Source organism: Streptomyces ziwulingensis, assembly GCF_039542605.1.
Lineage (GTDB): Bacteria > Actinomycetota > Actinomycetes > Streptomycetales > Streptomycetaceae > Streptomyces > Streptomyces ziwulingensis.
In genome coordinates this window covers 111,852-166,024 of the sequence record NZ_BAABIG010000013.1, presented here as the reverse complement: position 1 = coordinate 166,024, position 54,173 = coordinate 111,852, and the positions used below count along the sequence as shown (strand labels likewise).

The following is a 54,173-nucleotide window of genomic DNA, read 5'->3' as shown; positions in this document are numbered from 1 at the left end:
GCCAGGTTCGCCCGGCTCGCGTCGAGCACCAGGTAGAGGAAGAGTCCGTTGCCGCCGCGCCCCTTGAGCAGGCGGATCAGGTGGTACTGGCTGTTCAGCGTGATGAGGATGTCCTCGATCTCGTCCTGGAGGCCGAGGAGTTCCATCGTGCGCAGCTTGGCCCGTACGACGTCGGTGTTGCCGGCGGCGGCGACCTCCAGGTTGAAGTCCTTGGTGCCGCCCAGCGTGCCGAGCGCCATGCCGCTGGTGTAGTCGACGAGCGCGGCGGCCGAGGCTCCGTCGATGACGCCGAGGCACTCCTTGAGCGCGGTCTCCAGGTTGGCCATGGGGTGGGTTCCCTTCGTGTCGTGATCGTTCGGTCAGTCAGGCCGGCGGTGGCCGCCGGCCTGGGGATGCGGCTGGTGGGTGGGGCGCTGCGGGGTGCGTACCGGCAGCGTGCCGATCGGGCGGGCGGTCTCCGCCCGGGGGGTCGCGGTGTGTTCGTCGGAGGGTTCGGGCCCGTCGGGGGGCTCGGCGGCGCGGGCCCGGGCGGCGACCAGATCTCCTATCCGGGTCCCGCTGCGCCGGCCCTCCAGGTGCAGCCGGCCCACGTTGACGCGGCCGTCGGCGAGGAGGGTGAGCACGGCGGCGGGGCCGGCCGCGTAGGTGGCGACGTAGCCCTCGGTGCCGCGCAGCAGCAGTTCGCGGAAGTCGCCGCGGCCGGTGGCGTCCGCGGTCCGCCGGGCGACGCCGAGGGCGGCGGCGGTGAGCGCGGCGAGCCCTTCGGGTTCGGTCCCCGGCGCGTCCTCGGCGAGGACGAGTCCGTCGACGGTGGCCGCCAGGGAACCGGTCAACCGGGGCACTCGGTGGCGCAGTCGGTGCAGTTCGGCCAGGACGTCGCTCTCGACGGCCATGAGCAGTCTCCTTTCGGCACGCCGGCGGCGCGCGCGGATCACAGCGCCTCCAAGGCGGCTCGCAGCCGTCGCAGCAGGGCGGTGTCGGGGTCGTCCCACGCGGTCCCGCACGGGTCGGGGGTCCTCGGGTCCGGCACGGGGACGCGGGTCGCGGTGGTGACGAGCCCGTCGGCGGCCAGTCGGCGCAGTTCGACGAGGGTGTGGTAGGTGCGGCAGGCGAGGGCCTCGGCGATGTCCGGGGCGGTGCGGACCCCGTCGACCTGGGCCAGGGTCCGGCCGCGCCGGGCGGGCAGGTCGGCGGGGTCGGCGCCGGGCGCGCGGGCGAGCGGGGCGATGTCGACGGCGGGGTCGGGCCAGATGCGGTGCAGCAGGTCGCGGCGGCGCCGGGACTCGCGGACCACGGTGTCCACGGAGACGGAGCGGACCGTGCCGAGCCAGTGCGCGGCGCCCGGCCGGAAGCGGTGGGCGGGGGTGTCGTGGACGAGGGCGAAGTAGGCGGCGTCGAAGAGGGCGCCGAGGTGGCAGACCTCCAGCGCCCCGGCGGTGACCCGGCCGCTGTCCACCAGCCGGCGCCCCACCCGGTGGTGGACGCCGTCCCGGTCGACCGCCTCCCACCAGCCGTCGGCGGCGAGGGTCCCGCTCCGGGTCAGCAGGGCGCCGAGGCCGGGGGTGCAGGCGGACTCGACGTGCACGACGCTGCCCGCGGCGAGGTAGAAGACGCCCCGCTCGCCGCTCAGGGCGCCGGTGGCCCGTTCGGCGGCCAGGGCCCGTAAGGAGGCCGAGGTGGTGTCGTGCGCGGCCCAGGCCGTCGTCATCCGAGCACCAGCCGGTCGGCCAGCTCGGCGAGCCGGATGCGGGCCAGCGCGAGGTTTCCGTCGTGGCGGTCCAGCCACAGGTGGAGGAAGACGGTGCTGTCGAAGGGGGTGCTGACGAATCGCAGCAGGTGGTAGGAGTCCGCGGTCGTGACGATCAGGTCCGCCACGGGAGGTTCCCGGCCGGTCGTGGCGCCTTCGGCCGGGGCCAGCGAGCCGCTCTCGGCGGCGTGCCGGGCGAGTTCGGCGGTCTCCGCGGCCGCGGCCTCCGGGTCGCCGCCCGGTGCCTCGCCCGCCGCCCCCAGGGCGAGTCCGCTGATCCAGTCGACCAGTGACGCGCCGCGGGCGCCGGGCAGCCGCATGGCCTCCAGCAGGCTTTCGTCGATTCCGGGCACGCCGGATCCCCTCCCTGAACGGCTGCTCCGTGAACGTGACGAGCAGACTACGGAAAGTGCGCGCATCCGGTGGAGGGTTTGGCATTTTCCGGAGGAACGTGCCGTCGCTACGGCATACTTCGGGCGTCTACGGCTTTTTCCCGTCAAGGCGCCCGCCGCAGGTGCGGACAGATCCGCCCGAACCGCGAGTACCGGGCCGGCAGGCGTGTTCACGGCGGAACGGGCAACCCGTTCCCGCATGGCCCGACTTCACCTCCCCCACCGCGACAAGCACCCCTCCGCCCCCGACGACACCGGTGAACCCCGGCAGGCCGACGAGGAGTTCGGCCCGGACGCCGCCACCGAGCGCGCCGCCCCCGACTCGCTGACCGGTCTGCCCGGGCGTTCCTGGCTCGCCCTGCTCAAGCGGGTGGTGAAGGAGTTCCAGGACGACGAGCTGACCGACCGCGCCGCCGCCCTGACCTACTACGGGGTGCTGTCGCTGTTCCCGGCACTGCTGGTGCTGGTGTCCCTGCTCGGCATCGCCGGGCAGTCGGCCACCGAAGAGATCATGGCCAATGTGCAGAAGCTCGCCCCGGGTCCGGCGCGGGACATCATCACCGACGCGGTACGGCAGTTGCAGGACCAGGCCGGTCTCGGCTCGGTGCTGGCGGTGGTCGGCCTGCTCGCCGCCGTCTGGTCCGCCTCCGGCTACGTGGCCGCCTTCATCCGCTCCGCCAACGCGGTCTACGACGTCCCCGAGGGGCGGCCCATGTGGAAGGTGCTGCCGCTGCGCGTCGTCCTCACCGTGGTCCTGCTGCTGCTGGCCGTGGCCAGTGCGCTGATCGTGGTGTTCACCGGGAGTCTGGCCCAGCAGGCCGGCACCGCGCTGGGCATCGGCGACACCGCGGTGACCGTCTGGGGGATCGCCAAGTGGCCCGTGCTGGTGCTGCTGGTGACGTCGATGATCGCGCTCCTGTACTGGGCCACCCCCAACGCCCGGATGCGCGGCATCCGCTGGATCTCGCCGGGCAGCGTGGTCGCCCTGCTGATCTGGCTGATCGCCTCCGCCGGCTTCGCGTTCTACGTGGCCAACTTCAGCTCGTACAACAAGACCTACGGCGCCCTGGCCGGCGTGATCATCTTCCTCGTCTGGCTGTGGGTCACCAACCTGGCGATCCTGCTGGGCCTGGAGTTCGACGCCGAGCTGGCCCGGCAGCGCGTGATCGCCGGCGGCCACCCGGAGAACGAGGAGCCCTACGTGGAACCGCGCGACACCCGAGCCTTCGACGACGCGGACCGGCGCCGGATGGACCAGGGGGAATGACGCCGCGGCCGGGGATCTTCCCCCGGCCGCGGACCCGGTCCTCCCGCGGCGCCGGCCGGCGGCCCGACGGGAGGGGCGGCCCTACGGGAGGATCGAGTCGACGTAGCCGCCGTCGACGCGGACGGCGGCGCCGGTGGTCGCGGACGCCTGGGGCGAGCTGAGGTACACCACCAGGTTGGCGATCTCCTCCGGCTCGATCAGGCGCTGGATCAGCGACTGCGGACGGTGCTCGCGCATGAACACCCGCTGCGCCTCCTCCCAGGGCAGGTCGCGGTCGACCAACTGGTACACGAACTCCTCGACGCCGCCCGTGTGGGTGGGCCCGGCGATGACGGAGTTGACCGTCACGCCGCTGCCCGCGGCCTCCTTGGCGAAGCCCCGGGAGACGGCGAGCAGCGCCGTCTTGGACATGCCGTAGTGGATCATCTCGGCGGGGATGACGACCGCCGAGTCGCTCGCGATGTTCAGCACCCGCCCCCAGCCGCGCTCCTTCATCCGGGGCAGGTAGGCCCGGATGAGCCGGACGCCCGCCAGGACGTTGATCTCGAAGTAGCGGCGCCACTCGTCGTCGCTGATCTCCAGCGCGGCCTCGGCACCGAAGATCCCGAGGTTGTTGACGAGGATGTCGGCGTCGGGCAGCGCCCGCACGGCGTCCGCCGCGCCCTCCTCGGTGCCCAGGTCGGCCGCGACCGGCACGAACTCCCCCTCCGGCACCTCGGCCCGCAGCCGCCCGACGCTCTCCTCCAGGCGCTCCGCGTCGCGTCCGTTGACGCCCACCCGCGCGCCGGCCCGGGCCAGCCCGGTGGCGATCGCCGCGCCGATGCCCTGGGTGGAGCCCGTCACCAGCGCGGTCCGCCCGTCGAGGTCCAGTTTCATCGTGTCACTCCCTGTCGTGCCGTACGGTCGTTCGCCTTGCTCCTGCCCGCTGTGAACCAAGATCCACGTCGGTCCGCGCCCACGCACCCCGGTCGGCCCACCCCCGGGTGGCCCGCGCCGGACCGCGGCGACGATACTGGCCACGCACGTGCCCCCACCCTCAGATGGACTCATGCCGATCTCTGCCACCGAGCGCCCCGCGATCCCGCCCACGGTGTGGCTGGCCCGGGGCCGCCACGTCGGAACCGCCGCCCGGGAGGTGCTGCTGCGCACCCTGCGGCAGCACAAGGACGGCGGTGTCGTCGACGACTTCCGCGAGCTGCCGCACGACGAGCCCTCCGGGAAACGAGTCTTCGAGGCGCGCTGGCGGGTGGCCGGGGAGGTGACGGTCCGGGCCCGGCTGACCCTCGCGGGCGGTACGGCCGGGAGCCAGGAGTGGACGCTGGTCGCGGAGGCCGAGGCGCACTGGGACCTGGCCTGGCCCTCCCCCGCCGGGCGGTTCTGGCCCGAGGACCCGGACGTCACCTGGGACCGCGACGCCGCCACGGGTCTGCGGCTGCGCGGGATCAACGCGCTGCCCGAGGACGACAAGGACGTGCGCCGGCTGCTCCGGGACGCCGGGCGCGGCGGGTGGAACATCCACGTCGTCGTGCACGAGGCGATGACCCCCGACCACCGGGGCCGGGTGCCGCTGGCCACCCGGCTGCCGCCGGGCCTCAGCCATCGTGTGGTCGAACACCGGGCCTCCCCGCAGCAGGCGCGGGTGGTGAACTGGGCCCTGGAGGAGTTCGGCGTCCAGGTGCCCAGGGGCGGCGCGGTCGTGCTGCCCGGCACCCCGCCGGCGCCCGGTCCCGACCCGCGGGAGTTCACCGTCCGCTCGGTCTTCCTCGACGGTTCCGAACCGGCCGAGCTGATCGCCGCGGTGACGCGCTTCGCCGGGCTGGCACGCCCGCTGCCGGACGGCGCCGAGGAGGAGCTGACCGCGCTGCGCGAGGAGTGGCGCCTGCTCACGCTGGAGGAGGAGCTGGCCCGGGAGCGGCGGCTGGTGAAGATGTACGCCGAGGCGCTGGAGGCGATGACGAAGTCCCGGGACCTGTACCGGGAGGCCGCCGAGAGCGCCAACGAGGCGCTGGCCGCCCTGCGCGAGTCGGCGGGGGCGCCCGCGCCGCGGCACGAGCCCGCCGACGCCCGTGCCGCCTCCCCGCTGCGGGCGCTCACCCGCAGTCTGGAGCGCCTGAAGGCGTCCGGCGGGCCGCGGCCCGGCACCCGCCACGGCGACCCCGCCCCGGCCGACCGGCCCGGCGAGGACTGAGCGGCCGGGCCGGCCCCGGGCGGCCGACCCGGTGGTACGTGTCATCCGCGGCAACCTGGATACGCGGACGGCACAGCCGTACCGGCCCGTCCCGGAAGGTCGCCATGGACAGCCACGACACCGGCGCAGCAGCCGCCGCCTCCGCCCACTCGGACCTCACGCTCCGGGTCAACGGCGAACCCCGCACGCTCCACCTCGACCACCGCCGCGTCCTGCTGGACCTGCTGCGCGAGGATCTCGGGCTCACGGGTGCCAAGAAGGGCTGTGACCACGGCCAGTGCGGGGCCTGCACGGTCCTGGTGGACGGGCGGCGGGTCAACAGTTGTCTCCAGCTCGCCGTCGCCCTGGACGGCTCCGAGGTGACGACCGTCGAGGGACTCGCGGACGGGGAGGGCCCGCACCCCGTGCAGCGGGCGTTCCTGGACCGGGACGCCTTCCAGTGCGGGTACTGCACCCCGGGCCAGATCTGCTCGGCGGTCGGTGTGCTCGCCGAGGCAGCCGAGGGTCACCCCTCGCACGTCACCGACCCGGCGGCGCCCTCTGGTGAGCCGGTGGAGCTGGACCGGGAGGAGATCCGGGAGCGGCTGAGCGGCAACCTGTGCCGGTGCGGTGCCTACCCGCGGATCGTCGACGCCGTGGCGGAGGTGAGCTGACGTGGAATCCTTCGCCTACGTCCGGGCCGGCAGCGTCGAGGAGGCCACCGACGCGTTCGCCGCCCGTCCCGGCGCCCGCTATCTCGGCGGCGGCACCAACCTCGTGGACCTGATGAAGCTGGGCGTGGAGACGCCCGCCGCGCTCATCGACGTCACCCGGCTCCCGCTGGACGCGGTGGAGGAGCTGGCGGACGGCGCGCTGCGGGTCGGGGCGACGGTCCGCAACAGCGACCTCGCGGCCCATCCGGTGGTCCGCGACCGGTATCCGGCGTTGTCGCAGGCGCTGCTGGCGGGCGCCTCCGGGCAGTTGCGCAACGCCGCCACCACCGGCGGCAACCTGCTGCAGCGCACCCGCTGCCCGTACTTCCAGGATCTGTCCAAGCCGTGCAACAAACGGGTGCCCGGCACCGGCTGCGGCGCCCTGGAGGGCGTGCACCGCGACCACGCGGTGCTCGGCCACTCCGAGCGCTGCATCGCCACCCACCCCTCCGACATGGCGGTGGCGCTCGCCGCGCTCGACGCCCGGGTGGAGCTGAGCGGCCCCGAGGGCAGCCGGAGCGTGCCCGCCGCCGACTTCCACCGGCTGCCCGGGGCACGCCCGGAGCAGGACACCGAGATCCGCTCCGGTGAGCTGATCACGGGCGTGCTCCTGCCGGCCGCCACCGGCGGGCTGCCCTCCGCGTACCGCAAGGCCCGGGACCGGGCCTCGTACGCCTTCGCGCTCGCCTCGGTCGCCGCCGTGCTGCGGATCTCGGACGGGGTGGTGGACCGAGTGGGCCTCGCCTTCGGGGCGGTGGCGCACCGGCCGTGGCGGGCGCGGCGGGCCGAGGACGCGCTGCTGGGCGCGGCGCCCACGGCGGCGGCGTTCGAGCACGCCGTGGACCTGGAGCTGGCCGCCGCCGAGCCGCTGCGGGACAACGCCTACAAGGTGCCGCTGGCCCGGCGCCTCGCCCTCGACGTACTGGGACGGCTCACGCCGTCCGCCGACCGGTGAGCACCGGCGTCCCCGAGGAGGACCACATGACCCCCGCCGAAACCGTCCTGGGCGCCGAGGCCGAGCGCCGGGAGGGACGGGAGAAGGTCACCGGCACCGCCCGGTACGCCGCCGAGTACGACTCCCCCGGCCGCGCCCACGCCTGGCCCGTGCCGGCCGGTGTCGCCCGCGGCCGGGTGCGGAGCGTCGACGCGGCGGCGGCGCTGGCGCTGCCCGGCGTGCTCGCGGTCCTCACCCACGAGAACGCGCCCCGGCTCGCGGAGCCGGACGATCCGATCCTGGCCGTGCTGCAGAACCCCCGGGTGCCGCACCGGGGCTGGTTCGTGGCGCTGGTGGTGGCCGAGTCCCCGGAGGCGGCCCGGTCGGGCGCCGCCGCCGTCCGCGTGGCGTACGACGTGGAGCCGCACGACGTGACGCTCACCGCCGCCCACCCCGATGCCTATGTCCCCGAGAACGCCAACGGCGGCCACCCGGCGGTCCGCGAGCAGGGCGACCCGGACGCGGCCTTCGCCGGCGCTCAGGTCCAGGTCGACGTCGAGTACCGGGTGCCGCCGCTGCACAACCACCCGATGGAGCCGCACGCGAGCACCGCGCGCTGGGACGGCGACCGTCTCACCGTGCACACCTCCAGCCAGGGCAGCAACGCCGTACGCACCGCCCTCGCCGCCGCGTTCGAGGTGCCCGAGGAGCGGATCACCGTCCACGCCGAGCACGTCGGCGGCGGTTTCGGTTCCAAGGGCACGCCCCGCCCCGACGTGGTGCTGGCCGTCATGGCGGCCCGGCACACCGGCCGGGCGGTCACCGTGGCCTTCCCGCGCCGGATGCTGCCCGCCGTGGTCGGGCACCGCGCGCCGACGCTGCACCGGCTGCGGCTGGGCGCCGGGCGGGACGGCCGGCTCACCTCGCTCCGGCACGAGGTGGTCACCCACTCGTCCCGGATCAAGGAGTTCGTGGAGCAGGCCGCGGTGCCCGCGCGGGTCATGTACGCGGCGCCGCACAGCCGTACCGCGCACCGGGTGGTCCGCCTGGACGTGCCCTCGCCGTCGTGGATGCGCGCGCCGGGCGAGGCGCCCGGCATGTACGCGCTGGAGTCGGCGATGGACGAGCTGGCCGGGGAGGCGGGCATCGACCCGGTGGAGCTGCGGATCCGCAACGAGCCGGAGACCGAACCGGACAGCGGCCTGCCGTTCAGCAGCCGGCACCTGGTGGAATGCCTGCGCGAGGGCGCCCGCCGGTTCGGATGGGCCGAGCGCGATCCGCGGCCCCGGTCCGGCACCGACGGTCCGCTCCTGCTGGGCACCGGGGTGGCGGCGGCCACCTACCCTGTCCTGGTGAGTCCGTCCACCGCCGAGACCCGGGCGCTGCCCGACGGCGGTTTCCTGGTACGGGTCAACGCCACCGACATCGGTACGGGCGCGCGGACCGTCCTCGCGCAGGTCGCGGCCGACGCCCTGGGCGTGGCTCTGGACCGGGTCCGGATCGAGGTGGGCAGCACCGGCCTGCCGTCGGCGCCGCTGGCCGGCGGCTCGTCCGGCACCGCGTCCTGGGGCTGGGCCGTGCACGAGGCGTCGGTCCGGCTCGCGGAGCGCCTGGCCGGCCTTCCCGGACCGGTGCCCGAGGACGGCATCGTCGCGCACGCCGACACCACCGGGCGGGCGGACGCCGAGGTCCCCTACGCCCGGCACGCCTTCGGGGCGCACTTCGCGCGGGTCGCGGTCGACCCGGTCACCGGCGAGGTACGGGTGCGCAACCTGCTGGGCGTCTACGCCGCCGGGCGCGTCCTGAACGCCCGTACCGCGCGTTCGCAGTTCGTCGGCGCGATGACGATGGGCCTGGGCATGGCGCTGACCGAGGGCAGCACGATGGACCCGGCCTTCGGTGACTTCACCGAGTCCGACCTGGCCTCCTACCACGTGCCCGTGCACGCCGACGTGGCGGACATCGAGGCGCACTGGGTCCGGGAGGACGATCCGCATCTCAACCCGATGGGGAGCAAGGGGATCGGCGAGATCGGCATCGTCGGCACGGCGGCGGCGATCGGCAACGCCGTCCACCACGCCACGGGCGTCCGGTTCCGCGAACTCCCGCTCACCCCCGACCGGGTGCTCATGGCACTGCTCGCGCACGAGGCGCCCGCCGGCACGTTCGGCGGGTGAGCCGTGACCGGCGGGTGACCCGGGCCGTCGGTGCGGCCCGGGTGCCACCGGTGCGGCGGTCGGTCCGCCGCGGGTCCGCGGCGGTCAGTCCGCCGTCGGCCGGGCCTCGGCCACCGGGCGGGCGGCCCATCTGCCGGGCGGCTGCGCGGCCACCCGTACGCACAGGGCGGTCAGTGCCGCCAGGGACGCGGCCGCGGCCGCGGTGACGGCGATCCAGGCCGGTGCGAGGGTGAGGTCCATCACCCGGGCGGGGCGGGAGCCGGGGGCGGTACCGGCGTACAGCCTGCCGGCGGCCAGCGCCACCGGTCCCACGACCGCGACGGCCAGCACCGGCACGGCGGGCCGCAGCGTCAGCACCAGGGCCAGCACCAGGCAGAGAGCGGACAGGCCGAGGGCGACGCCGTAGGCGCGGGCCGAGGTGCCCTCGGCGTGCAGCGGGAAGAAGGCGATCCCGCAGCCGGCCAGCACGGCGACGGCCAGCCGGCTCGACAGGGGCGCGGACCGGGCAGCCGTATCCCGCGCGGAGGACCGTGCCGGGTCCCGGTCCGGCGCCCCGTCCTGGTACTGGTCCCGGTCCTGGTCCTGGTCCCGGTCCTGCCGGGTGTCGGCGGTACGGCCGCGGCGGGGTGCGCGCGAGCGCGCGCGGCCCCCGCGGCCCGCTCCGGCGAGCAGCGCGCCCAGAGCGCCGCCGGACCGGCCGGACCGGCGGCCGTGCCCGGTGTCCTGCGGGTCGTCGTCGAAGCCGGGGTCGTCCAGGGCCCGCTCGTACGGCCGGCCCAGGGGGTCGGGCCGTTCCTCGCCGAGCCGGCCGATCAGCCGCACCAGTTCCTCGACGGGCCGGCCGGTGGCCGCGGCCCGGACCGCCTCCTCCCCGCAGTGCGGCAGGAGGGGGGTGCGGTGCAGCAGTGCCATCAATCGGGTGACGTCCTCCACCGGACGGCTCTCGGCCGCGGCCCGGATCGCCTCGTCCGCGCTGTCGGCGTCGCGCGGCGGCCGGGTCAGCAGCCCGACCAGCCGGGTCACGTCCTCCACGGACCGGTTCATCCCCACCGCGCGCAGGGCGTCGACGGTGGCCCGGGCGTACTGGGGCGACCGCTGCAGCGTGGTGATCAGCGTGACGACCTCCTCCAGGGGGCGGTCGGCCACGGCCGCCCGGACCAGGTCGCCGACCGGGTCGCCGTACGCCGCCGTGTCCGGGTGGGGCGCGGACCGCGTGACGGGCTCCTCGCACGGGTGGCGGCCGGGCGCGCGGGCGCCCTCGCGGTCCTCGTCGAACGGCGGCTCCTCGTCGACGTACAGGTCGTCGTGGAGGTCGTCGAACGGCCCGGCGGGCGCGCGGGCGGCGGAGGCCCGGACGGCGGACGGCTGCGAGCCGGGCGCGCCGCCCCTGGTGAACGGGGAGTGGGTGCCGGTTCCGGTGGTGGTCTCCGCGGCCGGCAGGTCCGCGGCGGTGGCTATGGAGTACTCGTTCGGACGGGGTGTTGACGAGCCGGTGGTCATGGGCTGCTCCGGGTGAAGGGGTGCGGCCGCTCCTGCGTCCCCGACATGCGACCTGCGACTGTGTGGTGACCATTACTAAGCGCCCCGGCCACGGCCTGCCACTCGGATGCGCCACGCGGATGAGGCCGGGAAACGGCTGCCATACCCGGGCCCGGAGCGGGAATCCCGTAGAAGACGTGTGCGACCGCGCACGGAAGGAGGGGGCGGGGTGGATACGACCACAGTGGTGCTCGTCGTGGCGGCCGTCCTCGCGGCGGCGGTCCTCGCCCTGGCCGTGGGGGTCCTGGTGAAGCTGGTGCGGACCCGGCGGGAGCTGCGCCGGGCCGGACTTCCCACCGGGCCGCGCTGGGTGTTCTGGGGCGCCGTCCTCTATCTGGTGCTGCCGACCGACCTGGTGCCCGATCCGGTGTATCTGGACGACATCGGCGTCCTGCTGCTCGCTCTGCGTTCCCTGCGCGGCTCCCTCGGCGCGCGCGGGCACGACGTGGCACGGCACCGGGGCGGGGAGCCCGCGGGCCGCGACTACGCAGCGTAAGGAAACCATTCACCGGCTGGACTCGTATAAGTCTCTGGAAGCCGAAGGCGGCCGGCGGACCGGGCGACGGCGCAACTCGGCCGTCGCTTGATCGGCGCAGCACCGACGAGGGAGAGACGATGCAACCGTTCGCGCTCACATACGCACGCCCCGCGGCGAATTCGGAGGCCGCGACTCCGTACTTCTACGACCTCGGCCGGCAGCTGAACGTGCTTCTCGACGGCCGCGCGGCCGCCGGGGACCACGCTCTGTTGCGGGATCTGGGGACCACGACCTCCACGGCGGGCTCGAAGACCCACTTCGACGACTGAACACGGATCACGCCAGATGACCGTGTTGATCCTGACCTGTGAAGAGGACATCACCGCGGACATGGTGGTGCTGCACCTGAACGAGTCGGGCGTTCCGGTGCTGCGGCTGGATCCGGCCGATCTGACCGATTCCGTGGCGCTCTCCGGCGAGTTCGCCCACGGCGTCTTCCGGGGCCATCTCTCGGCGGGGGGCCGGCTGGTGAGCATCGGCGGGCTGCGCTCGGTCTGGGTGCGCCGGCCGGGCGCCGCGGCGGCCCGCGCGGCGGCGCCCTCCGCCTGGCTGACCGAGGAGGCCGGGCAGGCGCTCTACGGCATGCTGCGCGGCTGCGGGGCGCGGTGGATGAACCATCCGGACGCCGCCCGCCGGGCCCGGCACAAGCCCTGGCAGTTACGGCTCGCTCAGGAGTGCGCACTGCCCGTGCCCGCCACGCTGATCACGACGTTCCCGCGGGCGGCCCGGGAGTTCGCCGAGCGCCACCCGGACCTGGTGGTCAAGCCGGTCTCGGGCGCGCATCCGCAGGATCCGCCCCGGGCGGTGCCGACCAGCCGGGTCCCGCCGGAGACCGATTTCGCCGCGGTCGCCTTCGGCCCCACGCTGCTGCAGCGCCGGGTGCCCAAGCGCGCGGACGTGCGGCTGACCGTGGTGGGCGACCGGCTGCTGGCGGCCCGCAAGGCGACCGCCGCCGGGGCCGACCCCGACGAGGTGGACGTCCGTTTCGCCGCGTCGTGCGAGCCGTGGCGCCCCGCCGAGGTGGCGCCGCGGGTCGCCGAGGCGGTCCTGGAGTACATGCGGCAGGCTCGTCTGGCCTACGGGGCGTTCGACTTCGCCGAGGACGGCGACGGCACCTGGTGGTTCCTGGAGTGCAACCAGTCGGGGCAGTTCGGGTTCGTGGAGGTGGACACCGGCCAGCCCATCGCCCGCACCATCGCCGAGTGGCTGGCCCGGCCCGGCCCCGAGGAGCCGGCGCCCGTGCCGGGCGGCGAGATGACGGCCGGCTGAACGGGCCGGGGCCGGCCGCCGCCGTTCCGGGTCAGTTCGGGCGGGGGCCGGGGAGCAGGGCGGTGCGCTGCCAGCCGTTGCCCGGGGACGGGGGCCGGTGGCCGGACGAGAGCAGCGGACGCATGACGACCTCCAGTTCCCTGCTCACGCGCTCGGCCTCGCGGCGCACCACCGCGGGGACGTCGCCGTGCTCGGCGACGAGTCGGTCGTAAATGGGGGAATCCTGGAACACCCGGCAACGTGCCTTTCGAGTCGTCAGCCCCTGCGGGTCAGGCGCGAGTGGAAAGTCTAGGCGCCCGGCCCCGCGGACGTGCACATTCCCCCCAGGAGGTGCCCCGGTCAGGCGCCGGTGGTGGAACCGGGCCGGACGATCATGAGGATCGTGACCGTGGCCCACAACAGGTTGAACAGGCCGGTGACCATGGCGAGGCGGGCCGTGCCGGAGCGTTCGACGGACCCGCCGGCGGTCACCCGCTCCAGGAGTTCCTCCTGGCGGGGCAGGACGAGCAGGAACAGGATGCCGGCCGCGGCGGCGGTCAGCGCGATGGAGACGAGCAGCCAGGTGTCGCCCAGTACGCCCATCGCCTGGGCGGTGGCGAGACCGAGGAGCGGCACGGCGATGCCCAGGCCCGCGTAGACCCGGCAGATGCGGTGCAGCAGCCGGACGGTGTCCGCTTCTGGCGGCCCGCCGCCCGCGTCCGGGGTCTCGGTGCCGGTGCCGGTGCCTCGGGGCAGCGCGGCGCGGCGGACCGCGGGCGGGAACATGCTGGCCGCGACGGTGACGGGGCCGACGGCGACGATGGCGGCCAGGACGTGCAGGGAGAGCAGGATCTTCGTCATCGGTGGTGGCGCTCCGCGGGGCGTGATCGGTCGGACGGGTCGATCGATCACGCTAGGAAACCGCCGGGCGCGGGCACAGTGGCGGAAACGACAGCTTCCACCGGATTATCGCCGTCGCCGGTCCGCCCGCCGGTGCGCCGGTCGCGCCGGCGGCCCGGCGGACCGCTCCGGGGCCGGACGGCCCCGGGCGGTCTCACACGGCCAGCGACAGGTCCTTCTCCTCCTCCGGCTCCGCCACCTCGGCGGCGGCCGGCCCACGGCCCTTGGCGATCAGCAGCTCATCCGCCTTGGCCACCGCCTCGTGGATGCTGGTCGCGCCCATCATCACGCACAGGGTGTAGCTGACGTCGGCCAGCTCGCGCGCGGTCGCCTGCCTCTCCTGCTCGGCCTGCGCGATCCGCAGTGACGCGTAGCGCGTGAGGAACTCCCTGACGACCTTCGGGTCCGGTACGAGCACGAAGCGCCCCTTCTCTCGATTTTCGCTCCGCCTGCCCGGCCCCGGCGAGAACATGCGCAACCTGCGCATCCATGCTCTCTCTTGACCTAAATTTTTCGCTTACTGGCTGATGGCTGCCCGAACGGGCAGCGGGAGGGCCCAAAAGGAACGGTCCACCCCGCTTCCCCTGGACGCCGGGACCCGTTGAGCACCGTGCAAGGCGTCCCCGCACGAACGGTGTTCCCGATGACGCGCTCCAGCCGTCTGCTCTGCGCCCTCTACCTCGCCACCAGCATCCAACTGGCCTGGACCGCGGTCCAGGAGTACCGCTACGGCCCGCTGTGGGCCGCCGTCGTGTTCGCGGCGGCCAGCCTGGTCCCGGTGCTCGCCGTGGTCCGCGAGACCGTGCTCGACGACGAGCGCCGCGCGTCCCCGCACCCGCACCCGCACCCGCACCCGGCGCACGGGGCGTCGCGGGAGGCGAGGGTGGCGGGGACGGCCGAGGCGGTCGTGCGCGTCGAACTGGACGCCGCCTGCTGCGAGCGCTGGTGGACGACGCTCGGGACCGGCCACGACACCTCCTGCGCGGGCGGCGCCCGCCGGAGCAGCAGGGCGTGACGGGTTCCGCCGCGCTCAGGCGACCTGGGAGCCGTGCAGCGCGGTGTACGCCCCGCCCCGGCCCAGCAGTTCCTCGTGGGTGCCGATCTCCTCGATCCGGCCCTGCTCCATCACGACGATCCGGTCGGCGCCCCGCACGGTGGACAGCCGGTGCGCCACGACGAACGTGGTGCGTCCGCGCAGCAGCCGGGCGAGCGCCTGCTGGACCAGCGCCTCGGACCGGGTGTCCAGGGCCGAGGTCGCCTCGTCCAGGATCAGCACCCGGGGGTCGCGGATCAGGGCGCGGGCGATGGCCAGCCGCTGCCGCTGCCCGCCGGAGAGCCGGGCGCCGTGCTCCCCGACCAGGGTGTCCAGGCCGTGCGGCAGCCGGTCGACGAACTCCAGCGCGTTGGCGTCGCGCAGCGCGGCGCGCACCGCCTCCTCGTCGGCGTCGTCCATGCCGTAGGCCACGTTCTCCCCGACCGTGCCGTCGAAGAGGATCGACTCCTGCGGCACCACCGACACGAACCGCCGGTAGGTCCGCAGGTCCAGGGTGTTCATGTCGGTCCCGTCCAGGAGCAGCCGGCCCGAGGTGGGGCGCAGGAAGCCGATCACCAGGTTGAGCACGGTGGACTTGCCCGCGCCGGAGGCACCCACCAGCGCGACGGTCTCGCCGGGTTCGACCGCGAGCGTGAAGTCCCGTACGGCGGCCCGGTCCTCGCTCCCGTAACGGTGGCCGACGTGCTCGAAGGCGACGGCGCCGCGCAGCGCGGTCAGCTCCGTCCTGCCCTCGTTGTCCTCCAGTTCGGGCGCCTGGAGCACCTCGCCGACCGAGCGCACCGACTCCAGGCCCTTGGTGATGACCGGGGCGAGGCTGGTCAGCGTGGTGGTGGAGTTGGTCAGGGTGGTGAGGAAGGCGCTGAGCATGACGACGTCGCCGGCGGTGACGCCCCACACCTCGTAGTACGCGATCAGCGCGGCGCCGGCCAGGACCAGGACGCCGACCACGTTGAGGACGACCCAGGCCAGTGAGCCGAAGCGGCCGTTGACCAGGTCCAGGCGCAGGGCGGAGGCCAGCAGCCGGTCCAGGGTGCCGTCCATGCGGCGCAGCGCCTTGCCCTCCAGGCCGTGGGCGCGGGTGACCGGGATCAGCCGGGTCATCTCCGTCACCCGTGACGACAGGGTCTCCACCTCGTGGCGGAAGTGCTCGTTGTGGGTGCGCAGCCGGGCCCGCAACTTCGCCACCAGCAGGGCGGCGGCGGGCACCACGACGAGGAAGACCGGCAGGAACTCCGGGGTGCGCACCCCGATGATGACCAGGCCGCCGGCGAGCACGGTGAGCGCGCCGAGCCCGTTCTCCGCGGTCTGCTGCACCATCGTCTCCACGGTCTCCACGTCCCGCACCACCTTGGCCTGGAGCACGCCGGCGCTGACGCGGGAGTGGTAGCCGATGGAGAGCTGCTGCATCCGCGTGCAGAGCGCCGAGCGCAGCGCGGTGCCCATGCGGCGGACGCTGCCGTACAGCAGGCGGACGTAGAGCAGGTGCAGCGGGTAGTTGATCACCAGGATGAACATGATGACGCCGGTGCTCGTCCACAGCTCGCCTATCGGGCGGTGCTGGACGACGGTGTCGATGAGGGTGGCGGTGATCAGCGGCAGCAGCCAGACGGGGCTGTGCTTGACCGTGAAGACGCCGACCGCGCCGGCCAGGCGGCCGCGGTCGGCGCGGAAGAGGTAGACGAGCGTGCGTATGGGGTGCTCGCCCCGGTAGCGGTGGTCGAGCGGTTTTTCCAGCGACGACGCCATCGGCGTGGTCCTCCAGGGTTGCCGAGTTGGGGCAAGCGCTTTCTTACCCGTTCGGCGCGGAGTGCGCCACACCGTCCCACGCACGGGAAGACCCGCGCCCTCACCCCCGTGGAGGACGCGGGTCCGTTTCCCCTGGAAGGGGGTCTACTCCCCGAGCGTGCGCGCCAGTTCGCCGCTCGCCCGGGTGATCTCGGTGTCGTCCTCGGCCAGCAGCCGGTCCAGGTCGCCGCGCCCCTCGTGGACGGCCAGGCGGGCCGCGCGCTCCCAGACCACGTGGTTCTCGCGGTGGTTGAGGAGTTTGGGGTAGACCGCCGCGGTGCTCTCCCACTGCCGGGCGTCGGCGATGCTCTTCAGGAGCTGGATGATCTGGGCGCGGCAGGCCACCTGGGGCCGCTGGGCCAGTTCCCACAGGAAGGGGACGGTGGCCGCGGTGGCCTGCTCGACGACGAAGCCGTACTGGCAGATGCGTCCGCGCAGGTCGTGCAGGGCGTCCCGGGCGGCGTCGGCGTCGCCCCGGGCCACGGTGTCGAGGAGTGCGGGGATGGCCGCGGCGGAGCCGCTGGAGTCCTGGATCTCGGTCCAGGGCACCAGGTCGAGCCCCTTGAGGGAGGCGGCGGGGGGCGGCGGTGCGGGGTGCTCGGTGCGCCGGGTGCTCAACTGCGGTGTCGGAGCGGTGCGCATGGCGTGGGGCCTTTCCGCGGCAGTCGGGTCAGGTGCGGGGACGGGCGGGCGGCTCGGTCCGGACGGTCTCGCCCATGGCGGTCACGGGGAGCCGGCCGCGGGTGCCCGTGGGCGCGCGGACGACGCGTGGTCCGTGGTCACGCCCCGGCGGCCGGGGCGTTCGGTACGCGGATGACGACACGGCTTCTCCCTGATACGCAGTCAGGTCGGTGCGCCTACCCGGGGGTTGACGCCTTGGCTATTATCCACGCTGACAGCACTCGCGTGCAATTGCACGAGAAATTGCGCGAAAAAAGGTGCTGTTCGCTCCCCCGGACAACAAGGAGACTGCGGTGCCACCCATGCGGAACGGAGTACGGGCGAGTTCACTGGACGCCCGCTGGATGAAGAGCCGGCACAGCAACGCCGAGGGCAACTGTGTCGAGGTCGCCCGGGTGGACGGGGGGATCGCCCTGCGCAACTCCCGCGATCCGGACGGACCCGCGCTCGTCTACACCCACGCGGAGGTGGCGGCCTTCCTGGCGGGGGCGAAGGACGGGGAGTTCGACCACCTGCTGTGACAGCGGGGGTTCGAGAGCTGGAGAGGCGAGGTCAACTGCCTTGTTTTCGGGGGCAGATGCGCTGCGGACCGGCGGGATGAGATAATGTTTTCCTCTAGTCTGCCGGTCTGCTGGGAGCCAGGATGTCCGCATCGTCGCATCGCCTCTCCCGTCTCGAACCCTATCTGGACCGGCCCGAGCCGGCCCCGACACTGCTCAAGATGCTCGTCGGCCTCCAGTTGGCGGGCTTCCGCGAGGACGCCGGCCTGTCCCAGGACCAGGCCGCGCGTCTGCTGGGGTTCAGCCCGGCGAAACTCTCCCGCATCGAGGCCGGCAAGGCCCGCAGGCCGCCCGCGGAGACCGACGTCCGGGCCCTGCTGACGCTGTACCGGACCGACGCCTACGAGGCGTCGGTGCTGATCAAGCTGTTGCGGCGGGCCGGTGAGCCGGGCTGGTGGCAGCGGTACGACAAGCGCCTGATGCCTCAGTGGTTCGACCGGCTGGTCGGCCTGCAGGAGGCCGCCACGACGATCCGGACCTTCGAGATCCAGTACGTCCCGGGCCTGTTGCAGACCCCCGCCTACGCGCGCGCCGTGGTGGAGCGCGGCCTGCCGAACGCACCGGCGGGCGAGGTCGAGCGCCGCGTCGAACTGCGCACCCGGCGCACGGAGTTGCTCCACCGCGCCGAGGCGCCGCAGTTGTGGGCGGTGCTCGACGAATCCGTGCTGCTGCGCGTGCTGGGCAGCACCGACATCATGCGGGAGCAACTGGAGCACCTGGCCGAGATGTCCCAGCGGCCCAACGTCTCCCTGCAGATCGTGCCGCTCACCGTCACCCACGCCTCGGCGCCCGCCATACCGGTCACCTACCTGCGCTTCGGCGGCGTCGACCTGCCGGACGTGGTGTACCTGGAGCACATCCGCAGCGCCAACTTCCTGGAGGACCAGGACGAGACCGAGGAGTACCGGGTCGCCCTGGACCGGCTCGCCGACGAGGCGCTCACCCCGCGCGAGTCGCTGGGGATGCTGCGCAGGACGGTCGAGGAGCGCTACTCCGCGCGGTGACGCAGGCGTTGACCGGGGCGTTGACCGGGCCGGGCCACCTCAGGGCGCCCGGCCCGCCGGGTCAGCGGATGCGCCCGACACCGCCGTACTCGATCCACTCCTTGGTGGCCTGCCGGGGCGCCACCTCGTTGTCCGGGCGCCAGGTGGAGACCTCCACCAGACCGGGTTCGAGCACGTCCATCCCCTCGAACCAGCGGTCGACGTCCTTCGGCTCGCGGACCCGGCCCCAGTGGCCCTGGGTCGCCTGGTCCATGAAGGCCGTGACCGACTCGCGGACCTCGGCGTCCTCGCTGACGAGCTGGCACATCAGCGCGTAACTGCCGGGTACGAGGCGCTCGGTGACCCGGCGGGCCACCGCCGAGGGGCCGTCGGTGTCGCTGTCCGGGATGCAGTGGAAGACCGAGTTGAACAGCACGGCGACCGGCTGCGAGAAGTCGATCAGGCGCTGGGTGTCGGGGTGCTCGAAGATCTCGTCGGTCGAGCGCATGTCCGCGTGGATGACGGCGGTCCGGTCGTTCTGGTCCAGCAGCGCGCGGCCGTGGACCAGCACCATCGGGTCGTTGTCGACGTAGACCACGCGGGTTTCCGGGTCGACGCGCTGGGCGACCTGATGCACGTTGTCCTGGGTCGGCAGGCCGGACCCGTGGTCCAGGAACTGGCGTACGCCGTACTCCTGGGTGAGGGTGCGCACCACCCGCTGGAGGAACCGGCGGTTGTTCAGCGCCAGTTGCCGGGTACTGGGGACGACCTTGTCGAGTTCACCGACCGCGGCGCGGTCGGCCGCGTAGTTGTCCTTGCCGCCGAGGTAGTAGTCGTACATCCGGGCCGCCGTCGGCACGTTGGCGTTGATCTCCTTGGACAACTGCTTGTCGGCCTGCATCGTTCCCCCAGCTCTCACGGCGCCCGCCTGGCGTGACTGAGATTACATCCTAGGGAGCCGGAGGTCCCCGGAACCAGACGGAGGGCCCCTGTGGTCAGGTCATGGTCGATCGGGTGTGCGGTACCCGGCCCGGTCCGCGCGCTGCGTGACGCGCGGACCGGGCCGGGACCTCATCGAGTCAGCCGCGCGAGGCCAGGTACTCCTCCACACCCGGGGCCTCGTGGGACTCCTCGACGCCCACGATGCCGCCCAGCGCCTTCGCGTCGGGCTTGAGCACGTAGGTGGAGCGGCTGGCGGGCTGCGAGACGTCGGTGAAGTTCTGCGGCGTCCCCAGGCCGGTGTCGGCGTTCTTCTGCGAGCGGTGCGCCTTGACCACGCCCGCCCGGGTGAGGTCGCCGTCCTCACACGCCTTCTCCAGGTCCGCGCCGAGCAACTGCGCGGCGTTGTAACCGGAGAGCGCGCCGGAGTCGACCGGGGTGGCCGGGTACTTCTTGGTGTAGTCGGTGGCCATCTTCTTCACGCCCGGCAGGTCGGAGCTGACCGCCGGCGCGGCACTGACCACGTGCAGCATGGCCTGCAGGGCCTCGGCGGCCGGGGTCTTCATGAGCTGCGGGGCGTAGCCGGGGGCGCTGGAGACGATCGGCACCTGCAGCCCGCGGGAGGCGGCGACGCCGGTGAGGGAGGCGGTCTGGGCGGGGCCCGCGCTGATCAGGATCGCCTTGACGCCGGCCTTGCGCAGCGCCGAGACCTGCGCGGACAGGTCGGTGTCGGTGGCCTTGATCTTCTGGCCGACCACCGTCACCCCCGCCTTCTCACCGGCCCACTCGGAGCCCTCCAGCGCGTTGGCGCCGTAGTCGCCCTCGAAGTAGACGTGGCCGATCGAGTCGCCCTTGGCGACCTTCTTGGAGCGGGTGAGGAAGTCGACGGCCGCGATCATGTCGAGGTCGTAGGTGGTGCCGAGGACCTGGACGGCGTCCTTGCCGAGCAGCGAGGCCGCCCACGCCTGCGGGAAGGTCAGCATGGCGTCCCGCTCGATGTCGTCGAGCAGGGCGGAGACCACGGGTGAGCCGATGACCTGGGGCAGGGCCACCACGTCGGTGGAGATGTCGGCGTAGGCGGTGACCGCCTTCTGCACGTCGTAGCCGTGGTCCTTGACGACGATCTCGATCTTGCGGTCGCAGATGCCGCCCTTGGCGTTGGTCTCGTCGGCCCACATCTGCTGGGCCTGCACGATGGACTTGCCGAGGGTGGCGTAGGGGCCGGTGAGGTCGGTCAGGGCACCCAGTCTGATGGTCTCGGCGCTGACTCCGGGGCCGGTCTTGACGCCGTCGGTGCTGCCCTCGGCGTCGTCGCCGCCCTTGGAACTGCAGGCCGTGCCCGCGAGCAGCACGGCGGCGATCGCCGCGGCCAGGGCGATCTTGGTGGTACGGGGCCTGCGGTGCGTGACGTTCACGGGGTGTGCTCCTTGGCTCGTGCGGCAGTGGCGGGCGGCCGGGGCTCGGCCCCGGTGTCGGAGGGTGCGGGGCGGGGTGGTCGGCGGCCGAGGCGGGCGCGGGTGCGCCGGGCCAGGCCCCGCAGGCCGTCGGGTGCGAACAGCAGGATCACGACGATCGCCGCACCGTAGAGATAGCGGGCGGCCTCGGTCGGTCCGAGCGAGCCGTCGCCGCTGCCCGGGGCGGCGACCAGCGGCAACTGGTCGGCGTAGCGGGTCATCAGCAGGGGCAGCGCGGTGACGAAGACGGCTCCGGCGGTGGCTCCGGCGACCGAGCCCAGACCGCCGATGACGATCATGGCGAGGTAGTCGACGGAGAGGGCGAGGGAGAAGTAGTCGGGCACCACGCGGCGGAAGGACAGGGCGAGCAGGACGCCCGCGAGGCCGGCGTACATCGAGGAGACGACGAACGCCGCCGAGCGGTACTTGGCCACGTGCACGCCCATCACGGACGCGGCGGTCTCGCTGTCGCGCAGGGCCACCAGGGCGCGTCCGGGCCGGCCGCGCAGCAGGCCGCGGGCGGTGAACCAGGTGAGGGCGAAGAGGACGAGGCCCAGGTACCACAGGCGTTCCTCGGCGCCGAACGGCACGCCGAGGACGGTGAGTTCGGGGTCGGCCTGGGCGAAGGTGAAGCCGCCCAGTTCGAGCGGCGGGACCGAGCTTCCGTTGAAGCCGCCGGTGACGGAGTCCGCGGTGAGCAGGACGTGGTGGCCGAGGAAGACCAGGGCGAGGGTGGCCACGCCCAGGTAGACGCCCTTGACCCGCCCCGCGACGGGGCTGAACAGGCCGCCGGCCACGCCCGCGAGCAGGACCGCGAGGACCAGGGCGAGCGCGGGCGGCAGCCCGGGGCCGTTCTCGCCCGCCAGCCAGACGTAGCCGTAGGCGCCGACGGCGAGGAAGAAGGCGTGGCCGAGGGAGAGCTGGCCGGCGGTGCCGCTGAGCAGGCCGAGTCCGACGGCGCCGATGGCGGCGGCCATGGAGAACAGGCCGATGCGCAGCCAGAACGCGTCCAGGTAGAAGGGCAGGGCGCACATCAGCAGGAGGGGGATCAGGAATCCGCCGCGCTTGAGGAGGTCAGACACGTGCCGCTCCCTTCGCCGCGAAGAGTCCGGCGGGGCGCACCAGGAGGACGAGGACCATCACGGCGTACGGGGCGACGTCGCCGAACCCCTCGCCGAGGACGTGCAGTTCGGACTGGTAGCCGGCGACGAACGCCTCGGTCAGGCCGATCAGCATGGAGCCGACCAGGGCGCCGACGGGTGAGGCCATGCCGCCGAGGATGGCGGCGGGGAACGCCTTCAGGGCGATCTGGCCGGTGGTGCGTTCCAGCCCGGGGGCGGGGAACGCGGCGAGGAAGACGGCGGCCAGCGCGGCGAGGGCGCCCGCCAGGCACCAGGCGAGCATGCGCACCCGGTTCAGCCGTACGCCCATCAGGGCGGCGGCCTCGGGGTCCTCGGCCGCCGCGCGCAGGGACAGGCCCCAGGGGGTGAACCGGAACAGGGCGAAGGCGCCGGAGATGGCCAGGGCGGAGGCGATGATCGCCGCGATCCGGCTGTCGGCGACGGTGGCCGGCCCGATGCCGGTCACCGCGTCGCCCCAGGGGTCGCCCAGAGTGAGCAGGTCGCCGCCGATGCGCCGGGCCAGGTCGGTCACCAGGACGATGTCGATGCCGATGGTGACGATGGTCGACACGTGGGCGGCGTGCGCGTCGGTGCCGACCCGCTGGAGGATCAGCCGGTCGAGGAGGCCGGCCACGGCCGCGGTCGCGAGGACGGCGAGTGCCAGTGCCCCGGCGAAGCCGAGGTCGTCGTGGAGGATCGCGGTCAGATAGCCGCCGAGGAGCAGCAGCGAGCCGTGGGTGAAGCTGAGCACGCCCGACGCCTTGAAGATGGTGACGAAGCCGAGGGCGATGAGGGCGTAGACCGAGCCGAGGGCCAGGCCGTTGAAGACGTTGTCGATCAGTGAGGTCATGCCGCCGCCCCCGCTTCCGGGTTCTCGGTGCCGAGGTAGGCGCGCAGGACCTCGGGGTCCTGCCGTACCTCGTCGGGGGTGCCGTGGGCGATGCGCTTGCCGAAGTCGAGGACGGTGACCTCGTCGGCGAGCCGCATCACCAGGCCCATGTCGTGTTCGACGAGGACGACGGAGAGGCCGAGGGAGGCACGGATGTCCCGCACGACCTCGGCCATGCGGACCCGTTCGGAGGCGTTCATGCCGGCCACGGGTTCGTCGAGGAGCAGCACGCGGGGCTCCAGACAGAGGGCGCGGGCGAGTTCCACGCGCTTGCGGTCGCCGTAGGAGAGCAGGGACACGGGCGAGTCGAACAGGTCGCCCAGGCCGACGAGTCCGGCGATCTCGCGGGCCCTGGCGAGGTGGGCGCGCTGTTCGCGTACGGCTCCCGGCAGGCGCAGGGCGCTGGCGGCGAACCCGGCGCGGGACAGGACGTGCCGGCCGAGCATCAGGTTGTCCGCGACCGTGCCCTGGGTGGTGACGATGTTCTGGAAGGTGCGGGCGACGCCGAGGGTGGCGATGTTGTGCGGGGCGAGCCGGGTCAGCTCGGTGGTGCCGAGCCGGACGCTGCCGGAGGCCGGCCGGTACAGGCCGGACAGCACGTTGAAGCAGGTGGACTTGCCGGCGCCGTTGGGGCCGATGACGGCGTGCACGGTGCCGGGGGTGACGGTGAAGGAGACCTCGTCGAGGGCGGTGAGCCCGGCGAAGCGTACGGTGACGTCCCGGACCTCCAGGGCGGGCGGTGCGGCGGTGCCGGTGCTCACGCGGCCCCCTGACCTTCGGCGGTCTCGCCGAGATAGAGGCGGCGCACCGCGTCGGTCCGGGCGAGTTCGGCGGCCGGACCGGAGAGCCGGATCTCGCCGACCTCCAGGACGTGGGCGTGGTCCGCGAGGGAGAGGGCCATGCCGGCGTTCTGCTCGACCAGGAGCACGGCGGTGCCCTGGGTGTTGATCTCGCGGATCACCTCGGCGATCCGCTGCACCATCATCGGGGCGAGTCCCAGTGAGGGCTCGTCGAGGAGGAGCAGCCGCGGGAAGGCCATCAGGGCCCGGCCGATGGCGAGCATCTGCTGTTCGCCGCCGGAGAGCAGGCCGGCGGCCTGGCCGGTGCGTTCGGCGAGCCGCGGGAAGAGGGTGAAGACGCGCTCCCGGGCCTGGCGGATCTGGGCGGGGGCGCGCCGGGAGAGGCCGAGGCCGCCGGCCTTCAGGTTCTCGTCGACGCTGAGTCCGGCGAAGACCCGCCTGCCCTCGGGGACCTGGACGACGCCGGCGCGGACGGCCGCGACCGGGTCCCGGCCGTCGAGGACGGTGGAGCCGTAGCGGATGCGGCCCCCGGTGACGGCGCCGCGGTGCAGGCGCAGCGTGCCGGAGACGGCGCGCAGCAGGGTCGTCTTGCCGGCGCCGTTGGCGCCGAGGAGGGCGACGACGCCGCCGTGCGGCACGGTCAGCGACACGGAACGGAGGGCGGACAGGGCGCGGCCGTACGCCACGTCGACTTCCTCGACGTGCAGCGCGGGCGCCTCGTCCGGTGGTGCTTGGGGCATCGCGGCTCCTTGGCGCCGTGCCGGTCGCACCGGCACGGCTACGGGGTCGTTCAGACGTACGGAGGTGCGGACGTACTGACGAACGGTTGGGGGACGGGCGGGCGTTCGGGGAACGCGCGCTCACGACAACACGCGGGCGGGGGGCCGGTACAGCGCTCCGGGCCTGCTCGCTGCGGCGTCCCAGTCCGGACCCGGTCAGTCTGTGCGGACGCCCAGACGCTCCCTCAGGGATCCCCGGGTCACCGGTCGCGCAGCAGGCGGTGGGCGGTGAGGGCGAGGCTGACCTCGACGAGGTCGGCGGGGCGGGTCAGGGAGCGGCCGGTGAGCTGTTCGCAGCGGCGCAGCCGGTTCAGGACGGTGTTGCGGTGGCAGTAGAGCCGTTCGCCCGCGCGCTGCGCGGAGCCGTCGCACCGCAGCCAGGTGGTGAGGGTGTCCAGCAGGACTTCCCGGTCGGCGGGTTCCAGCTTGAGCAGCGGGCCGAGGACGCGGGCGGCGAGGCCGCCGCCGAGTTCGGGGCTGGAGACGACCATGGCGGCGGGGAGGTGCTCGGCGAGCCGGATGGTGCCGCCCGCGGCGGGACAGATGCTCAGCGCGGTGTCGGCGTGGCGGCGGGCGTCGCCGACGGCGGCGAGGCCGTCGACGGGGCTGCCGACGCCGATCCGGATGCCCGGGACGGGCTGGGCGGCGCCCGGCGCGGGCTCCGGCAGTCCGCCCTCGCCGACCAGGACGATGCCGTGGTCGACGTCGACGCCGGCGTGCCAGTGCACCCGCAGTCCGTCGGGGACGGCGGCGGCGCGGGCGGCGGCGCAGCGCGCGGGATGTCCGCCGGCCACCGCGACGACCACGTACCGGCCGTGTTCGGGCAGGTCGAGGGCTTGGGCGGCCTCCGGCAGGTCGGCGATGCGGCTGGTGCCGTCCAGCAGGGCGGCGGCCAGCAGCCGGGCCCGGTTCTCGCGGCGGCGGTTGAGCTGCCACTCGACCTGCCGGTAGGCGTCGGCGACCAGGGTGCAGTGCTCGTCGACGTAGTTCCACACGTCGGCCGCCACGTGCACCAGCAGGCGGACGTCCTCGGGCGCGGCCCGCTGGGTCTCCTCGACCAGCCGCTGCCACACCAGGGAGCCGCCGAGACGGAAGGCGTGCAGCAGGGCGTCGAGGGGCAGTCCCTGCTCGGCGCGGGTGGCGCCGATCCGCCAGGAGCAGCGGCGGGCGCCGTCCCGGGCGCTGCGCGGGTCGATCAGCGAGGTGATGCTGTGCCGCAGTGAGCGGTGCACCTCCTGCCAGGTCCCGGTGGGGTCGCCGGTCATGGCCGCCCGGTAGGCGGGCTCCTGTTCCTGGAGCACCGCCACCAGGCGGTCGGTGAGGTCGGGCAGGTCGTCGAGGAGGATGTGGGCGGCCCGGTGCAGGACGCGCAGCGCGTCGGCGTCGATGAGCGACGTGACCCGCCGGGTCCGCGGGCGCGGAACGGGCGTGGGTGCGGTGCGGATCGCTGCTCGTGACCGTACGGCGTGTTGCATCGCGGTCCTCCCCCGGGCTCGGGCTTCCAGCGGTGGCGAAGGACGGGCCGTACGCCCGTGCCCCGCCTGTTCCCCTGACTCGTCCTGCCCCGAGGATGGCATACCGTCCGGTCGGTCCCTAGGGTCCTCGCATCACGAATACGGCTCGACCGCACGTCGGCCGGGACTGTCGGGTGCGGGCGGTCCGCGGAGGGAGTCCGTCCGGATCACGGGCGCGCGGCCGTCCGCTGGAACTGTTCGACCATGCGGGCCAGTTCCACCCGGGAGCGGACGCCGAGGGCCGCGAAGACCTTGCGCAGGTGGTAGTCGACGGTGCGGGTGCTGACCGCGAGGGTCAGCGCGACCTCGCGGTTGGTGGCGCCCTCGGCGACGTACCGCGCGATGCGCAGTTGCTGCGGGGTCAGCATGGTGAGGGCCCCGGCGCCGGTGCCGCGCGAGGCGGCGCCCACCGCGCGCAGTTCGCCGCGGGCCTGTTCGGCCCAGACCCCGGCGCCGCACCGCTCGAATCCCGCCAGCGCGCTGCCGAGGCGGTCCCGGGCCTCCTTCGGCCGGCGCCGGCGGCGCAGCCACTTGCCGTGGAGCAGCGCGGTGCGGGCGCGTTCGAAGTCGCCGCCGCCGGTCTCGTCGTGCCGGGCCAGTGCCTGCCGGTAGAGGCCGTCGGCCCGTTCCTCCGGTGCCAGCAGGGCCCGGCAGCGGGCCAGTTGGGCGACGGCCTGCGGGTCGGCGCCGAATCCGGCCCAGTCGGCGAACTCGGCCAGGACGGTGCGGGCGTCCTCGTGCCGTCCGGCGGGCACCGCGGCCTCCACGAAGCAGGGCACGGCCAGCCGCCACACCGCGAAGTGCCCTTGGCACGGTCCGGGCAGGACCAGCAGTCCGAGCCGGTCGGCGGCGTCGTGCGGGCGGCCGCGGCCGAGGTCGGCGCGGGCCGTCGCCCATTCGGCCAGGGTGGCGGCCTGGGCCAGGCCGTGGCGGCGGGCGGTGGCCAGCGCGGCCGTCACATGGCGGGCGACGACCTCCGGTGCCTCCTCGATGGAGGCGGCCAGGGCGAGGATCGCGTGGTGCTGGGCGGAGATGTTGCGCTGCCCGGTCCGCAGCGCGGTGCGCAGGCCCTCCTCGGCGTGGGCGCGCGCCTGGGAGTGCCGGCCGGCCCGCAGTTCGGCGTAGGCGAGGTACTCCAGCGCCTGCGGCACCAGCGCGTCCGAACCGAGGTGCCGGGCGGCGACCAGGGCGCGTGCCCCGGCCCGCCGGGCGGCGTCCACCCGGCCGAGGAGCAGGGCGGCGGCGGCCGACCTCAGCAGCGCCTCGGGCCGGTCGTCGGTACGGCCCCGCTCGACCACGTCCCCGAGCGGTCCGGCCGCCCGGTCCAGGCTCCCTTCGAGCAGCGCCCGCATGCCGGACCGGTGGTCGCCCACGGCGTCGTCCCCGCGCGGCGCCCGGTCGAGACCGAGCGTCGCCAGGCAGGCCGTCAGGTCCCCCGCCGCCCAGGCCGCGTCGACGGCGGCGAGGGCGGCGGCGGCGGCCTGGCCGGGGGCGTCCGCGGCCAGCAGGGAGGCCGCGAGCAGCAGTGACTGGTGGGCGTCCTCGACGGGTCCGTCGCGCAGCTCGGTCAGTCCGCCGACCAGTTCGGCCCGCCCGTGCACGGCGCCCCGCGCGGCGCACCGGCGGGCGGCGGCCAGCAGCCGGCGCGCCCGGTCCGGGCTGCCCGCGAGCAGCGCCTGTTCGGCCGCGGCGGTGTACCGCTCGGCCCGGACGGGGCCGTCGGCGCCCAGTTCGGCGGCGCGGGCGTACGCGGTGGCCCGCAGCCGGTGCGAGGCGGGTGCCGTCCCCTCGGACGCGTCCGCCGCGAGCCGGTCGGCGAGCGCGGGGGCCGGGCCGGTCAGTGACCAGGAGCGGTGCAGCAGTCCGGGCAGTCGCCGGCCGCCGGCCTCCATTACGTGGGCGAGCGCCCGGTGCGCGGCCCGGCGCCGGTCGGGGTCGGCGGTGGCGTGCACGGCCCGGCGGACCAGCGGGCTGGGGAAGGACAGCCTGCCCCCGCTCAGCGCGAGCGGCTCGGGCGGCGGCCCGGGGTACGGCGCCGGAGCGCCGGGCCGCAGCCGCCGTACGGCTTCGTGCACGAGGACCGCGTCGACGTCCGGGCCGTCCGCCGCCCGTACCGCCGCCGCCACCGTCAGCAGCAGGTCGCGGGCGTCCGGGGAGAGGCCGGTGAGGGCCCGGCCCGCCACGGCGGCCAGCGTCGCGGCGTCGGCCAGCGGCACGGGGAGCGGCTCGTGGCCGCGGAGTTCGGCCGGGGAGAGCCGGCGGGTCAGGGCGAGCAGCAGGGCCGGGTTGCCCTCCGCCTCGGTGAGCAGGGCGGCGCGGACGGCCGGGTCGACGGAGCCGTCGGTCGCGTCGTCCAGGAGGGCGGCGGCCTCCGGCGGGGCGAGCGGGTCCAGGGGGACGACGGGCAGGGCGGCGAGGCCGGGTCCGGCGGCGCGGAGCCCGGTGACGGAGACGAGCAGGCCGGCGCCGCCCGCGGTGGCCAGGTGCCCGGCCACCGCGCCGAGCGCGGCCCGCCCGGACTCGTCCCACAGGTGCGCGTCGTCCGCGCAGACCAGCAGGGGCCCGTCGCCCGCCGCGGCGCGGAAGGCGGCGAGCAGTGTCCGGGGGGTCGTCCCGCGCTCCGGGAGCCGGACGTGGGTGCCGAGGCCGGGGTGCTCCTCCGGTCTCCCGGGCCCGGTCCGCAGGTGCAGTACCGTTCCGGCGGTGAACGAACGGGCGGCCCACCGCAGGAGGGTGGTACGGCCGAGGCCCGGCTCCCCGGTCACGACGAGCCCGGCGCCCCGCGTACGCAGTTGGTCCAGCAGCCCGGTCACGGCCTGCCGTTGCGCGTTCCGGCCATGCATGCGCTGCGCCGGACGTACGATCGTCTCTCCGGTCATTCCCGGGAGGTTACGCGCGCGTAACCAGAGGCGGAAGGCTCTGGTCCGCACCGGCCAGTGTGGTGCTCATGACACTTGACCTGCGTGTTGTCCCGGTCCGGGCGGGGGCCGGCCTGTGCCGCCGCCCAGCGCGGCGGGCCGTTGCCCGTGCACGGGCACAACGCCGGCGGCGGCCGCCGTGGGGGCGACCGCCGCCGGGTGGTGCGGTGCGGGATGTCAGCCGTTGTGCGGGCAGTTGCCCCGGTACTCCGCGATGGTCAGGCTCGCGCGCGGGATCGGGCACAGGAACTGTTCGTAGCGGGTGTCGTTGTCGATGAACCGCTTGAGCCAGGAAATGCTGTACTTCGCGATCGTGGTGTTCGACGAGTTGGGCGAGAAGTGCGTGGCGCTGTTCAGCTCCAGGTACGCCCGGTCGGTGCTGGAGGGCAGGCTGGTGTAGAAGGGCTCCGCGTGGGTGGCGACCGGGGCGATGGTGTCACCGTCGGCGCCCACGACCAGCGTGGGCGTCCTGACCTCGGGCCAGGTCTTGTCGGTGTTCCAGGGCGTGAGCGGGATCGCGGCCTGGATCGCCGGGCGGTCCTTGGCGGCCTCCAGCGTGCCGCCGCCGCCCATGGAGTGGCCCATGACGCCGAGGCGGCTGCTGTCGATCCGGGTCCGCACGGAGCTGCGCTCGGTCAGGTAGTCCAGGGCGGCGAGCAGTTGGTCTCCCCGGGAGGCGGGCTGGTCCAGGGTGGTGTTGGTGTCGATGGTGAACACCACGAAGCCCTGGGAGGCCAGCCGCGGGCCGAGCCAGGCCATGGAGGACTGGTACGCGGTGAAGCCGGGTGCGACCGCGATGGCGCCGAACGTGCCGTCGCTGGTGCTGGACGGGTAGTAGATCGTGCCGCCGCCGAAGCCGGTGACGGAGAGCGAGGAGACGGTCGTCTCCGACACGGAGTACGAGCCGCGCAGGGCCTCGATACTGGCGTTGGTGGGCGCCGGGCCGCGCTCGTAGGGGTTGTCGGCGGCCTGGGCGCCCGGGCTGGTGAGGGTGGACAGCCCGACGACCGCGGTGACCGCGGCGGCCGCGCCGGCGAGCCGCCGCCGGGTGGTGCGCGGGGTGCGGTGAGCAGCTCGCTGGGCGGTGTGGGGGTGCGAGGTGGGGTGCACGACGAGTCGTCCTCTCTGTCGTGTTCGTGGCGACGGTTGCGGCCGGCGGCCACACACGGCGCGGGGCAGGTGGGGTCCCGTCCCGCGTCCGCCGGCCGGCCTTCACCGAGGAACTTGCCGTGCCACTGTCGACGTCCGCGCCACCCGCCGGAATCGGCAGAATCACCGGTCATTCACGGTTGGGTGCCGGCGGGGCGGGGCGGCCCCCCGAGGAGGACGACTGCCGCCCAGGCCGCCCGCTCGCCGACGCGGGGGTACTCACGACCAGACGAACTGGCGCCCGAGGAAGTCCGCGGCCGGCCGGACGCCGTGAACCTGGTGAAGGACGTGGTCGGCGTGACGGCCGACCCCGGGCCGGGCTTGCGCGCGCTGGCCAGGCACTGTGGACTGCGCGCATGGCCCGAGTCCTCTACCTCATCGCCTGCGCTGCCGGCCCCACCCAGTACGTCGACGACGGCGTCCGTGCCGCGCAGGCCGACGGCTGGGACGTGTGTCTCCTCCTGACCCCGTCGGCGGCGACCTGGTGGGAGCCGCAGATGCAGGAGCTGGTCGACCTCACCGGACATCCGGTGCGCTCCCGGTACAAGCTGCCGTGGGAGAAGGACGCGTTTTTCAATCAGGCGCAGGGAGCACAGCCCGCCGTCGCGCGGTCGATCCTGGCGTTGCGGGAGCAGGGTGTCCTCGTGCTGGACGGGCCGGACGGGTACGAGTCGCATCCGCCGAAGCAGGGCGATCCGAAGGCGTTTCCGTGGGTCAGGGCCCTGACTGGGGTACGGCGCCTGGCCGGCCTCCGGCCATGACGAAACGCCCCCGGCGAGCCGCGCGGAGTCGCCTGTGGCACGCTCGCTCTCGGTCGGGGAGGCTCCCCGGCCGAGAGGTGTCCGGCAGCGTGGAGAGGCGGCGGCAATGCGTATCGGACTGCTCGGTACCGGTCCCTGGGCGGAGCGCACGCACGCCCCGGCCCTGCACCGGCACGACGGGCTCGACTTCGCCGGGGTGTGGGGGCGCCGCCCCGAGGCCGCCGCGGAACTCGCGAGGCGCCACGGCGTCCGGGCCTACGACGACGTGGACGCCCTCTTCGCGGACGTGGACGCCGTGGCCGTCGCGCTGCCGCCGGCGGTGCAGGCGTCGTACGCGATCCGCGCCGCCCGGGCGGGACGCCATCTGCTGCTGGACAAACCGCTCGCGGTCACCGTCGAGCAGGGCCGGGCCGTCACCGAGGCCGTGCGCGCGGCGGGTGTGGCCTCCGTCGTCTTCTTCACCACCCGTTTCCAGCCCGCGACCGAACGGTGGATCGAGGAACAGGCGGCCCACGACGACTGGTTCACCGCGCGTGCGCAGTGGCTCGGCGCGGTCTTCACGGGCGACAGCCCGTACGCCGCCTCCCCCTGGCGCCGGGAGAAGGGCGCCCTGTGGGACGTCGGTCCGCACGCCCTGTCCGTACTGCTGCCGGTCCTCGGCGACGTGCGTCGCGTGACGGCGGCGACCCGTGGCCCCGGGGACACCGTGCACGCCGTCCTGGACCACACCGGCGGGGCGTCGAGCGTCCTGACGCTCAGTCTCACCGCGCCGCCCGCCGCGGCCGGCGTCGAGGTGGAGCTGCGCGGCGGCGCCGGGGTGACGCGGCTCCCGGAGAACGCGGACACCGCCGTGAGCGCGCTGCGCCGGGCCGGGGACGCCCTCCTCACCGCCGCCCGCACGGGCCGCCCGCATCCCTGCGACGCCGCGTTCGGCCTGCGGGTGACGGAGATCCTCGCCGCGGCCGAGACACTGCTTCCCGGCGGCACCGAGGGCGACACCGGATCCCCGGCCGAAACCCCCTGAACAGGGAGTCCGTCGACCCCGCAGACGGGTACGACGGCCGGCCCCGCTCCCTCGACCTGCGACCCGCGCCCTGGCCGAGGCCCGTCGCCGCGCCCGCGCTACCGTTCCCGTCATGTCCGACCCCACCGGTTCCCGTTCCCCCGTCACCGCCGACGACCTGCGGCAGGCCGTCCGGCTCGCCGTGGCCGCCCTGCGGGAGGCGCCCCCGGCGGCCTGGGAGGGCCGGGCCGGCTCCCTGGAGTGGGACTGCTGGGAGACCGTCGAGCACCTCAGCGACGACCTCTTCGCCTACGCCGCCCAGCTCGGACCGGAGGAACCACCCCTGGACGGCCTCGTTCCGTTCGTCTGGGAGAGCCGCCGGCCCGGCGGTCCGGCCAACGCGATCCACGCCGACCGGGCGGCGGGGCCCACCGGGCTGTTGCGGGTGCTGGAGGCCAGCGGCGCGCTGCTGGTCGCCATGGTGCGTACGACACCGCCGCGGGTGCGCGCCCATCACGCCTTCGGCAACTCCGACCCCGAGGGCTTCGCCGCGATGGGTGTGGTGGAGACGCTGGTGCACACCCATGACCTGGCCGAGGGGCTCGGACTCCCCTGGGACCCGCCCGCCGGCCTGTGCGCCCGCGTCCTCGCCCGGCTGTTCCCCGACGCCCCGTCGGACACCGCCCCCTGGCCCACCCTGCTGTGGGCCACCGGCCGCACCGCCCTCCCCGCCCGCCCGCGCCGCACCTCCTGGCGCTGGGACAGCACACCACGCGCCTGAGGCCCGCCGTACGGCAACTCAGCTCCGCGAGTCCGACTCCGCTTCCGAGCCCGGTCCCGAGCCCGATTCCGGCTCCGCGTCCGCGTCGAGGCGCGCGAGCCCCTGTTCCCAGCGGCGGCGGCGCTCGCCCTCGGTCTGGTCCCACCACGGCGTGCCCCGCTCCCCCAGCGCGGTCTTCGCCCGGTTCACCCGGGCCCGCGCGGCCCGCTCGGCGTCGGGATCGCCCGCGGTCGTCGCCGAACGCACCGCACGGCGGGCCGCCATGAGGTGCCGCCGCAGCCGGGCGGCGCTCTCCTCGGGGACGGACGGATCGGTGGCCCGCCACTTCCGTCCCTTGATGACGACGAAGTGCCCGTCGGGCGTCCTCTCCGGCGGCCGGCGCTCTTCCATGCGGACGATTCTTCCACCGCGCAACGCCCGCAACTCGGCGGCGCGGGGCTTCACCCGCTCCACGCCGCTGGCATCCGACTGACGCTCACCCCGTTCCACTACGTGTGTCGCGGCGACGATCGAAACGGGACGTTACGGTGATATCGGGAGGTTCGGGACCGACGCCCGGAGCGGGACCGAACCGCGATCCTCCGGACCCGAGGAGCCTGACGACCATGTCGACATCACAGCCCGACGCTTCCCCGCCCTCCCGGACCGGCGCGGACGACGACCGCGCCACCCCGGACCACCTGCTGCACACCCGCACCGGCACGGACGTGTCCCCCGAGGACCTCGTGCTCGCCGCCGGACGGGACCTGACCGAGACCAATCTGCGGTGGGCCAGGCGCAAACTGGCCCACGAGGGCCCCGCGGCCCTCGACAAACTGCTCCCCTGAAAACCGCTCCCCCGACGCGCGAAGGGCCGGACCCCGCGGCCCGGCCCTTCCGCGCCGCCCCCGCGCGCGCTACTCCTCGCCGTCCGGCAGCCCCGCGTCGTCCTCGATGACGTGCATCGCGGCCTCCTCGGCGCCGGCCGCGCCCGCGTCGATGCCCACGTCCTCGGCGATCGTCTCCTTGGTCGTGTCCTCGCGCACGCCCTCGTCCGGGGCGACCAGCCGGCCGGCCCGGTCCGTGCCCGCCTGCGGGTCGACCGGTTCGCCCTCGCCGCCCGGGGCGTCGCCCACGCCGTCGCCGTCGGGCGCGCTCACGTCGGGCACCTCCTGGGAGAGCCGCTCGTCCAGCGTCTCGCCCTCGTGCTGCTCGGCGGCGGTGGTGCCGACCTTGTCGACCCCCAGGGGCTTCTCCGGCGGGGAGTAGCCCTCGTCGAGGGTGTCGTCGTAGGTGCGCTCGTCGAGAGCGTCCTGCAGGTCGAGCGGCGCGGCGTCCTCCTGCTCCTCATTGGTTCCGGTGGGCTGGTAGGCGTCGTCGGCCATCGGGTCCGTGCCCATCGCTGCCTCCCTCTCGGCTTGCGTCGCTGCGTCGCCTCGGTCCTGTCACTGTCCGCCTTCGCGTTTCCCGTCACGCGATCTTTAATCCGGACGGTCCCCCGTTCGCGGCGCGGGCGCGGACCGTCATCCGGCGCCGTCGCCGCCCGGCGCCGGGGCGACACGGACACGCAGGCCGCCGATCCGGTGCGGGGTCCAGGTACGGGCGTACGAGGGCGGGGCGGCACCCGGCGCGGTGACGGCGGCGACCGGGACACGGCGGGCGGTGTCCTCGATCTCGGCGACGGTCGTGTTCTCGTTGTGTCCCGCGGTGTTGCCGGAGGCGCAGCCGGCGTAGTAGCCGAGGGGGATGGCCTCGAACCCGGTGAGCAGGCAGGGCGGGCGGACCCCGAGGCGGTGCAGTTCCCGCGCGGTGCGCGCCCAGTCGCGGCGGTCCTCGGCGGTGCGCTCGACCGTGCGGACGAGGACGGCGCCCTGCACCGCCAGATGTCCGGCCAACGCGCCCGCGACCGCCGTCGCCACCGCCGGCCGCCACCGGCCGGCGGTGTCCCGCACCAGGTACCACAGCGCGTCGGCGACGGGGATCGCCAGCAGGGCGTAGGCGGGCTGGAGGAAGCGGGGTGCCGCGTAGCCGATCAGGAACAGGTACGGCAGGGCGGCGGTCGCGGCGCAGGCGAGCGGGACGAGGGTGCGGGCGGCGCGCCCGGCCCGTACCGCGACCACCAGGCCCAGCACGGCGAGCACCGGCAGCACGAACCACCACAGGGTCACCGCCGGGTGCGGGAACGGTCCGGTGCACGGGCGGCACAGGGCGCGTCCGCCGAGGCTGCGCAGTTGGTCGTCGGCGGCGAACTGCCGGCCGAGGCCGCCCTGGATGCCGGAGGCGTCGTGCAGCCGCTGCCCGAGACCGCCGTACCGTACGTACGCCTCGGCCACCCACTGCGCTCCCCCGGCGACGAGACCGCAGGCCGCGGCGAGAAGCAGCCGGCCGCGGCGCCGCCACAGGGCGAGGGCGAGCAGCGGGAGGGCGATCCAGACGGCGTCGGCGGGCCGCATCCACGCCATCAGCGCGACACCGCCGGCCACGCCCCACAGCGGCGCCCGGACGGACGGCTCGGCGCCGACCCGCAGGAAGCAGCCAGCCGTGAGGAGCGCGCCGACGGCGACCCAGTAGTTGGGCATGGCCTGCGGGCCGTAGAACAGGGTGAGCCAGAGGGTGGCGAACAGGGCTCCGCCGGTGGCGAGGACGGGCACCGGGAACAGGCCGCGCCAGGCGCGCAGGGCCAGGTGGAGGCCGAGGCCGGAGAGCACCGCGAGGTGGACCCGCAGCAGTTCCGTGGAGTCGGACCAGGAGGCGACGGGGGCCACCAGCAGGGACGGGCCCCGGGAGCGGGGCGCGCTGAAGAAGGCGGCGGGGGTGTGGCCGGTGACCTGGCTGACGTAGACGATCTCGTCCCAGCCGAGGCCGAGGCCGGGGCGGACCAGGAGCAGTTGCAGGGCCGTGAAGGCGGCGGCCACCACCGCGAGGAGGCCGGTGCCGGGCGCCGGGCGGGACGGGCCGGACGCCGTCGCCGGTCCGGGCCGGCGGGTACCGGCGACGGTGGTGCGCGCGCCGTCGGCCATCTCCACCCTCCGTCGGGCAGCCCGGGGAACTCCGGGGAAACCCTGAGGGACACCCCGGGAAAACAGGAACAAACTAACTCGGGTGCCGGCGCCGCGCAGGAGGGATACGGCCGGACGCGCCGCCCGGCCGTATCCCCTCTGGACGAGGTCAGTGGGGGTTGGGACTGCGGTGCGGCGGCTGCTCGGGGGTCGGGCGCATGGGCAGTTCGGGCAGGGAGCGGACGGCGGGCCCGTCCCCGTTCACGGTGAGCACGGTGTCGTGGTGCCCGATCCGCAGGGACTCGCCGGACAGCAGGGTGTACGTCGCCTTGCCGCCGCCGATCTCCACCCCCAGGCACCGGCCGCGGAAGGTGACCCGGAAGGCCAGCCGGCTGAACTTCTCCGGCAGGCGCGGCGAGAAGCGGAGCATGTCGCCGTCGCGCCGGGTGCCGCCGAACCCGGCGACCAGCGCCATCCAGGTGCCGGCCAGGGAGGCGATGTGCAGCCCGTCGCGGGTGTTGTGCTCCAGGTCCGCCAGGTCCATCAGCGCCGCCTCCGCCGCGTAGTCGTACGCCAGCCGCAGATGGCCCGTCTGGGCGGCGACGACGGCCTGGCAGCAGGCGGAGAGCGAGGAGTCCCGCACGGTCAGCGGCTCGTAGTAGGCGAAGTTGCGGGCGATCTGCTCCTCGTCGCAGTGCGCGTCGAACCAGCTCCCGCAGGTGTACATCGCCAGGACCAGGTCGGACTGTTTGAGCACCTGCTTGCGGTAGAGGTCGAAGTACGGGAAGTGCAGCATCAGCGGGTACTGGTCGGCGCCGGTGCGGCTGAAGTCCCAGCGCTGGTGGCGGGTGAACCCGGCGTGCTGCTCGTGGACGCCGAGTTCCTCGTTGTACGGGATGTGCACGGACTCGGCGGCGTCCCGCCAGGCGGCGCTCTCCTCCTCGTCGACCTCGTGCCGCGCCGCCTCCTCCGGGTACCGCTCGCAGACGTCCGCGGCGGCCAGCAGGTTGGAGCGGGCCATGAGGTTGGTGTACGTGTTGTCGTCCACGACGGCGCTGTACTCGTCCGGGCCGGTGACGCCGTCGATGTGGAAGACGCCGTGGTGGTCGTGGTGGCCCAGCGAACGCCACAGGCGGGCCGTCTCCACCAGCAGCTCCAGGCCGGTGTCCCGTTCGAAGCCGGTGTCGCCGGTGACGGCGGCATAGCGGACCGCGGCGTGCGCGATGTCGGCGTTGACGTGGAAGGCGGCGGTGCCGGCCGGCCAGTACGCGGAGCACTCTGAGCCGTCGATGGTCCGCCAGGGGAAGGCGGCGCCGCGCAGGCCGAGCTGGGCGGCCCGGTCCCGGGCGGCGGGCAGGGTGTCCTGGCGCCAGCGCAGCGCCTCGGCGACCGCGCGGGGCTCGGTGTAGGTGAGCACGGGCAGGACGAACATCTCGGTGTCCCAGAAGGCGTGGCCGTCGTAGCCGGAGCCGGTCAGGCCCTTGGCCGGGATGGCCCGCTGCTCGGCGCGGGCACCCGCCTGGAGGACGTGGAAGAGGCCGAAGCGGACCGCCTGCTGGATCTCCTCGTCGCCGTCCACCTCGACGTCGGCGCGGCCCCAGAACTCGTCCAGGTAGGTCCGCTGTTCGGCGACCAGGCCGTCCCAGCCCCCGTGCGCGGCGGCGGCGAGCGCGGCCTCGACCTGGTCGGCCATGGCGGGCCGGGAGCGGGCGCCCGACCAGCCGTGGGCGACCGTCTTGCGCACCCGCAGCCGCTGCCCCGGCTCCAGGACGGCGGTCAGGGTCAGGCGGGCGGTGTCGGGGTTGCTCTCGCTGGTGGCCGTGGTGCCCTCGGGGCCGTCCACGTCGTGGTCGGCGGCGACGGCGACCCGCAGGCCGCTGCGCCGGGTGCGGTGGACCAGGCGCAGCCGGGGGCCGCCGGCGAAGTGCTCCTCCGGTTCCAGCGGGGAGTTCAGGGCCTTGCTCGTGCGGGGGTCGCCGTTGGGTTCGGGCAGGCTCTCGTTGGCGACCAGCTCCGACTGGATGACGACCCGGACGGAGCTGTCGACCGGCTCGACCTCGTACTCCACGGCGGCGATCGACCGCTGGGTCAGCGACACCAGCCGGGTGGAGCGCACCCGGACGGTGGAACCGGCCGGCGAGGTCCACTCGCAGACCCGCTCCAGGACGCCCCGGCGCAGGTCCAGGGTGCGTTCGTGGGAGTGGAGCCGGCCGTAGCGCAGGTCGAACGGCTCGTCGTCGACCATCAGCCGCAGCAGTTTGCCGTTGGTGACGTCGATGACGGTCTGGCCGGACTCGGGGTAGCCGTAGCCGGCCTCGGCGTAGGGCAGCGGGTGGAGTTCGTGGACGCCGTTGAGGTAGGTGCCGGGCAGGCCGTGCGGCTCGCCCTCGTCGAGGTTGCCGCGCCAGCCGACGTGCCCGTTGGAGAGCGCGAAGACGGACTCGCTCTGCGCGAGGAGGTCGAGGTTCAGCTCCGTCTCGCGCACGGACCAGGGCTCGACGGTGTACGTCCGGTTGGTGATCACTGGGCGCCTCCCAGCTCGGCGAGGTCCTTGACCACCCGGTCGGCGCCGTGCGCGTAGAGGGCGTCGGTGTGGCCGACGCGGTCGACGCCGACGACGTAGCCGAAGTGCCCGGAGCGGCCGGCGTCCATGCCGGCCAGCGCGTCCTCGAAGACGGCGGCCGCGGCGGCCTCGACGCCGAGGTCGTGGGCGGCGGCGAGGAAGGTGTCGGGGCGCGGTTTGCCCGGCAGCCCGCGTTCGCGTGCCACCACGCCGTCGATCCTGGCGTCGAACAGGTGCTCGGCATTGATGGAGCGGAGCACGTCGACGGTGTTGGCGCTGGAGGAGACGATGGCGGTGCGCAGCCCGGCGGCGCGCACCGCGTCGAGGTAACGCAGCGTGCCCTCGTAGGGCTGGACGCCGTCGGTGCGGATCTTCTTCAGGAGCAGTTCGTTCTTGCCGTTGCCGACGCCGTTGACGGTCCCCGCCCCGGGCGGGTCGTCCGGGTCCCCCTCGGGGAGTTCGATGTCCCGGGAGGCGAGGAAGGCGCGTACACCGTCGGCGCGGGGCCGGCCGTCGACGTACTCGCCGTAGTCGGCGTCGGTGAAGGGCCGGAAGCCCGCGCCCTCCCGTTCGCGCAGGAACGAGTCGAACGTCTCCTTCCAGGCGGCGGCGTGCACCACCGCCGTCTTCGTGACGACGCCGTCGAGGTCGAAGAGACATGCCTGAACGTTTTCGGGGAGGCCGAGCTGGGTGGTCATACCGATCACAGTGCCCCGTCCGCGCGCCTCCCACCGGGTGGCGGCCGCCACAGGGGTGCCGCCCATCGGGTGACGGGCGCCGCGGTGACAGAATCCGCCGTGTGCCACTGACTTTCGACGACCTCCTGGACCGGGCCGGCCGCCTCGCGCGAGGCGGGCGGCGCGCGGTCCTCGGCATCGCGGGCGCGCCCGGTTCGGGCAAGACGACCCTCGCCGAGCACCTGGTGCGGGCGCTGAACGGGGACGGGGCGCCGTGGGTGGCACGGGTGCCCATGGACGGCTTCCACCTCGCCGACGCCGAACTGGACCGGCTGGGCCGGCGGGGCCGCAAGGGCGCGCCGGACACGTTCGACGCGGCCGGGTACGCGGCGCTGCTGCGGCGGCTGCGGGAGGCGGACGGCGACGCGGAGACGGTGTACGCGCCCGGCTTCGAGCGGGTCCTGGAGCAGCCGCTCGCGGGGGCCGTGCCGGTGCCCCCGGCGGCCCGGCTGGTGGTGACGGAGGGCAACTACCTGCTGCTGACGGAGGGCGCCTGGGCGCGGGTGGGGCCGCTCCTGGACGAGGTGTGGTTCTGCGCGCTCGACGAGCGGGAGCGGGTACGCCGGCTGGTCGCCCGCCACGAGGAGTACGGCAAGTCCCACCAGGACGCGGTGGACTGGGCCCTCGGCAGCGACCAGCGCAACGCCGACCTGGTGGCCGCGGGCCGCGACCGCGCCGACCTGGTGGTCCCGGAGTCGGCGCTGCCGCGCGTGGCCGGGCCGGGCTGAGGACACCGGGCGGGGCCGGGCCGGGGGTCAGCCCGGTGCCAGCGGGAACGCCCGGGCGCTCACGTGCGGCATCACCCGGCTGGCCACGCTGAAGCGGCCGTTGGGGACGTCACGGGAGGTGGCGATGTGCACCGCGAGCGGCCCCGCCCACTCGTAGCCGTGCCGCTCGGCGTGCCGGATCAGGCTGTCGGTGATGGCCTGTCCGACCCTGCCGCCCTGGCGCGTCAGCTCCTCGTGGACGTCGTCGGTGAGGGCCACGTCGTAGGCGTTGGGGACCAGCACCCGGCCCTGCGCGCACACCACGGCGTTGCTGTCGCACTCGGTGCGCAGGGCGTCCAGGAGTTCCACGGGTTCCTTGTCGAGGACCCGCGTCCACAGGGCCTCCCAGCGATGCTCCAGAGCTTTTTCGAGAGCGCTCAGTGCGCCCATGCGGCCTCACCTGCCGAACTGATGGGGAGTCGGATGCCGGACCCCGGCGCGGACACTGTCTGTTCGTGCGTCTCCGGCGGCACCCTCGCGGCGCCGCCTTCGCCTGCTGGCTGTGCAGGTCCTCCTTGTGTTCACCGCTACGGCGTCGTCAAACCCGTGTGGCATGAACACGATGCCCCGGGGGGTGCGGTCAACGGGCTCGCGGAGGGTCCACGAGCGTCACCAGGCGGCTCGGACCGGTGCCGTCCGACGGGGGTCCGGCAGCGGATCGGCCGGCGGGGCTCAGGGTGACGTTCTCCGGGTAGAGCCGGCCGAGCAGGGCCAGTACGACGAGGTCGTCCCGGCCGGTGGCGTCCAGGGTGACGTCACCGGCCCGGGTCCACACCAATCCCGGTGCGCGCAGCGCGGACCACACGTCCGCGGTGCGGGGCGCGGCACCGGCGGGCGCGTCGTCCGTGACGGGGGCCGGCCGGTGGGCGAAGCGGTGGCCGCGCAGGGCCTGGCCGAGGTCGACGTGGGTGGTGCCGCCGTCGTGGGTGACCTCGACGCGGGCGGTGCGGGTCCCGTCGGTGACCGCTCCAGTGCCGATCCGGGCGGTGAGCGGCCCCGGTGCGGTGCCGGCGGGCGGCAGGTCCTCGACCAGGGTGCGGGGGGCGGCGTAGTAGTCCCGCACCTCGGTGACGTACGTGACGGTGTCGTCGGCGGCCGGGTCGGCGCGCCACGTCAGCAGGTACCGGGGCGCGGTCAGGGGCGGCCGGTCGAGGACGGCGGGCAGGGAGGTGCCACCGCTCGCCGCGAAGCCGTAACCGGCCGGACCGGCGGCGCCGGTGACGACGTGGCGGGCGAAGTCCACGACGCCGGAGTGCCGGATGCGGCGGATCAGCAGTTCGGTGAGGAACGCGTCGCGGGCCGGTTCGGTGTGCCGCAGCCCGGCCGGGGTGATCAGCAGCGGCACGTCCCGCCAGTTGGTGAAGGGCAGCAGGGCGTCGCGCAGCAGGACCACCTGGTGCAGCCACTCGTTGTAGAGCTGCATCGTGACGGGCCCGCCGCGCCGGGTGAGGAGCAGATCGGCGGCGGGCGGCGTGAGCAGATGGCCGTAGCAGTGGCTGCGGACGACCAGCGGTCCGGCGGGCAGCGGTATCCGGCGGGTGAGCAGCCCCTCCAGGGCCGAGGTGGCCCAGGAGGCCAGCTCCCGGCCGATCTCCTCGGCCTGCGCGCCCAGTTCGCGCGCCGCCGGTGCGCTGTCCGGGCCGACGCCCAGCGGCAGGGACGTCTCCCGGGTGCCGAGGGCGAGGGTCGCGCGGATCTGGTCGGCCAGCACCTCGACGTCGGCGCCGGTGAGGGCGTTGGCATCGATGACGCCCTGCAACAGCGGTTCGAGGGCGGTGAGGAAGGCACGGGCGGTGAGCGTGGTGCCGGCCGTGGGGAAGTGGTTCCAGCGGCCGCCGCCGAGAGGGGGCGCGCTCGGGGAGTGCGCGGGGTGCGCGGGGTGCATGGGGTGCTCCTCGGGGGTCGGTGGTGAAGCGGGGGCAGACGTCGCGCTCCATGGCCGGGCGGACTCCCGCCCCTTTTCTGGATCGTGCGATACAGATTGCGGGCAGCAAAAAATCAGTCGAGGGCGGCCAGGGCGACCTCCACGAGCGGTTCGAGGACCTGGACGTCCGGGGTGATCTTGGCGGAGACCAGCAGTCCGCCGAGGAACGTGACGAGGAAGGCGGCCAGCGTGTGCGGGTCGTGCCGGGCCGCGATCTCGCCCCGCTCCGCCGCGACCCGCAGGACCTCGGCGAGCGCCTCCCGGCCGGCGTCCTGCATGTCCCGCACGGTGCGCCGGATCGCCGCGTCCCGCGGCAGGCGCTCGCAGGCGGCGTTGACCGCCAGGCAGCCCCGACCGCCGTCCGCCACGGCGATCCGGACCCGCTCGACCAGCATCGCGCGGATCGCCGACCGGGCGTCCGCCCCGCCCTCCAGGCTGCGCAGGGCGGCCGCCGCGAGGGTCGTGCGGTAGTGCTCCAGCGCCGCCCGGTACAGGCCCTCCTTGTCGCCGAACGCGGCGTACAGGGAGCCCTGGCCGATCCCCAGGCACTGGGTCAGGTCGCGTACCGAGGTGGCTTCGTAGCCACGCGTCCAGAACAGCTCCATGGCGCGGCTCACGGCCGCCTCGGTGTCGAACTCCCGGGTTCTTGCCATGACCCCAACGTAGCTTATCTGGATCGCACGCTCAAGAAAGCGGTCGGCTACTTGGAGTTCAGGTGTGCGGCCAGGCGGGACAGCAGGGGCAGCGCCGCCGCGAGCGCCTCCCGCTCGGCGGAACTGAGGGTGTCGTCGATCGCGGCGCCCAGCCAGTCCGCACGGCTGCGCCGCTCCTCGGCCAGGCGGCGGCTTCCGGCCGGCGTGAGGCGCAGCAGCAGTTTGCGTCCGTCGCCGGGATGGGCCTCGGCGCGCACGAGGCCCTGGGCGAGGAGTTCCTTGACGGTCTTCGCGGCCGACTGGTGGCTGACCCCGCGCCGCTGCGCGAGGTCCGCGGTGGTCAGCGGGCCGACGCGGTCCAGGTAGCCCAGGACGGCGGCCGCACCGGGGGGCATCTTGTCGGCGGTGCGCACGGCACGTACGAGCTGCCCCATGACCAGGCGAAGTTCTTCGGCCAGCTCGCTGTCGTCCATGGCGGCAGCGTAGTGGCACGCGCCGAACTCCACAATCAAAGTGTACAGTTTAGTTGCAGGAAATCCCGGCCCGGACCTCACATGGCCCGGACTCACACCGGCCCGCAAAGGACCCGCGATGGACCTCACCAAGCACGCCCACGCCTGCGTCACCGTCGAGAAGGACGGCTCGCGCCTGGTCATCGACCCCGGTGCGTTCACCCCGGACGCGGCGGAGGCCGTCTCCCGGGCGCACGCCGTCCTGATCACCCACGAGCACTTCGACCACTTCGACGACAAGCTCATCGCCGCCGCGCTCGAAGCCCGGCCCGAGCTGCGGGTCTACGGCACAGCCGCCGTGGCGGCCGCCCTCGGCACCCGTGACGGCCGCGTCCACGCCGTCGCCGCGGGCGACACGTTCGCCGTCGGTTCCCTCACCGTCACCGTCCACGGACACCGCCACGCGGTGATCCACGCCGACATCCCGTGCCCCGACAACGTCGGCTACCTCATCGACGACGGCACCGGCGCCGTGTACCACCCGGGCGACGCCTACTTCGCGCCCGACGCTCCCGTGCGCACCCTGCTGCTGCCGACCAGCGGCCCGTGGACCAAGCTCGGTGACGCCGCCGACTACGTCCGCGCCGTCAAGCCCGAGCGCGTGATCCAGATCCACGAACTCCTGCTCAGCGACCTCGGGCAGCAGTCCACCGCCACCCTCCTGGGCGAGGAGGGCCTGACCGGCATCCCGATCGGCCGCGTCGAGCCCGGCAGCACCGTCCGGCTGTGAGCCCGGACCCGGACCCCGGGGAGCCGGCACGACAGCCGGCCCGAGCGCCTGGCGCGGGGTGCCGCCGGTCCGCCCGGGCACGGCGGTCCCTGAGCTATGTTGAGCCCCCTCGCGGGAGGAAGGAGGCGCACCGGTGCCCTCGCCGCAGCAGGCACGCGCACAGGCGTCAGCGATCACCTCGGGCCGGACCGCCCCGGAACCGGCCGTCTCCCCGACGTCGCAGCTCAGGACGTTGTTCGACCGCCCCCGCCTCTCCCCCGGCCAGCGCCGCATCGCCCAGTACCTGATCGAGAACCTCACCGAGGCGGCGTTCCTGTCGATCACCGAACTGGCCGAGCGCGCCGGCGTGAGCCAGCCCTCGGTGACCCGGTTCGCCGCCGCGGTCGGCTTCACCGGTTACCCGGCGCTGCGCGAGCGGCTGAAGGCGATGGCGCTCGCCACCCGGGCCGGCGGCGCCGCCGAGGAGATCAGCGGCAACGAACTCCAGGCGGCGGTGGACGCCGAGATCGAGAACCTGGAGAACCTGCGCCGCGACTTCGCCGATCCCGACCGGGTGATCGGCGTCGGCCGCGAACTGTCGGGGTCGACGCCGCTGACCGTGCTCGGGCTGCGGATCTCCGTCTCGCTCGCGGAGTACTTCGCCTACGCCGCCCGCCGCGTCCACCCCGATGTGCGGCTGGTGACCCGGGGCGGCAGCGTCGCCTACGACACGCTGCTCCAGGCCCGGGAGGCCGGCGGCACCTGGATGCTGGCGTTCTCCATGCCCCGGCACGCCCAGGAGACGCTGCTCGCGGTGCGGGTGGCGCGGGAGGCCGGGCTCAAGGTCGCGCTCATCACCGACCTGGCGCTCGGTCCGGTCGCCGACGAGGCCGACGTCACCTTCGCCACCGGCACCGGCTCCCGGCTGGTCTTCGACTCCTACGCCGCGACGAGCGTGACGTGCGCGGCGCTGCTGCAGGCCATGACCGACGCCGATCCCGAGCGGACCCGGGCCCGCCTGGAGGCGTACGAGCAGCTCGCCGAGCAGCACCAGCTCTTCCTGGGCGGCTGAATTTTTTCATGCGCCTTGCAAAGTAGAAGGCATATATAAATACTGCTCACGGAACGCGACCCAGCCGTGCCGGACCGCATCCACCCCACGCGAACCCCACGCGACGGCGCCGCACCCCCCGGAAGCGATTGAACATGCCCCTGACGTCCACGCGGACCGGCCCGGACTGGCCGTGCCAGGTCAAGACCCCCGGCAGTTACGACTGGGAACGCTCGGCGGTCAGATGGCTGCGCGAGCTGGTGCCGGCCCGCTACGCCGGCTACCCGGCCCTCCTGCGCCACCCGGTGCTGCTCGCCCGCCACGCCGACCTCCAGGTACAGCAGGAGATACGGGTGGCCCGCACCGCCCTGCGGACCGCCCGGGCGGACCTGCCCCGGTTCGGGCTGCCCGAGTCGGTCATCGAACACACGGTCAAGCTGTACGCCGCGGAGGTGCTCCAGTTGCAGCACATCGCCCGCAGCGTGCGCGCGGTCACCGGGGCACTCGTCGAACAGAGCGCCGGACGCTAACCCGCGCGGAGCCGTACTCGCCCGCACCCGCCCGCACCCCGCCCGGGGCGAGGCGCAGTCGTACCCCTCACCGGCTCCCAGGCATGACCCGGCGCCGGGCGTGGCACACGGAACCGGGTGAGCAGCCCCCGAGCAGAGCACGGCGACCCGGTGACCACGGTGCTGACCTGGCAGGTACGTCCAGGTGGACAGGAGCAGTTCGAGAAGTGGACGCGTGGCATCACCCGCTGCGCCCGCCGCTTCCCCGGCAACGAGGGCGTCTCCTGGCTGCGGCCCGAGGAGGGGCACCGCTACCACGCCGTGCTGCGCTGGACCGACCACCGCCGGCTCGCCGCCTGGCTGGAGTCGCCGGAACGCGCCCGGTGGCACGCCCGGATCGAGGACGTCGCCACCGAGATCGGCAGCGAACGGCAGTCCACCACCGGCATGGAGACCTGGTTCGCCCTCCCCGGCACCACCGTGCAGGCCCCGCCGCGCTGGAAGATGGTCCTCACCACCTTCCTCGGCGCCTACCCCCTCACCCTCCTCATCCAGTGGCTCGTGGCGCCCCGGACCGCCGACTGGCCGCTGCCGCTGCGCGCCGCCGTGTTCCCCCTGGTGCTGCTCCCCGTACTCACGTACGTGGTCATGCCGCGGCTGAGCAAGCTGCTGCGGCAGTGGCTGTACCGGGTGCCCGGGACCCGCGTGCGCGGCGGTCCCGATCCCGGCTGAGCCGGTGCCGGCAAGCGGGTCATCGAAGCCGCCCCGGTATGCGATGCTCGTGCCGTGACGAGCGAGTACGCCACGCCGCCGACCGAGGCCGGCGCCGCGCCGGACCTTGCCACCCTGGCCGAGGTCGTCGCCAAACAGCGGGCCGAGATGGACCGGCTGCGCGACCTGGCCGCGACCTCGGCGGTACTGGACCGGGCCAAGGGCGCGGTGATGGCCCTGAACCGGTGCACCGCGCACGAGGCACGCGAGGAACTCCTGCGGCGCGCCAAGGCCCGCGGGCGCACCCTGCTGGAGGAGTGCTGGGTCACCCTCGGCACCCTGGGCCCCCCGGTGCCCGGCCCGGACCCCGGCCCCGACCCCTGCCCCGACCCCGGCTCCTGCCCGGACCCCGGCTCCGACCGCGCCGCCGGCCGCGCCGCCGAACTCGCCGTGACCGGACCGGCCGCCGCCGCCCGGTGCGCCGGGCAGGACCTCGTCCCCGCTCCGGACGGAGTGACCACCGCGCCCGCCCGGCTCGCCCGGGCCCTGGTACGCGTCTCCTCCCCCGCCGAACTCGCCCGCTGTCTGCTGGAACACCTCGCCCCGGAGGCCGGCGCCGACGCCGTCATGCTCTACACCCGGCTGCCCTCCGGCGCCCTGGAGCTGACCGGGCACGCCGGGCTCGACGAGACCCTGGCCGCCCAGTGGCACCGGCTGCCCCCGATCGACGCGATGGCCGCCCCGGACGCCCTGCGGACCGGCGAGCCGCGCTGGCTGGAGGAGTTCGAGCGGGACCGGGAGCGGTACCTGCTGATCGGCGATCCGCCGGAGCGCTGGCGGTCCCGCGCCTGGCTGCCCGCGCCCGCCGAGGGGCCGGCCGACCACTGCCTCGGGGTGCTGCGGCGCCGCGGCGAGCCCTTCGCGCCCGCCACCCGGGACCATCTGCGGACGGTCGCCGACCTGTGCGCCGGGCGGCTGCGGGCGTTCGGCACCCGCCGCGACGTGGCCGCCGGCCCCGCCGCCGACGCCGTACAGCACGTCTTCGACGCGTTGCCGGTCGCCGCGATGCTGCTGACGCCGCTGCGCTCGCCGACCGGAGAGGTGCGGGACTTCCGCGTCGACGCCGCGACCGAGACGGCGGGCCGCGCCACCGGGCGCACCGGCGCGGAACTGGCCGGCAGGCGGTTCCTGGAGTGCTTCCCGGCCCTCGCCGACGAGCCGCTCTGGCCGGCCTGCCTCTCGGTGCTCGCCACCGGCGAACCGTACGAGGGCGAGCCGTTCGCGCACCAGGACGTCGTGGCCGGGGTCGCCGAACTCTCCACCTACTCCGTGCGGGTGGCGCCGCTGGGCGGCGGGCTGGTGCTGAGCTGGCTGCGGCACGGCTCCTCCGACCGGCAGGAGCAGCGGCTGGCGGACCTCCAGCGGCTGGGCAACCTCGGCTGGGCCAACTGGAATTTGGTCACCCACGAGGCGGGCTGGTCCTCGCAGGTCGCCTCCATCCTCGGCCGGGAACCCGGCCGGGGGCCGGTCCGCCTCGCCGACCTGCCCGCGCTGGCGCTGCCCGAGGACCGGCCCGAACTGGTCCGCGCCGTCCAGGAACTGGTACGCGACGGGCGTCCCTGCGACGTCCCCTTCCGCACCCGGACGGCGGCCGGGGTCCGGCACCTGCGCATCGTCGCCGAGGCGGCCGCGGACGCCGACGGCACGCCCGTCGAGGTGCACGGTTTCGTGCAGGACCTCACCGCCCGGCGCCAGGTGGAGCTGGCCCTGGTGCAGAGCGAGCGGGCGATGCTGACCCAGCACGACGTGCTGCGCGCCGAACGCACCCTGGCCGCCCGGCTCCAGCACGCGCTGCTCCCGCTCCCCAAGACGCTGGTCGAGCTGGCCGGCCTGCGCGTCGAGGTCGCCTATCTGCCCGCCCAGTCCGGGGTGCACGTGGGCGGCGACTGGTTCAGCGCCATCGAACTGCCCGCCGGCGACGCGCTGCTGGTCGTCGGTGACGTCGCCGGACACGGTGTGGACGCGGTCGCCACGATGGCCCAGCTCCGCTTCACCGCCAAGGGCATGGTGATCACCGGCTCGTCGCTGACCGGCGCCCTGGCCCGGCTCAACACACTGCTGCTGCACTCGCGCGACTCGCACGGCACGGCGACCCTGGTCCTGTGCCGCTACGAGCGGGCGCGGGGCCGGCTGGTGTGGGCGCAGGCGGGCCATCCGCCGCCGCTGCTGGTGCGCGACGGCACGCCCCGCTTCCTCGACCGGCCCCGGGGCATGCTGCTCGGCGCGACCGCGACCCCGGTGTTCGAGGAGGCGGAGTGCGCGCTGGAGCCGGGCGACCGGCTCGTCCTCTACACGGACGGTCTGATCGAACGGCCGCCGGAGAACATCGACCGGGGGCTGCGGCGGCTGGCCGAGGCCGCCGCCGCCCCCCGCACGGACCGGCGGGACTCCCTGGACCCGCTGCTGGCCGCCCTGCTGGAGGGGGAGGAACGGCGGGACGACGTCTGCGTCCTGGACGTCCGGGTGCCGCCGCGGGCGGGGTGAAGCAGGGGCGTCCGACGGGTCAGCCGGCCGGGTGGCCGGCGCTGATCGTGTCCGCGTCGGACAGCCGCAGCAGCCGGGACGGCTCGGCCCGGCCGCCGGTCTCGACCGGGTCGAGGACGAAGCCGACGTGGTCGCCGCCGTCGATCCGGCGCAGGATCCGCCCGACGAACCACGCCTCGACGTCCTCCAGGACGACGGCCCCGCCGTGCCCCTCCCGCACCCGGACGTCCCTGAACTTGTCCGTCCGGTCGCCGGTTCGGCCGCCGAAGAGTTCGGCCGCGGCCCGCTGATCGCGGGCGAGCAGGTGGACGGCGAGCACCTCCGCCTCGCGGGCCACGGTGAAGGTCCGGTTGGCCGTCGACAGCCACACCACGAACCGCACCGGGTCCAGCGAGCACTGGGAGGAGAAACCGACCAGGCAGCCGGCGCGTTCCTGACCGGCCGCCGCGGTCACCACACACATGTCGGGGTCGAGCCTGCCGACGAAGAGATCCATGTCCACGCCCGACGGGTGCCCCGGTCAGGTGACGAGGAACCTGGGCGGGGACGCCCTCGGGGAAGGGCGGCACAGCACCGCCGAAGGGGCCTCGGCTGTTACCGGAGGCACTCGGCCCGGGGCGGGGCGGAACTCAGTTCCCCCGGGGCTGCACCGAGTGCCGTAACCGCCGGTCAGGTGCTACGTTCGGCGTCCATGAGCTCCAGCAGCGCGGCGCCCCGCCGCTCCGGCAAGGCGGCCGCCCCGGCCGGACGGCCGCCGATGCGGGAGGGCCTGGTGGCGGCGGCCTTCCGGCTGTTCCTGGAGCGGGGCTACGAACGCACCACCGTCGACGACATCGTGGCGCTGGCCGGTGTCGGCCGGCGGTCGTTCTTCCGCTACTTCCCCTCCAAGGAGGACGTGGTCTTCCCCGACCACGAGCGGTGCCTGACCGACATGACCGCCTACCTGGCCGGCTCGCCGGCCGGCACGGAGCCGGTGCGGCGGGTCTGCGACGCGGCCCGGCTGGTGCTGCGCATGTACGCCGAGAACCCGTCGTTCTCGGTACAGCGCTACCGGCTGACCAAACAGGTGCCCGGACTGCGCGCGTACGAGCTGTCCGTGGTGTGGCGCTACGAGCGGGCGCTCGCCGCCTATCTGCGGGGCCGGTTCGCGGGGAGCGCGGACGGGACGCTGCGGGCCGACGTGATCGCCGCCGCGGTGGTCGCGGCCCACAACAACGCGCTGCGCTCCTGGCTGCGTTCGGGCGGCACCGCCGACGCGAACACCACGGCGGACCACGCGCTGGGCTGTGTGCAGTCGGCCTTCGGCGAGCCCCAGGCGCCGCCGCGCGGGCTCGATTCCGGCGATCTCGTGATCGTCGTCGCCCGGCGGGACGCCCCGCTGTGGCGGGTGGTGCGGGAAGTGGAGTCCGCGCTCGGGCGGGACTGACCCCGGCGGCCACCTCGACAATCAGCGGTACGCAGTGCCTTTACTGGTGACACTCAGTGCCATAACCTGACGTCGTGCACGGTGGCACGGCTATCGGGCACCCGCGTGCCCGGGTGGCCCCGCGCGCGGTATTCCGGCCGAGGGCAGGGAGTTGACCAGCGTGTACCACCGCGAAACAGCGAGCGTCGCTCAGCAGGCAGCCGGCTTCGCGGCGGGCCTGCTCACCTCCAAGGCCCCGGAGACCGAGGCGATCCTCTTCCAGCGCTGCACCTGGTGCGGCACCGCGATGTACCACCGGGTGCTGTGCCCGGTGTGCCGGGGCAGCGACCTGCGGACCGACCGGAGCACGGGCACCGGGACGGTGCGGCACGCGACGGTGGTGCACCGCAACACGCCCGCCGCGCGCAACGTCTCCCTGATCGAGATGGCGGAGGGCTTCGTACTGCGCGGCCGGGTCATGGGCCCGCTCCTCGGCATCCACGGCGGGGACCGGGTGCGGCTGTCCACCGCCCAGGACCCGGTGCGGGGCGAGCCGGTCTTCCAGCTCGTCGACGAGCCCTGCCGCGCCTGGACCTGACGGACCGTCACCAGCCGGCGGTGCCCGTCTCCCCGGCGTCCGCGGGGGCCCGGGTGACGCGGATGCCCACGGTGCCGTCCACCCCCCTGCGCAGCCGGCTGCCCAGCAGGGTGAGCCGGCCGGCGAGGCCGTACTTGCGGGCGATCAGTTGCCGGTAGCCGGCGACGGTGGCCGAGTCGGTCACCTCCGCCCGCGCCGGACTCTGGTCGCCGGTCGGGTTGCCGCGCACGTCGCAGGGGCCGACCAGGACGTCGGCGCGGTTGCGCACGCGCTTGACCTTGCCCGAGCCGACGGCGGTCCAGACGCCGAGCGTGTCCCCGTCCCGCACCACCCACACCGGGGTGGCGACCGGGGTGCCGTTCTTGCGGAAAGTGGTCAGCAGCAGGTACTTGCCCGCTCCCAGCTTGGCCAGCGACGCTTCGTCCATGGTCGGGAAGTCTAGGGCCAGGCCGGGTGCGGCACGAGAGCGCGTACCGGGCCCGTCCTCACGTCAGGGCGGCCGCCATCCTGCGCACCCCCTCCGTCAGCACCTGGGGCGAGGTGGCGAAGTTGAGCCGTACGTGTCCGGCGCCGCCGGTGCCGAAGTCGGCGCCGGACATGAGGGCCACCCGGCCGCGCTCCAGGAAGGCGGCGGCCGGATCGCCGCCGAGGCCGAGCGCACGGCAGTCCAGCCAGGCCAGGAAGGTGCCGGGCGCGGGGCGGTGGCGCACCCCCGGCAGCCGCTCGGCGACCAGTTCGGCGAGCAGGCGCCGGTTGTCGTCGAGCCCGGCGAGCAGCGCGTCCAGCCAGGCGGTGCCGTCGCGCAGGGCGGCGGTGTGGGCGAGCACGGCGACGTGGCTCGCGCCGTGACCCGCCTCCTCCGGCATCCGGGCCAGGTCGGCGGCGGCCCCGGCCCCGGCGACCAGGAGCGCCGCCTTGAGCCCGGCCAGGTGCCATGCCTTCGACGCCGACATCAGCGACAGACCACGCTCCGCGCCGGGCACGCTCAGATACGGCACGAACCGCACCCCGCGCGCCACGACCGGCGCGTGCGCCTCGTCGGCGACGACCCGGACGCCGTACCGCTCGGCGAGGACCGCGAGGGCGGTCAGTTCCTCCTCGGTGTGCACGGTGCCGACCGGGTTGTGCGGGCTGCACAGCAGGTAGGCGGCCCGGCCGCCGGCGGCGACGGCCTGCCGGAAGGTTTCTTCCAGCCCGGCGAGGTCCAGGCGGAGATCGGCGCCGAGCGGTGCCTCGACCACCCGCCGGCCCAGGTGGGTGACGAACGGGTGGAAGGGCGGGTAGACCGGCGGGCTCACGATCACGGGGTCGCCCGGACCGGTGACCAGCTTCAGCGCCTCGACGACACCGAGCATGACGTCGGGGACGAGCGCGGTCCGCTCCGCGGCGAGGCCGTCCCAGTCCCACCGCTTGCCCGCGAAGGCGGCCAGCGCCTCGGCGTAGCCGGTGCCGTGGGGATAGCCGGTGTCGCCCCGCTCCATCGCCTCGGTGACGGCGCGCACCACGGGTTCGGCGACCGGCGTGTCCATCTCGGCCACCCACAGCGGCAGCACGTCCTCGGGGTAGGTCCGCCACTTCATGCTGGTACGGCGGCGGAGGCGGTCGAGGGAGAGGGCGCGCAGCGGGTTCGGTTCGCCGGGTATGTCCTGCGGGATGCTGGTCATGGGGCTCAAGATAGGGGGACGCGGGGTGAGCGGGGAACGGGACGGCGGAGCGCGGGGAGTGACGGCTCGGGCGTGGGTGGAGGTGGCGTGCGACGAGTCGGGGTCGGACGGCGAGAACCTCACCGGCGGTAACACGGACGTGTTCGCGCACGCCGGCGTGCGCCTCCCGGTGGCGGCCGCGGCGGCGTCCCTGGGCACGATCCGGGAGCGGATCCGTTCGCCCGCGCAGGAGTACAAGGCCAACCATCTGCTGCGGGAGAAGCACCGGGCGGTGCTGGAGTGGCTCCTCGGGCCGGCGGGACCGCTGCACGGGCGTGCGCACGTACATCTGACGGAGAAGACGTTCCTCGTCGTGGACCGGGTCGTGGGGCTGCTGCTCGGCGACCCGGCCGAGGCCGTCGGGCTGTTCCGCGCCGGGCCGCGCGGCCGGGCGGACAGCGCGGGGACAGCCGCGGGGGAAGGCTTCGGGGAGAGGTTCGGGCGGCGGGAGTGGCAGGAGTTCCTCGTGGCGGCCAACCGGCTGCTGCGGGTCCGGGACCACGAGGCAGGCGCCGGCCGGGAGGACCCCGTCGCCGCGTTCCTGCGCACGGTGACCGCCCTGCTCCGGGCCGGTCCGCGCTCGGGCCCGGGCCCGGCGGCGGCGGGGACGCTGGAGCGGCTCGCCGGGAGCGGGGAGCGGGCGCGCGCGTACCGGGCGCGGTTCCTGGACGGGCCGCCGCTGGTCCCGCCCCTCAATCCGCTGCTGCCCGCGATCGTCGCCACGGCCGCGCACTGGAGCGCGGGCGGACGGCCGGTCCGCCTGGTCCACGACCGGCAGAACATGCTGACGCCGGACCGCGTCGCCTGGATCGAGGAGCGGGCCGCGCGGGCCGGGAGCGGACCCGTCGAGGTGGTGCTGGTCGTCGCCCGGGACGACCCGCGGGTGCAGCTCGCCGACTTCCTCGCCGGGATCGCCCGCAGGATCGCCTCCGACGAGCTGAACGGCCACGGCGACGCGCGGCTGGCGGCCCTCCTGCGCCCTTACGTCGGCCCGTCCTCGCTGTGGGGCGACGACCGCAGCCGCCTGCTGCTGGGCGCGGGCGTCGTGCCGGGCGCCCCGGCCCGCTGAACGGACCCGCCGCACCGGACGTATGGAGTGGGGGCGCCCGCCTGCCGCGGGCGCCGCGGCGTCCACGCCGCCGGCCGGCTACGGGAGCGCAGCGATGAGGCACGCACGACGACGCGCGGTGCGGCGAACGGTACGGCTGGCGGCCGTCGGCGGGCTCCTCCTCGGGGGCACGCTGGTGGTCACGGCCGCGGCGAGCGAGCCGGCCGGACCCTCCGGGGCGCCGCGCACCACGGCGGCGCCGTCCGGCACTTCGGGCGCCGGCCTGGTGGAGCGGCTCGGTGGCGCCCGCACGGCCGGGCACTGGGTGGGGGCCGGCGGGCGGCCGGTGGTCGCGGTCACCGACGCGGCGGCGGCCGCCGAGGTGCGCCGCTCGGGCGCCGGGGCGACGGTGGTGCGGCACAGCACCCGCGAACTGGAGTCGGCGGTGTCCGGCCTGCGCGCGGCACCCCGGGTGGCCGGGACGGCGTGGGCGGTGGACTACCGGGCCAACGAGGTGGTGGTGCGGGGCGATGCCACCGTCTCCCGGGCCGACTGGTCACGGCTGACCGGGGCGGCGCGGGACCTCGGCGGCTTCGTCCGCATGGAGCGCACCGCCGGGACGTTCACGCTGCGCCTGAACGGGGCGCAGCCCATCCTCTCCGCGGCCGGGCGCTGTTCGGCGGGGTTCAACGTGACGGACGGGCGCGGCGACTTCGTCCTGACGGCCGGTCACTGCGGGCCGACCGGATCGGTGTGGTTCGCGGCCGGCGACGGTGACCGTGAGGTCGGGGAGACCGTCGCGGGCAGCTTCCCGGGCGACGACTTCTCCCTGGTGGAGTACGCCGACGGGGACGCGGGCGACGCCGCCGACGTGGTCTCGGTCGGCGGCGGCAAGGGCGTGCGGATCACCGGCGCGGGCGAAGCGGCCGTCGGTCAGCGGGTGTTCCGCAGCGGCAGTACGAGCGGAC

General features: G+C 74.6%; 57 protein-coding genes (2 of these 57 cut by a window edge). 25 read left to right on the top strand and 32 right to left on the bottom strand.

The annotated features are described in order from the left end of the window. The 4 genes in view from ABEB00_RS06620 to ABEB00_RS06605 are tightly spaced (at most 38 nt apart) and all read right to left on the bottom strand, a layout consistent with a single transcriptional unit that may run on beyond the window. Positions 1–326, bottom strand: partial view of a roadblock/LC7 domain-containing protein gene (locus ABEB00_RS06620; RefSeq protein ID WP_345617964.1) — the 5' portion only. 49 nt of this gene lie to the left of the window's left edge; only the first 326 of its 375 coding nucleotides appear in the window; the start codon lies at positions 324–326; the stop codon falls past the left edge of the window. 33 nt (positions 327–359) lie between these two features. Next, positions 360–893 carry a roadblock/LC7 domain-containing protein gene (locus ABEB00_RS06615; protein ID WP_345617963.1) on the bottom strand — a complete coding sequence of 178 codons (534 nt, stop codon included), beginning with the start codon at positions 891–893 and terminating at the stop codon, positions 360–362. A gap of 38 nt (positions 894–931) precedes the next feature. Next, positions 932–1,708, bottom strand: a complete 777-nt coding sequence (locus ABEB00_RS06610) for a hypothetical protein (RefSeq protein ID WP_345617962.1) — start codon at positions 1,706–1,708, stop codon at positions 932–934. After that, positions 1,705–2,100, bottom strand: a complete 396-nt coding sequence (locus ABEB00_RS06605; RefSeq protein ID WP_345617961.1) for a hypothetical protein — start codon at positions 2,098–2,100, stop codon at positions 1,705–1,707. The genes ABEB00_RS06610 and ABEB00_RS06605 overlap by 4 nt, the downstream gene beginning before the upstream one ends. Before the next feature lie 238 nt (positions 2,101–2,338). On the opposite strand from ABEB00_RS06605, the gene ABEB00_RS06600 reads away from it, so the two are divergent. Then, complete coding sequence (locus tag ABEB00_RS06600) at positions 2,339–3,406, top strand: YihY/virulence factor BrkB family protein (protein WP_345617960.1); 1,068 nt, start codon at positions 2,339–2,341, stop codon at positions 3,404–3,406. A gap of 81 nt (positions 3,407–3,487) precedes the next feature. Here ABEB00_RS06600 and ABEB00_RS06595 read toward each other — a convergent pair whose 3' ends face one another. Then, positions 3,488–4,282 (bottom strand): SDR family NAD(P)-dependent oxidoreductase, encoded by a 795-nt coding sequence (locus tag ABEB00_RS06595; protein ID WP_345617959.1) that lies wholly within the window; start codon positions 4,280–4,282, stop codon positions 3,488–3,490. 172 nt (positions 4,283–4,454) lie between these two features. Here ABEB00_RS06595 and ABEB00_RS06590 point away from each other — a divergent pair, with 172 nt between their 5' ends. The 4 genes from ABEB00_RS06590 (at position 4,455) to ABEB00_RS06575 (ending at position 9,397) form a co-directional block, all read left to right on the top strand. Further along, complete coding sequence (locus ABEB00_RS06590) at positions 4,455–5,594, top strand: hypothetical protein (protein ID WP_345617958.1); 1,140 nt, start codon at positions 4,455–4,457, stop codon at positions 5,592–5,594. A 104-nt stretch (positions 5,595–5,698) separates the two neighbouring features. Continuing rightward, positions 5,699–6,247 carry a (2Fe-2S)-binding protein gene (locus ABEB00_RS06585; protein ID WP_345617957.1) on the top strand — a complete coding sequence of 183 codons (549 nt, stop codon included), beginning with the start codon at positions 5,699–5,701 and terminating at the stop codon, positions 6,245–6,247. Between the two features lies 1 nt (position 6,248). Continuing rightward, on the top strand, positions 6,249–7,241 hold the full coding sequence (locus ABEB00_RS06580; protein WP_345617956.1) for an FAD binding domain-containing protein: 993 nt from the start codon (positions 6,249–6,251) through the stop codon (positions 7,239–7,241). Between the two features lie 26 nt (positions 7,242–7,267). Next, the gene (locus ABEB00_RS06575) at positions 7,268–9,397 is read left to right on the top strand and encodes a xanthine dehydrogenase family protein molybdopterin-binding subunit (RefSeq protein WP_345617955.1); all 2,130 of its coding nucleotides are present in this window, start codon (positions 7,268–7,270) and stop codon (positions 9,395–9,397) included. Between the two features lie 84 nt (positions 9,398–9,481). On the opposite strand, the gene ABEB00_RS06570 is transcribed toward ABEB00_RS06575, so the two are convergent. After that, positions 9,482–10,897, bottom strand: coding sequence for a hypothetical protein (locus tag ABEB00_RS06570; protein WP_345617954.1), 1,416 nt, complete (start codon positions 10,895–10,897; stop codon positions 9,482–9,484). Positions 10,898–11,105: 208 nt separating this feature from the next. Here ABEB00_RS06570 and ABEB00_RS06565 point away from each other — a divergent pair, with 208 nt between their 5' ends. The 3 genes from ABEB00_RS06565 (at position 11,106) to tgmB (ending at position 12,743) form a co-directional block, all read left to right on the top strand. Beyond that, positions 11,106–11,432: a YkvA family protein gene (locus ABEB00_RS06565; RefSeq protein WP_345617953.1), complete on the top strand. Its 327-nt coding sequence runs from the start codon at positions 11,106–11,108 to the stop codon at positions 11,430–11,432. Between the two features lie 119 nt (positions 11,433–11,551). Beyond that, positions 11,552–11,743 (top strand): putative ATP-grasp-modified RiPP, encoded by a 192-nt coding sequence (gene tgmA, locus ABEB00_RS06560; RefSeq protein WP_345617952.1) that lies wholly within the window; start codon positions 11,552–11,554, stop codon positions 11,741–11,743. A 16-nt stretch (positions 11,744–11,759) separates the two neighbouring features. Then, complete coding sequence (tgmB, locus tag ABEB00_RS06555) at positions 11,760–12,743, top strand: ATP-grasp ribosomal peptide maturase (protein WP_345617951.1); 984 nt, start codon at positions 11,760–11,762, stop codon at positions 12,741–12,743. Positions 12,744–12,774: 31 nt separating this feature from the next. Here tgmB and ABEB00_RS06550 read toward each other — a convergent pair whose 3' ends face one another. The 3 genes from ABEB00_RS06550 to ABEB00_RS06540 all read right to left on the bottom strand — a co-directional run bounded on the left by ABEB00_RS06550 (position 12,775) and on the right by ABEB00_RS06540 (position 14,040). Then, positions 12,775–12,975, bottom strand: a complete 201-nt coding sequence (locus tag ABEB00_RS06550) for a hypothetical protein (protein ID WP_345617950.1) — start codon at positions 12,973–12,975, stop codon at positions 12,775–12,777. Positions 12,976–13,082: 107 nt separating this feature from the next. Continuing rightward, positions 13,083–13,583: a hypothetical protein gene (locus tag ABEB00_RS06545; RefSeq protein WP_345617949.1), complete on the bottom strand. Its 501-nt coding sequence runs from the start codon at positions 13,581–13,583 to the stop codon at positions 13,083–13,085. A gap of 193 nt (positions 13,584–13,776) precedes the next feature. Continuing rightward, on the bottom strand, positions 13,777–14,040 hold the full coding sequence (locus ABEB00_RS06540; RefSeq protein ID WP_345617948.1) for a DUF5133 domain-containing protein: 264 nt from the start codon (positions 14,038–14,040) through the stop codon (positions 13,777–13,779). 225 nt (positions 14,041–14,265) lie between these two features. On the opposite strand from ABEB00_RS06540, the gene ABEB00_RS06535 reads away from it, so the two are divergent. Continuing rightward, positions 14,266–14,637, top strand: coding sequence for a hypothetical protein (locus ABEB00_RS06535; RefSeq protein ID WP_345617947.1), 372 nt, complete (start codon positions 14,266–14,268; stop codon positions 14,635–14,637). Positions 14,638–14,652: 15 nt separating this feature from the next. Here ABEB00_RS06535 and ABEB00_RS06530 read toward each other — a convergent pair whose 3' ends face one another. Beyond that, positions 14,653–16,422: an ABC transporter ATP-binding protein gene (locus ABEB00_RS06530; RefSeq protein WP_345617946.1), complete on the bottom strand. Its 1,770-nt coding sequence runs from the start codon at positions 16,420–16,422 to the stop codon at positions 14,653–14,655. Between the two features lie 144 nt (positions 16,423–16,566). Next, a complete protein-coding gene (locus tag ABEB00_RS06525) occupies positions 16,567–17,103 on the bottom strand; it encodes a hypothetical protein (protein ID WP_345617945.1) in 537 nt (178 codons plus the stop codon). Positions 17,104–17,435: 332 nt separating this feature from the next. On the opposite strand from ABEB00_RS06525, the gene ABEB00_RS06520 reads away from it, so the two are divergent. Together ABEB00_RS06520 and ABEB00_RS06515 are read left to right on the top strand one after the other, a co-directional pair. Further along, complete coding sequence (locus tag ABEB00_RS06520; RefSeq protein ID WP_345617944.1) at positions 17,436–17,663, top strand: DUF397 domain-containing protein; 228 nt, start codon at positions 17,436–17,438, stop codon at positions 17,661–17,663. A 122-nt stretch (positions 17,664–17,785) separates the two neighbouring features. Next, positions 17,786–18,706: a helix-turn-helix domain-containing protein gene (locus ABEB00_RS06515; RefSeq protein ID WP_345617943.1), complete on the top strand. Its 921-nt coding sequence runs from the start codon at positions 17,786–17,788 to the stop codon at positions 18,704–18,706. Positions 18,707–18,767: 61 nt separating this feature from the next. On the opposite strand, the gene ABEB00_RS06510 is transcribed toward ABEB00_RS06515, so the two are convergent. The 9 genes from ABEB00_RS06510 to bdeA all read right to left on the bottom strand — a co-directional run bounded on the left by ABEB00_RS06510 (position 18,768) and on the right by bdeA (position 30,209). After that, positions 18,768–19,586 carry an SAM-dependent methyltransferase gene (locus ABEB00_RS06510; protein WP_345617942.1) on the bottom strand — a complete coding sequence of 273 codons (819 nt, stop codon included), beginning with the start codon at positions 19,584–19,586 and terminating at the stop codon, positions 18,768–18,770. A gap of 178 nt (positions 19,587–19,764) precedes the next feature. Then, positions 19,765–21,039: an ABC transporter substrate-binding protein gene (locus ABEB00_RS06505; RefSeq protein WP_345617941.1), complete on the bottom strand. Its 1,275-nt coding sequence runs from the start codon at positions 21,037–21,039 to the stop codon at positions 19,765–19,767. Continuing rightward, positions 21,036–22,112, bottom strand: coding sequence for a branched-chain amino acid ABC transporter permease (locus ABEB00_RS06500; protein ID WP_345618063.1), 1,077 nt, complete (start codon positions 22,110–22,112; stop codon positions 21,036–21,038). Before ABEB00_RS06500 ends, ABEB00_RS06505 begins: the two co-directional genes overlap by 4 nt. Positions 22,113–22,152: 40 nt before the next feature. Beyond that, positions 22,153–23,049, bottom strand: coding sequence for a branched-chain amino acid ABC transporter permease (locus tag ABEB00_RS06495; RefSeq protein ID WP_345617940.1), 897 nt, complete (start codon positions 23,047–23,049; stop codon positions 22,153–22,155). After that, positions 23,046–23,849 (bottom strand): ABC transporter ATP-binding protein, encoded by an 804-nt coding sequence (locus ABEB00_RS06490; RefSeq protein ID WP_345617939.1) that lies wholly within the window; start codon positions 23,847–23,849, stop codon positions 23,046–23,048. Before ABEB00_RS06490 ends, ABEB00_RS06495 begins: the two co-directional genes overlap by 4 nt. After that, positions 23,846–24,628 carry an ABC transporter ATP-binding protein gene (locus ABEB00_RS06485; protein ID WP_345617938.1) on the bottom strand — a complete coding sequence of 261 codons (783 nt, stop codon included), beginning with the start codon at positions 24,626–24,628 and terminating at the stop codon, positions 23,846–23,848. Before ABEB00_RS06485 ends, ABEB00_RS06490 begins: the two co-directional genes overlap by 4 nt. A gap of 239 nt (positions 24,629–24,867) precedes the next feature. Then, positions 24,868–26,142, bottom strand: a complete 1,275-nt coding sequence (locus tag ABEB00_RS06480; protein ID WP_345617937.1) for a PucR family transcriptional regulator — start codon at positions 26,140–26,142, stop codon at positions 24,868–24,870. 206 nt (positions 26,143–26,348) lie between these two features. Further along, a complete protein-coding gene (locus ABEB00_RS06475) occupies positions 26,349–29,060 on the bottom strand; it encodes a helix-turn-helix transcriptional regulator (protein WP_345617936.1) in 2,712 nt (903 codons plus the stop codon). 216 nt (positions 29,061–29,276) lie between these two features. Next, entirely contained in the window at positions 29,277–30,209 is a 933-nt protein-coding gene (bdeA, locus tag ABEB00_RS06470) for a bis(hydroxyethyl) terephthalate hydrolase (RefSeq protein WP_345617935.1), read from the bottom strand. A 395-nt stretch (positions 30,210–30,604) separates the two neighbouring features. Here bdeA and ABEB00_RS06465 point away from each other — a divergent pair, with 395 nt between their 5' ends. From ABEB00_RS06465 to ABEB00_RS06455, 3 genes are all read left to right on the top strand, one after another. Further along, positions 30,605–31,009 (top strand): flavoprotein, encoded by a 405-nt coding sequence (locus ABEB00_RS06465; protein WP_345617934.1) that lies wholly within the window; start codon positions 30,605–30,607, stop codon positions 31,007–31,009. Positions 31,010–31,115: 106 nt separating this feature from the next. Continuing rightward, positions 31,116–32,033, top strand: coding sequence for a Gfo/Idh/MocA family protein (locus ABEB00_RS06460; protein ID WP_345617933.1), 918 nt, complete (start codon positions 31,116–31,118; stop codon positions 32,031–32,033). 112 nt (positions 32,034–32,145) lie between these two features. Further along, on the top strand, positions 32,146–32,793 hold the full coding sequence (locus ABEB00_RS06455) for a hypothetical protein (protein ID WP_345617932.1): 648 nt from the start codon (positions 32,146–32,148) through the stop codon (positions 32,791–32,793). 18 nt (positions 32,794–32,811) lie between these two features. Here ABEB00_RS06455 and ABEB00_RS06450 read toward each other — a convergent pair whose 3' ends face one another. Then, positions 32,812–33,183 carry a hypothetical protein gene (locus tag ABEB00_RS06450; protein ID WP_345617931.1) on the bottom strand — a complete coding sequence of 124 codons (372 nt, stop codon included), beginning with the start codon at positions 33,181–33,183 and terminating at the stop codon, positions 32,812–32,814. 215 nt (positions 33,184–33,398) lie between these two features. On the opposite strand from ABEB00_RS06450, the gene ABEB00_RS06445 reads away from it, so the two are divergent. Next, positions 33,399–33,620, top strand: a complete 222-nt coding sequence (locus tag ABEB00_RS06445) for a hypothetical protein (RefSeq protein ID WP_345617930.1) — start codon at positions 33,399–33,401, stop codon at positions 33,618–33,620. 69 nt (positions 33,621–33,689) lie between these two features. Here ABEB00_RS06445 and ABEB00_RS06440 read toward each other — a convergent pair whose 3' ends face one another. From ABEB00_RS06440 to ABEB00_RS06425, 4 genes are all read right to left on the bottom strand, one after another. After that, the gene (locus tag ABEB00_RS06440) at positions 33,690–34,172 is read right to left on the bottom strand and encodes a DUF5709 domain-containing protein (RefSeq protein ID WP_345617929.1); all 483 of its coding nucleotides are present in this window, start codon (positions 34,170–34,172) and stop codon (positions 33,690–33,692) included. Positions 34,173–34,295: 123 nt separating this feature from the next. Beyond that, the gene (locus ABEB00_RS06435; RefSeq protein ID WP_345617928.1) at positions 34,296–35,792 is read right to left on the bottom strand and encodes a hypothetical protein; all 1,497 of its coding nucleotides are present in this window, start codon (positions 35,790–35,792) and stop codon (positions 34,296–34,298) included. Between the two features lie 148 nt (positions 35,793–35,940). After that, positions 35,941–38,295 (bottom strand): glycoside hydrolase family 65 protein, encoded by a 2,355-nt coding sequence (locus tag ABEB00_RS06430; protein WP_345617927.1) that lies wholly within the window; start codon positions 38,293–38,295, stop codon positions 35,941–35,943. Further along, positions 38,292–39,032 (bottom strand): beta-phosphoglucomutase family hydrolase, encoded by a 741-nt coding sequence (locus ABEB00_RS06425; RefSeq protein WP_345617926.1) that lies wholly within the window; start codon positions 39,030–39,032, stop codon positions 38,292–38,294. The genes ABEB00_RS06430 and ABEB00_RS06425 overlap by 4 nt, the downstream gene beginning before the upstream one ends. Positions 39,033–39,133: 101 nt before the next feature. Here ABEB00_RS06425 and ABEB00_RS06420 point away from each other — a divergent pair, with 101 nt between their 5' ends. After that, positions 39,134–39,799 (top strand): nucleoside/nucleotide kinase family protein, encoded by a 666-nt coding sequence (locus tag ABEB00_RS06420; protein ID WP_345617925.1) that lies wholly within the window; start codon positions 39,134–39,136, stop codon positions 39,797–39,799. A 27-nt stretch (positions 39,800–39,826) separates the two neighbouring features. Here the strand turns inward: ABEB00_RS06420 and ABEB00_RS06415 are convergent, their stop codons facing one another. The 4 genes from ABEB00_RS06415 to ABEB00_RS06400 all read right to left on the bottom strand — a co-directional run bounded on the left by ABEB00_RS06415 (position 39,827) and on the right by ABEB00_RS06400 (position 42,888). Continuing rightward, positions 39,827–40,228: a DUF3662 domain-containing protein gene (locus tag ABEB00_RS06415; RefSeq protein ID WP_345617924.1), complete on the bottom strand. Its 402-nt coding sequence runs from the start codon at positions 40,226–40,228 to the stop codon at positions 39,827–39,829. 190 nt (positions 40,229–40,418) lie between these two features. Beyond that, entirely contained in the window at positions 40,419–41,723 is a 1,305-nt protein-coding gene (locus ABEB00_RS06410; protein WP_345617923.1) for a hypothetical protein, read from the bottom strand. 113 nt (positions 41,724–41,836) lie between these two features. After that, the gene (locus tag ABEB00_RS06405; protein ID WP_345617922.1) at positions 41,837–42,415 is read right to left on the bottom strand and encodes a TetR/AcrR family transcriptional regulator; all 579 of its coding nucleotides are present in this window, start codon (positions 42,413–42,415) and stop codon (positions 41,837–41,839) included. Between the two features lie 47 nt (positions 42,416–42,462). Next, positions 42,463–42,888, bottom strand: coding sequence for a MarR family winged helix-turn-helix transcriptional regulator (locus tag ABEB00_RS06400; RefSeq protein WP_345617921.1), 426 nt, complete (start codon positions 42,886–42,888; stop codon positions 42,463–42,465). A gap of 118 nt (positions 42,889–43,006) precedes the next feature. On the opposite strand from ABEB00_RS06400, the gene ABEB00_RS06395 reads away from it, so the two are divergent. The 5 genes from ABEB00_RS06395 (at position 43,007) to ABEB00_RS06375 (ending at position 48,451) form a co-directional block, all read left to right on the top strand. Continuing rightward, positions 43,007–43,657 carry an MBL fold metallo-hydrolase gene (locus ABEB00_RS06395; RefSeq protein WP_345617920.1) on the top strand — a complete coding sequence of 217 codons (651 nt, stop codon included), beginning with the start codon at positions 43,007–43,009 and terminating at the stop codon, positions 43,655–43,657. A gap of 133 nt (positions 43,658–43,790) precedes the next feature. Then, on the top strand, positions 43,791–44,708 hold the full coding sequence (locus tag ABEB00_RS06390; protein ID WP_345617919.1) for a MurR/RpiR family transcriptional regulator: 918 nt from the start codon (positions 43,791–43,793) through the stop codon (positions 44,706–44,708). Positions 44,709–44,842: 134 nt separating this feature from the next. Next, positions 44,843–45,217 (top strand): hypothetical protein, encoded by a 375-nt coding sequence (locus ABEB00_RS06385; RefSeq protein ID WP_345617918.1) that lies wholly within the window; start codon positions 44,843–44,845, stop codon positions 45,215–45,217. A 117-nt stretch (positions 45,218–45,334) separates the two neighbouring features. Beyond that, the gene (locus tag ABEB00_RS06380) at positions 45,335–45,928 is read left to right on the top strand and encodes an antibiotic biosynthesis monooxygenase (protein ID WP_345617917.1); all 594 of its coding nucleotides are present in this window, start codon (positions 45,335–45,337) and stop codon (positions 45,926–45,928) included. Between the two features lie 54 nt (positions 45,929–45,982). Next, positions 45,983–48,451: a SpoIIE family protein phosphatase gene (locus tag ABEB00_RS06375; protein WP_345617916.1), complete on the top strand. Its 2,469-nt coding sequence runs from the start codon at positions 45,983–45,985 to the stop codon at positions 48,449–48,451. A gap of 19 nt (positions 48,452–48,470) precedes the next feature. Here ABEB00_RS06375 and ABEB00_RS06370 read toward each other — a convergent pair whose 3' ends face one another. Next, entirely contained in the window at positions 48,471–48,947 is a 477-nt protein-coding gene (locus tag ABEB00_RS06370; protein ID WP_345618061.1) for a flavin reductase family protein, read from the bottom strand. A 195-nt stretch (positions 48,948–49,142) separates the two neighbouring features. On the opposite strand from ABEB00_RS06370, the gene ABEB00_RS06365 reads away from it, so the two are divergent. After that, entirely contained in the window at positions 49,143–49,877 is a 735-nt protein-coding gene (locus ABEB00_RS06365; RefSeq protein ID WP_345617915.1) for a TetR family transcriptional regulator, read from the top strand. Positions 49,878–50,037: 160 nt separating this feature from the next. Then, positions 50,038–50,454, top strand: coding sequence for a Zn-ribbon domain-containing OB-fold protein (locus ABEB00_RS06360; protein ID WP_345617914.1), 417 nt, complete (start codon positions 50,038–50,040; stop codon positions 50,452–50,454). A 7-nt stretch (positions 50,455–50,461) separates the two neighbouring features. Here ABEB00_RS06360 and ABEB00_RS06355 read toward each other — a convergent pair whose 3' ends face one another. Both ABEB00_RS06355 and ABEB00_RS06350 read right to left on the bottom strand, forming a co-directional pair. After that, positions 50,462–50,881, bottom strand: coding sequence for a PPOX class F420-dependent oxidoreductase (locus ABEB00_RS06355; RefSeq protein WP_345617913.1), 420 nt, complete (start codon positions 50,879–50,881; stop codon positions 50,462–50,464). A gap of 58 nt (positions 50,882–50,939) precedes the next feature. Further along, on the bottom strand, positions 50,940–52,118 hold the full coding sequence (locus ABEB00_RS06350) for a MalY/PatB family protein (RefSeq protein WP_345617912.1): 1,179 nt from the start codon (positions 52,116–52,118) through the stop codon (positions 50,940–50,942). A gap of 25 nt (positions 52,119–52,143) precedes the next feature. Here ABEB00_RS06350 and ABEB00_RS06345 point away from each other — a divergent pair, with 25 nt between their 5' ends. Both ABEB00_RS06345 and ABEB00_RS06340 read left to right on the top strand, forming a co-directional pair. Beyond that, entirely contained in the window at positions 52,144–53,226 is a 1,083-nt protein-coding gene (locus ABEB00_RS06345; RefSeq protein WP_345618060.1) for a hypothetical protein, read from the top strand. 94 nt (positions 53,227–53,320) lie between these two features. Then, positions 53,321–54,173, top strand: partial view of a S1 family peptidase gene (locus ABEB00_RS06340; protein WP_345617911.1) — the 5' portion only. 527 nt of this gene lie beyond the right edge of the window; 853 of the gene's 1,380 nt are visible here — the first part of the coding sequence; the start codon lies at positions 53,321–53,323; its stop codon lies beyond the right edge, outside the window.

What these genes read in the sequence shown, in the direction of transcription:
- ABEB00_RS06615 (WP_345617963.1), bottom strand. Translation starts at nt 893, where the DNA reads ATGGCCGTCGAGAGCGACGTCCTGGCCGAACTGCACCGACTGCGCCAC.
- ABEB00_RS06610 (WP_345617962.1), bottom strand. Translation starts at nt 1,708, where the DNA reads ATGACGACGGCCTGGGCCGCGCACGACACCACCTCGGCCTCCTTACGG.
- ABEB00_RS06600 (WP_345617960.1), top strand. Translation starts at nt 2,339, where the DNA reads ATGGCCCGACTTCACCTCCCCCACCGCGACAAGCACCCCTCCGCCCCC.
- ABEB00_RS06595 (WP_345617959.1), bottom strand. Translation starts at nt 4,282, where the DNA reads ATGAAACTGGACCTCGACGGGCGGACCGCGCTGGTGACGGGCTCCACC.
- ABEB00_RS06590 (WP_345617958.1), top strand. Translation starts at nt 4,455, where the DNA reads ATGCCGATCTCTGCCACCGAGCGCCCCGCGATCCCGCCCACGGTGTGG.
- ABEB00_RS06585 (WP_345617957.1), top strand. Translation starts at nt 5,699, where the DNA reads ATGGACAGCCACGACACCGGCGCAGCAGCCGCCGCCTCCGCCCACTCG.
- ABEB00_RS06575 (WP_345617955.1), top strand. Translation starts at nt 7,268, where the DNA reads ATGACCCCCGCCGAAACCGTCCTGGGCGCCGAGGCCGAGCGCCGGGAG.
- ABEB00_RS06570 (WP_345617954.1), bottom strand. Translation starts at nt 10,897, where the DNA reads ATGACCACCGGCTCGTCAACACCCCGTCCGAACGAGTACTCCATAGCC.
- tgmA (WP_345617952.1), top strand. Translation starts at nt 11,552, where the DNA reads ATGCAACCGTTCGCGCTCACATACGCACGCCCCGCGGCGAATTCGGAG.
- tgmB (WP_345617951.1), top strand. Translation starts at nt 11,760, where the DNA reads ATGACCGTGTTGATCCTGACCTGTGAAGAGGACATCACCGCGGACATG.
- ABEB00_RS06545 (WP_345617949.1), bottom strand. Translation starts at nt 13,583, where the DNA reads ATGACGAAGATCCTGCTCTCCCTGCACGTCCTGGCCGCCATCGTCGCC.
- ABEB00_RS06535 (WP_345617947.1), top strand. Translation starts at nt 14,266, where the DNA reads ATGACGCGCTCCAGCCGTCTGCTCTGCGCCCTCTACCTCGCCACCAGC.
- ABEB00_RS06530 (WP_345617946.1), bottom strand. Translation starts at nt 16,422, where the DNA reads ATGGCGTCGTCGCTGGAAAAACCGCTCGACCACCGCTACCGGGGCGAG.
- ABEB00_RS06525 (WP_345617945.1), bottom strand. Translation starts at nt 17,103, where the DNA reads ATGCGCACCGCTCCGACACCGCAGTTGAGCACCCGGCGCACCGAGCAC.
- ABEB00_RS06515 (WP_345617943.1), top strand. Translation starts at nt 17,786, where the DNA reads ATGTCCGCATCGTCGCATCGCCTCTCCCGTCTCGAACCCTATCTGGAC.
- ABEB00_RS06510 (WP_345617942.1), bottom strand. Translation starts at nt 19,586, where the DNA reads ATGCAGGCCGACAAGCAGTTGTCCAAGGAGATCAACGCCAACGTGCCG.
- ABEB00_RS06500 (WP_345618063.1), bottom strand. Translation starts at nt 22,112, where the DNA reads ATGTGCGCCCTGCCCTTCTACCTGGACGCGTTCTGGCTGCGCATCGGC.
- ABEB00_RS06495 (WP_345617940.1), bottom strand. Translation starts at nt 23,049, where the DNA reads ATGACCTCACTGATCGACAACGTCTTCAACGGCCTGGCCCTCGGCTCG.
- ABEB00_RS06485 (WP_345617938.1), bottom strand. Translation starts at nt 24,628, where the DNA reads ATGCCCCAAGCACCACCGGACGAGGCGCCCGCGCTGCACGTCGAGGAA.
- ABEB00_RS06480 (WP_345617937.1), bottom strand. Translation starts at nt 26,142, where the DNA reads ATGCAACACGCCGTACGGTCACGAGCAGCGATCCGCACCGCACCCACG.
- ABEB00_RS06475 (WP_345617936.1), bottom strand. Translation starts at nt 29,060, where the DNA reads ATGACCGGAGAGACGATCGTACGTCCGGCGCAGCGCATGCATGGCCGG.
- ABEB00_RS06465 (WP_345617934.1), top strand. Translation starts at nt 30,605, where the DNA reads ATGGCCCGAGTCCTCTACCTCATCGCCTGCGCTGCCGGCCCCACCCAG.
- ABEB00_RS06460 (WP_345617933.1), top strand. Translation starts at nt 31,116, where the DNA reads ATGCGTATCGGACTGCTCGGTACCGGTCCCTGGGCGGAGCGCACGCAC.
- ABEB00_RS06455 (WP_345617932.1), top strand. Translation starts at nt 32,146, where the DNA reads ATGTCCGACCCCACCGGTTCCCGTTCCCCCGTCACCGCCGACGACCTG.
- ABEB00_RS06450 (WP_345617931.1), bottom strand. Translation starts at nt 33,183, where the DNA reads ATGGAAGAGCGCCGGCCGCCGGAGAGGACGCCCGACGGGCACTTCGTC.
- ABEB00_RS06445 (WP_345617930.1), top strand. Translation starts at nt 33,399, where the DNA reads ATGTCGACATCACAGCCCGACGCTTCCCCGCCCTCCCGGACCGGCGCG.
- ABEB00_RS06440 (WP_345617929.1), bottom strand. Translation starts at nt 34,172, where the DNA reads ATGGGCACGGACCCGATGGCCGACGACGCCTACCAGCCCACCGGAACC.
- ABEB00_RS06435 (WP_345617928.1), bottom strand. Translation starts at nt 35,792, where the DNA reads ATGGCCGACGGCGCGCGCACCACCGTCGCCGGTACCCGCCGGCCCGGA.
- ABEB00_RS06425 (WP_345617926.1), bottom strand. Translation starts at nt 39,032, where the DNA reads ATGACCACCCAGCTCGGCCTCCCCGAAAACGTTCAGGCATGTCTCTTC.
- ABEB00_RS06415 (WP_345617924.1), bottom strand. Translation starts at nt 40,228, where the DNA reads ATGGGCGCACTGAGCGCTCTCGAAAAAGCTCTGGAGCATCGCTGGGAG.
- ABEB00_RS06410 (WP_345617923.1), bottom strand. Translation starts at nt 41,723, where the DNA reads ATGCACCCCGCGCACCCCGCGCACTCCCCGAGCGCGCCCCCTCTCGGC.
- ABEB00_RS06405 (WP_345617922.1), bottom strand. Translation starts at nt 42,415, where the DNA reads ATGGCAAGAACCCGGGAGTTCGACACCGAGGCGGCCGTGAGCCGCGCC.
- ABEB00_RS06400 (WP_345617921.1), bottom strand. Translation starts at nt 42,888, where the DNA reads ATGGACGACAGCGAGCTGGCCGAAGAACTTCGCCTGGTCATGGGGCAG.
- ABEB00_RS06395 (WP_345617920.1), top strand. Translation starts at nt 43,007, where the DNA reads ATGGACCTCACCAAGCACGCCCACGCCTGCGTCACCGTCGAGAAGGAC.
- ABEB00_RS06385 (WP_345617918.1), top strand. Translation starts at nt 44,843, where the DNA reads ATGCCCCTGACGTCCACGCGGACCGGCCCGGACTGGCCGTGCCAGGTC.
- ABEB00_RS06370 (WP_345618061.1), bottom strand. Translation starts at nt 48,947, where the DNA reads ATGGATCTCTTCGTCGGCAGGCTCGACCCCGACATGTGTGTGGTGACC.
- ABEB00_RS06365 (WP_345617915.1), top strand. Translation starts at nt 49,143, where the DNA reads ATGAGCTCCAGCAGCGCGGCGCCCCGCCGCTCCGGCAAGGCGGCCGCC.
- ABEB00_RS06355 (WP_345617913.1), bottom strand. Translation starts at nt 50,881, where the DNA reads ATGGACGAAGCGTCGCTGGCCAAGCTGGGAGCGGGCAAGTACCTGCTG.
- ABEB00_RS06350 (WP_345617912.1), bottom strand. Translation starts at nt 52,118, where the DNA reads ATGACCAGCATCCCGCAGGACATACCCGGCGAACCGAACCCGCTGCGC.